This is a genomic window from Erythrobacter sp. CCH5-A1 (assembly GCF_001557115.1).
GTDB lineage: Bacteria > Pseudomonadota > Alphaproteobacteria > Sphingomonadales > Sphingomonadaceae > Erythrobacter.
Genome location: NZ_LSKQ01000074.1, coordinates 57197 through 105006 on the forward strand (window position 1 = coordinate 57197; position 47810 = coordinate 105006).

Genomic DNA, 47810 nt, shown 5'->3' on the forward strand with positions numbered 1-47810 from the left:
TGGCCGAATGGGTGGTGATCGGGGTCGCGCTCGGCTTCGAACTGTGGCGACACCGCAATCGTGGCCAGCCTGCCGCCGCCGCGCCGACGCCGCTTGCCGCGCCGCACCTCGCCGTGGTGATCCCTGCCTATAACGAGGAAGCCTCGGTCGGCGCGACGGTACGCGGCATCCGCGATGCCGCTCCGCCGGGACTCGCCGCGATCTTCGTTGCCGACAATGCTTCGAGCGATGCGACCGCCGCGGTGGCGGCCGCCGCGGGCGCGCACGTGGTGCCCGCGCCCGAGCGTGGCTATGGCGCAGCCTGCCTCGCCGCGCTCGCCGCGCTCGATCCGGGCGCCAATGTGGTGCTGTTCATGGACGCCGATCTTTCGGACGTCCCCGAGGATGCCGCCGCTCTGCTCGCCCCGATCATTGCGGAAGAGGCCGACTTGGTGATCGGTTCGCGCACCACCGGGGTGATCGAACCGGGCGCGATGACGCCGCCGCAGCGCCTCGGCAACTGGCTCGCGCCCACGCTGGTGCGGCTGATCTGGGGGGTACGCTACACTGATCTTGGCCCATTCCGCGCGATCCGCCGCGATGCACTCGATCGGCTCGCGATGGGCGACCGCGATTTCGGCTGGACAATCGAGATGCAGGTGCGTGCCGCAAAGCTCGGCCTGCGCATTGCCGAGCGCCCGGTGCGCTATCGCAAGCGGGTGGGGCAGTCGAAGATCTCGGGCACGGTGCGCGGTGTGATCGCTGCTGGCTGGAAGATCCTCTACGTCATTGCCCGCGAGGCCTTCGGCGATTTCGACCGCGCCAATGCGCGCCGCGCCGCTGCCCCTCCGCCGCGATCGCCCGCCATCCTTGCCGCCGCCACCTCCGGGAGCCGACCATGACCATACCCGCCGCCGCCCTTTCGCGCCGCCATCTGCTGGCGGCGGTCCCCGCCACCGCGCTCCTCGCCGCCTGCGGCGGGGGCGGGCTGGGGGAGGAAAGCTTCAAGGCCGACCCCGCCTCGGGCCAGGTGATCGACCACAGCGCATGGAACAGCCTGCTGGGCGAATATGTCTCTGAAGGCCCGCAAGGCGTGAACCTCGTCGCCTATGCCCGCCTCAAGGCCGAGGCGGCTGACCGCCTCGCCGCCTATATCGCCGCGATGGAGGCGGCCACGATCGAAGGCGTCGGGCCCGACGAACAATTCGCCTATTGGGTCAATCTCTACAACGCCGCGACAGTGGCGGTGATCATCGCCAACCTGCCGCTCAAGTCGATCCGCGATATCGGGGTGCTCGGCATGGGGCCGTGGCGCGACAAGGCGGTGACAGTCGCTGGACGCGACCTGACGCTCGACAATATCGAACACGATATCCTGCGCGCCACCTGGAAGGACGTGCGCATCCACTACGCGGTCAACTGCGCCTCCTTCGGCTGCCCCAACCTTGCGCGCGAGGCCTATACCGGGGCGAAGCTCGAGCCGATGCTGGAGGCGGCGGCGCGTGCCTATGTCAACCATCCGCGCGGGTTCGGTGGGGAGCCGGGTCGCGTGGTCGCATCATCGATCTACGACTGGTATCGTGCCGATTGGGGCTCGGTCGAAGCCGTCCTTGAGCACGCGCGCAAGTATGCCGAGGGGCCGAGCGCCAAGCTGCTCGAAGGCGCAGACACGATCGCTGCCTATGACTATGACTGGAGCCTCAACGCCGCCTGAGCCGGTTAACTGCCTCGTTGCGCTGCGGGCAGGGGCTTGCCAAGGGGGTGAGCATGTCGACCGGTCCCGAACTCGTGCTGTTTGCCCGCTATCCGGTTGCGGGTCAGTGCAAGACTCGGCTGATTCCGGCGCTCGGGCCCGAAGGCGCGGCGGCGGTCCACCGCCATCTCGCCGAGCGCACCGTGGGCGTGCTGCGACAGGCGGGCTGCCCGGTCACGATCGCCTATACCGGCGCGTCGGAAGCAGCGTTCCGCGACTGGCTCGGCCCCGATTTTGCCTATGCGCAGCAGGCCGAGGGCGATCTCACCGCCCGGCTGCTGCCCTTTGCCGCGCGGGCGCCGGTGGTGTTCTTCGGCGCCGACACGCCCGATCTTGCGCCGGCCCATGTCGCCGCCGCGGTGGAGGCGCTCGCCAACCACCGGGTCGCGATTGGCCCGGCCGAGGATGGCGGCTATTATCTAATCGCGATGCGCGACCCTTTGCCCGAACTGCTCACCGACATGCCGTGGAGCACCGCTGAAGTGCTGCCCGAAACCTTGCGGCGGCTTGAGGCCATGGCGATTGCCCCGGCGCTGCTCGCCACACTGGCCGATTGCGACCGGCCCGAGGATCTCGCCCGCTGGCCGGACCTTGCGGCTTGACCCGCGTCACCATCTTGATCCCGACCTACAATGAAGAGGCGGCGCTGCCTGCCACCATCGCCTCGCTGTCCGCGCTCGATCCGCCCGCCGACGAGCTGCTGCTGGTCGATGGCGGCAGCACCGATGCCACGCTCGCGCTGGCCCGCGCGGCGGGCCTGACCTCCCTCGTCGCGCCCCGCAAGGGACGGGGTGCGCAGATCAATCACGGCGTTGCGGCGGCGAAGGGTGAGGTTGTCTGCGTGCTCCACGCCGACAGCCTGCTGCCGCGCGATGCGGTGGCGGTGATCCGCGCCGCGATGGCCGATCCCAGCACCGCGCTTGCCAGTTTCATACCGCGCATTGCCGGGCCGGGCGGGACGCGCTGGGGATCGACCTTCCACAACTGGATCAAGACCTGGTACGCCCCGCTGATTTTCCGCCCGCTGCTGTTCGCACGCGGGGTGCGGCTGCTGTTCGGCGACCATGCGATGTTCTTCCGCCGGGCGGACTTCCTCAAGCTGGGCGGCTGCGACGAGCGGGTGGTGGTGCTCGAGGAGGCAGAGCTGTGCATCAAGTTCGCCCGGCTCGGACGGACACGGATGGTGCGTCGCTGGGCGTGGACCTCTGACCGTCGAATTGCCACCTGGGGCCGCTGGCGGGCGAACTGGATTTATCTCAAGGTTGGCGCAATGTGGGCGATGGGCGCGCGCGAGGAGCTGGCCGATCATTATCCTGACGTGCGCTGAACCGAATTCGTAGTACGGCCCGCGCGCAGAAACCCCGCCTGTGCACAAAAGGTGATCTGGCGCAAAAGGGCGGCATCGTCCCATTGCGGCGCGGCGATCCCGGCGAGGTCAGCCAGCGCGTTGGTGGCAAATTCCGGATGTCGCTGGAAATAGCCCCAATAGGGCCGCGCCAGGCGCTCGGCGACACTTGCGGCGCCTTGTTCATGCTGCTGCGGCGTGACGATGAGCGGGCTCCGCAATCCGGGGACTTGGCCGATCAAGCAGAGAAAGCGCGTGGCTGCAACGGCCTCGCGCGCGGCGAGGTGAACGATCTGGCCACCCTGCGCTCGCAGCTCGACCAGCGCGACGATCCCGTGCACCACGTGGTCGATCGGCACGAAGTTCAGCGTCGCCTCCGGCGATGCGGGAACGGCGGCAATCTTCCCCTCCGCGATGAACTTGAAGGCGCGGTAGCTCGTATCGAAGCTGCGGATGCGCCCGCTGGCCTGCTCGCCGACAATGATCGAGGGACGCGCGATCACCGCGGCAGGCCGCAACCGGTGCAGATCGGCCTCGCCCAGCGCCTTGGAGCGCTCGTAAAGATTGCCGAACGGCCCGGCGGGATCGCACGGAGCCTCGGGAATGGGGCCATCCCTCAAGCCGCAGACATAGGCGGTGCTGACATGAATGAAGCGCGCATCGGGGCAGAGCGCGGCGACATGGCGGATGCCGGCCACGTTGACCGCCTCCAGCGCCTCCCACTCCGCATCAAACCGGACCAGCGCGGCACAGTGGATGATCGCGGAGACGTGGCGCTCCAGCCACGCGCGCGCCGCGCTGTCCAGTCCGAGCCCCGGCTGGGCGATATCGCCGTGCAGCACGAGGAGGCCGCGTGGCGGCGATGCGGGATCGCATTCGGTTGCGGCCAGCGCCTTTCCGGCATTGTCGCGGATGGTTGCCTCGCGGTGCACCAGCCCGATCACCGGGTGGCCCGCCCCGGTCAGCGCCGCGACCAGCGCTCCGCCAAGCAATCCTGCCGCCCCGGTGACAAGAACCGCCACCGTCTTGCCGTCAGCAACAGGTCGCTGCTTGCGCGTCCTGCGTCACATCGAACGGCAGGCCGCCGCCGCAGCCCTCGAACACGCCGAAATGGCGGCTGAAATCGCCGATGAAGTCAAAATGCGTGGCAAAGCGCGTCTCGGCCAGCATCTTCCAGCTGTTGCCGCACACCTGGAACACCCGCCCGGCCTCGATCACGTGCCCCTTGTCGAGCGTGAAGACGCGCTCTTCCCCCAGCACTCCGCCGCGGTAGATCACCGCCTGACCGTAATCCTCGCATTCGGGCTCCAGCCCCTCGAGCTTGAACAGGCGGTAGGTGGCGGAGAAGAAGCGGATCCCGGCGAGTTTCTCGGCGATTTCGGGATCGCCGATGCCGAGTGGGCGGTCCTTCACCAACCGCGGATCGGCAAAGCCCGCCGCCTTGGCCTGCGCCAGAAAATCGCCCCAGTAGAGCGCGCCCGACAGGCATTCGCCGTGCAGCACCGGATCATCGAGCAGCGGCGCTGGCACACGGCGGTCGGCATAGACGTCGGAGAAATAGAGCTCCCCGCCCGGCTTCAGCAGCGCATGCGCGGCGGCGAACACGGCCTGCTTGTCGGCGACGAGGTTGATCACGCAGTTGGAGACGATCACGTCGAAGCTGCCCGGCTCCAGCCCGAGCTCGCCCAGCCGCTCGATATCGCCTTCGAGGAAGGTGACATTGCCCGCTGCATAGCCGAAGCGCTCGCGGTGCCATTCCTGGTGCGCGCGCGCCAGCTCGAGCTGTTGCGGCGTGGCATCGACGCCGACCACCGCACCATCGGGCCCGACCAGCTGCGCCAGCACATAGGCATCCTGTCCCGAGCCCGAGCCCAGATCGAGTATCCGCGCGCCCTCGATCGCCGCCGGGGCGACGAGGCCGCAGCCGTAATAGCGCGCCTTGACCTCGGGATGGACGTTGGCAAGCGCAGCCAGCACGTGGCGCGGGGGCATGTCGGCCATGGTGCAGGCGTCGGTCAAAAGATCGCCCGAGCCTTGCAGGACCTCGCCATAATAGTGCCGACTGTTATCGAGGTTCATGGCGTGGCCCCTGTTTGATTTTCCCTTGCGCCTTGCGCATTATTCGGAATGCAGCGCCATGCAGTTACAGCAAAACGCGATCATGCGTGTCTTATGTAATCTTTTGACGAGGTGAAACGTATTCCCGCCATGGCCACCGTCGTTTCTCCCTTCGCCCTGACAGCCCCCCGGCCGCTCGCGCCCGGCAAGTTCGAAAACCCCCGGCAGACGGCCAAGGGCGAGCCGCGGGCGCAGGTGGCGCTGACCGGGCTGGACACGCTGTGGTTCAACACCGGCACGCTGTGCAATCTGGCCTGCACCACCTGCTACATCGAAAGCTCGCCGCGCAACGATGCGCTGGTCTATCTGACGCTGGCCGAGGTCGAGACTTACCTCGACGAGATCGCCCGCGAAGGCCTGTCGACCCGCGAGATCGCCTTCACCGGGGGCGAGCCGTTCATGAACCCCGACATGCTGCCGATCCTGCAGCTGTGCCTCGCGCGCGGCTTCGCGGTGCTGGTGCTGTCCAACGCGATGCAGCCGATGCGTCGATTCGAAAGCCAGTTGCTGGCGCTCGAGGGGCGCGAGCGGCTGACGATCCGGGTCAGCCTCGATCACTACACCCGCGAGGTGCACGAGGCCGAACGCGGGGTGAGCTGGGACAAGGCGATGGCCGGGTTGGAATGGCTGGCCGCAAACAGCTTCCTGATCGCCGTGGCCGGCCGTCAACTGGAACACGAGAGCGAGACCGGGGCCCGCGCCGGCTATCGCGATTTGTTCGCGCGCCACGCCCTGCCGCTCGATGCCGATGATCCGGCGCAGCTTGTGCTGTTCCCGGCAATGGACCCCTATGCCGACATCGCCGAGATCAGCGAGGCGTGCTGGGGCATTCTCGGCAAGAACCCGTCGCAGATGATGTGCGCTTCCAGCCGCATGGTGGTGAAGCGCAAGCACGAGCCTGCCCCGCGGGTGGCCGCCTGCACGCTGCTGCCGTACGAGCCGGGCTTCGACCTCGGCGCGAGCCTGATCGAGGCGAGCGCGCCGGTTGCGCTTAACCACCCCCACTGCGCGCGCTTTTGCGTGCTGGGCGGCGCCTCCTGCTCTGGGTAGTCACCGCAATTCACGATAGCGTCGACAGAGAGCACTTGGACGCGAATGACGCAGGGAAAGCTCGGCTTGCGCGATCTGGCCTTATGCGCAGCGGCGCTTGCTCGCAGCAGGTTAGATCGAGTGTACCGGTAGTTTCCCACCCATCACCGGCTATGAGCGAGGCCAATGCCAGATGCCGAAAACGGAATGCCCACGTCTGGAAGAACCAGACGTTCAGCTTGGCGGATGTGATCGACTGGCTCTGGTCGCGAGGAGTGGAAGCTAAGCCGAGGATCGGACGGCAGCTTGCCGTGTCTCTCCCACTGAAACCTGCCATTCGGAAAGCAGTCCATTTGCGGAGCTCAAGACGATGAGGGGAACCGCTGATTGTGCGCGATTGAACGTTCGTCTTGCTTTTGCCGCATCGCCAAAATGTGGGGGTACGGAAGGGGGTATCATGAAATCCGCAGACTGTGTTTTTGTTCTAGCTCAGCTGCTTATGCGCTCTTTAAATGTTCCTCCTCCGCTACCATTAAAATAAATCACTGAAAATAAACGATAAAAATTCAGGGAGTTGGACTCGAACGGCTTCGAGTTTCCGCTTTAAGTTTCGTCGCTTACTCACTGAATTTGCAATTTTTCGAAGTGGTTGGGCCAACGGTTCCCGATCCGCAAAATCGATCCTTGAACGACTGTGTGGGGTATCTTGGCGGTATCGCTGAACGGCCAAACTGGCTTGCGATACCCCCTAATGCCGACAACCAGCGCTATCTGCCCAATCCACCTGTCTGGCCGAAACCGTAAGGTCGTCATGCGGCGACGATAGCGCTGGGGAAGCATCCAAATGCTGGTGGGCACTGAAGCATCTTCCATTCGCACAGTGCGTGGAAAACTCTTCGGTCGGAGCCCCGATGGCGATGAGGCGTCGAAGGTGAAGGTCGCTTTTGGGCAACGAAGGCAGGTGTCAGCTGACCTCGAAGCTCAACGTACCGTTCATGGCGTGACCATCGCCCGCAGCGGCTTGCCAACGCACTTCGTAAGTACCGGTGGGGAGGGGCTTCTTCAGTGTGAGGGTCATTGTCTTGCCATCGGCTGACCAGCTTGCGGTGAAGTTGCGGATCGGCATTTCGCCGTGGTTCGCCATGCCGGGCATGGCGGTCATGATGATGCTGGCGGCGGCCGTCGCCTGATCGACGGGCATGCTGAAGGTCAGCGAGATGACCTTTGGCGCCTTGATTTCGCTGCCTGCCGCCGGTGTGGAGTCTGTCAGCGCGACGTGAGCCAGTAGCGCTGAGGGGGTGAGCGCGGTCAGGGCGAGGGCGGCAAGGATTGCTCGGATACGCATGAGGAAGTCTCCTTCGTGTTGTCAGAACCAAAAACGGATGCCCGCGATAAGGCTGGTGGCGGAAGGGTCTTCACCGCGGGCGCGGGCGAATTCTGCGCCATTGCCGGTGCGCCATGCCTGCTCGATACCGATATAGGGGGCGAATTCGCGGCGGATTTCGTAGCGCAGCCGCACGCCGAGCTCGATCTGGTCGAGCCCGGCACCAACGCCCAGCAGCGGGATGTCCTGCGCCGACAGATTGGCTTCGATGCGGGGCTGGAGAATCAGGCGCTGGGTTATGCGCTGGTCGATCTCGGCCTCTATCCGGGCGGTGATGTCGCCGCGGTGCGAGACGAACAGCGCGGCGTCCACCTCGAACATGTAAGGCGCAAGGCCCTGCACGCCGATTACCGCGTGGGTGGTGTCCGGCCCACCGATGTCGTGGCGGACACCCGCTTGCACATCCCAGAACGGTGCGAAGGCCTTCGCATAGAGCGCCTGCACTTCGGCAACCTCGGGGCTGGAGCCGAATTCACCCTCGCCTTCGGATTTGAACCACAGCCGTGCCGTGGGGCCGCCGTAATAGCCCTGAATGTCCCACAGGTAGAGGTCCTTACCTTGGCGCACCTGGGCTTCCAAACGGTCGCCCTGAAACCAGAACACCGGGAAATCGCCGTGAGTTCGGCGCAGATCCTCGCGTGAGGCCTGCATGGCTTCGGCGCCCCAGATCGCGTCGGCAGCACGCGGCGGACCGCTGCCAGCGGCGGCAGGGGGCGGGGTTTCCATGACCGGGCCGGGGGCTGCGGGCTGGCCGGGTGCGGACATGTCATGCCCGGCGTGGGGGTCTGGAGGCGCTGCTGGCATATCGTGCCCGGCATGCGGATCGGGATCCGGCTTCGCCATGCCGTGACCAGCGTGCGGGTCTTGCTCTGGCGCGGGAATGTCATGCCCGGCGTGAGGGTCCTGCGCAGCCGGCGGCGATGCAGCGAGCAGCAGGGCAAGTGACAGGGCGGTATTCACTTCGCGTCACCTGGCCCCATGACCGTCACGGTCTGCATCATCCCGCCATGCATGTGGTACAGCAGATGGCAGTGGAACGCCCAGTCGCCGGGCTCATTGGCAGTCAGATCGAACTGTGCGCTGGCTCCCGGCTGGACAATCACGATATTCTTGCGCGGCTGGTGGGCGGCGTCTTCGCCGTTGACCAGCTCGAAGAACATTCCGTGCAGGTGGATCGGGTGCGCCATCATGGTGTTGTTGACGAGCTTCACCCGCACCCGCTCGTTCCAGGCAAAACGGATCGGTTTGTCGGAGACGGCGGAATACATCTCGCCGTCGAAGGACCACATGTAGCGTTCCATGTTGCCGGTGAGGTGCAGCTCCAGCAGGCGCGACGGCGAGCGGGTGTCGCGGTTGGGCTCCAGCGCGGAGAGCATTCGGTAGGTGAGCACGCGGTGCCCGACTTCGCGCAGGCCGAGGCCGGGATCGCCGAGCTTGTCGACCGGCGCCATCGCAACCATGTCGATCCCCGGCCCCACCTTCACGTCGGGCGGCAGCAGCAGCGTGTCGCGCATCTTCATGCCCTCCATGCTGTGCCCGCCACCGCTGTGATCGCCATGACCTCCGTCGCCGTGGTTCATCCCCATGTCGCCCATGTCGAGCAGCGGAGGCTTTCTCGGCGGGGGAATCGCGGCGCGGGCACCCGGGCGGCTGGCGAGGGTGGCGAGCGCCATGCCGGATCGATCCATGCTCTCGGCGATGATCGTGTAGGCCTCGGCTGTGGGCGCGATGATCACGTCATAGGTCTCGGCGGTGCCGATCTGGAACTCGTCGACCTCTACCGGCTTTACGTTCTGGCCGTCGGAGGCGATCACCGTCATCGGCAGGCCGGGGATGCGCAGGTTGAAGAAGGTCTGCGCCGCGCCGTTGATGATTCTGAGGCGCACCCGCTCGCCGGGAGTAAACAGATATTCCAGCCCCTCCTTCGGCCCCCGCCCGTTGGCGAGGTAGGTGTAGGTCGAGCCGGTCACGTCGGCGATGTCGGTCGCGGGCATGCGCATTTCGGCCCACATGCGGCGGTCTTGTGCGGACAGGGGATAATCATCGCTCCAGCTGGTCTGCTGGTAGTTGAAATAGCCTTCGCCCTTGCGCAGCCGGTCCATGATCGTGTGCGGGTGCAGCGGGGTGAACTCGCTCAGGAGCAGGATGAACTCGCGGTCGTATCGGACCGGTTCCTCGCCCGCCGGGTCGATCACCAGCGGGCCGTAATGACCCTGCTGCTCCTGAAGCCCGGAATGCGAATGGTACCAATAGGTGCCCGCCTGCCGGATCGGGAATTCGTAGGTGAAAGTCTGCCCCGGCCGGATGCCCGGGAAGCTGATCCCGGGCACCCCGTCCATGTGAAATGGCACCAGCAGCCCGTGCCAGTGGATCGAGGTGTCCTCGGCGAGGTGGTTGGTGACGTTGAGGCGGACGATCTGGCCTTCGCGCAGCCGGATCAGCGGCCCCGGCACCGAGCCGTTGACGGCGATGCCGTGCCCCTTGCGGCCCTGCACCATGCGCGGCCCGTGACCAACGGCAAGGTCGATTACCGGCCCTGACACTTCGTCGAAGCCGGCACGGATCGGCGCGCCGCCCTTCATCGGGTGCGTGGAGTGGCCCTGGGCCCAAGCGGGCAGGGCGGCCAAGGCAGATGCAGCGCCGGCTCCGGCAAGCAGGCCTCGGCGGGTGAGAACGGGAGAGGTCATGTCCCCTATACGCGCGGCGACCGTTATCCCCTCACGGCTTGTCCAAGTTTCTGCCGTGCACGGTAGAGACGTGTCTCGACGGCCTTGCCGCTGATGCCGAGCGCTGCTGCTGTCTCTTCCTGGCTGAGGCCTTCGATGGTGCGCAGGATCAACACATCTTTGAGGCTGGCCGGCAGCGCGGCAATTGCGCGGGCAGTGGCGGCCAATTCGGCGCGGTCGGCGGCGATTGTTTCGGTCGATGGCGTGTCTTCTGCAATCCAATCAGAAGCATTGTCGGGCATGGGCATCCTGAGAAAGCGGCGCACGGCGCGCCGCCGCGCATGGTCGCGGCACTTGTTCAGTGCAATCGCCGCGATCCATCCTCTGAACGGCCGCGTCGGATCGTAGCGATGGAGCGCGGCAAACCCAGCGACGAAGGCTTCCTGCGTGATGTCGAAAGCCTCTTCCTCATCGCCTGTCGCGCTGCGGGCAAGGCGATAGACCGCCTCGCGGTGCCTTTCGACCAGCTCGCGCGCCGCCTGTTGCCTTCCTGCCAGCGCCCCGCGCACCAGCGCCGCATCCGGATTGTCGCTGTTCACTTGCCGGTTTGCGCGAGGCTTTCACCGATCGCCGCGTCAAACCTGGCCTGCTGTTCGGGACGCAGGATCGCGCGCATCGCAAAAACGTGTTCGAGCGTCGCTTTCTGAAGCTCGCCCATCGCCATGTGAGTGGCATCGACCGCAGCCGAAACGCGCGGGCCGTATTGGTGTTCGGCGGCGATCGCCTCGGCCAGCCGGGTGTTGTCGGCCTTCAGCCGCGCTTCGAGCGCAGCGCGCTTTGCCGCGAAATCGCGCTCCAGCACAGCGAGCGCGCGCTCTTGCGCATCATCGAGTTGGAGCCCGTCATGCATCAGCGCATGCAGCTCTGCCCCGCTATGGTGCGGCGTGGGCTGGATCATGCGGCCCAACCAAACGCCCACCAGCGCCAGCGCAATCACCAAAGCGGCAAGAAAGGCGATGCGGCGGCCGGTCATTGCTGCCCCAGCGCGATCAAGGGGGTGAGCGAGAGCTCCGGGCCAAAGGCTGCCATCGGCGCTTCGGCCAATGCCGGAGCTTGCATGCCGCCCACCATTCCGATCCCCAACGCGGCCGCCATCGCCGCGGCCAGCGTGCCGCGCGCTTGTCGCGCCTCCACCCGGGCCCGAACTGCCAGCGCGGCTCCGTCGATCGCGGAAAGATCGGGCACGGGTGCGCCAGCAAGCCGCGAAAGATTGCTATCGAGATCCATTACACTTCTCCTGCCCATCTCATATACGCGGGCGCGCGGAAAACCCCTTATCGGCTTCCCTGAATTCATGTCCCCGCCGTTTCAGGGTTGAAAGCGGCGATGATCGGGCACGGCCCCGTTTCGCCCGCCGCGCAGGCTTCTGCCAGGCGGAGGAGCGCGCTCCGCATGGTCTGCAAGGTGGCGATCTTGGCGTCGAGCGCGTCGATGCGGCTCTGAGCCAATGTCTGAGCCGCGGACCGGTCTGCGCTGTCGAGCGCAAGCAGGGTCGCAATTTCGTCGAGCGTGAAGCCTGCGGTCTGAGCCGCTCGGATCGAGCGCAGACGGTCGAGATCGTCGTGGCTGTAGCGACGCGGCCCTTGCATGCGCGGCGGCTCGGTCAACAGGCCGCGCCTTTGATAATACCGGATCGTCTCAACATTCACGCCGCCCGCACGGGCCAGATCGCCAATCTTCATTTACCCACTTGATCCCGTACTATGGTACGGAACCTATATGCGTGGCATTGCTTCCGAATCAAAGGAATTTCACCAATGCCCAAAGTCTCTGCCACCGCCGAACTGCACCGCATGGTCATGCCCGGTCACGTCTGTCCCTATGGGCTCAAGGCCAAGTACCTTCTCGAATCCCGCGGCTACACCGTGCGCGACCGGCATCTGGCAACCCGCGCTGAAGTGGAGGCCTTCAAGGCCGAGCATGGTGTCGCCACCACCCCCCAGACCTTCATCGGCGGGCATCGGGTCGGGGGGCATGATGATCTGCGCCGCTTCCTCGGCCTCAAGGTTGCCGATCCCCATGCGACATCCTACCGCCCGGTCCTTGCCCTTTTCTCCATGACTGCGGTGATGGCGATGGCGACGGGCTTTGCGGTCGACGGCACCATGCTCAGCGTCCGGGTGGCCGAGTGGTTCATTGCCTTCAGCATGTGTGTGCTCGCGCTGCTCAAGCTTCAGAATGTCGACAAGTTTGCGACCATGTTCCTGAATTACGATCTGCTCGCGCAGCGCTGGGTGCCTTACGGGACGATCTATCCCTATGCCGAAGGCCTTGCGGGGGTGCTGATGGTAGCTGGTGCGCTCCATTGGCTGTCGATCCCGGTGGCGCTGTTCATCGGGACGATCGGCGCCGTATCGGTCTTCAAGGCGGTTTACATTGACCGGCGCGAGCTGAAGTGCGCCTGCGTTGGCGGTGACAGTAACGTGCCTCTCGGCTTCATCTCTTTGACCGAGAACGTGATGATGGTCGCGATGGCCATGTGGATGTTGGCGAGATTGGTCCTTTAGGCGCTTACTCACTGAAATTGCAATTTTTCGAAGCGGATGGGTCAACGGTTCCCGGTCTGCAAAATCGACGCTTGCACGAATGTGCGGAGGTATCTTGGGGGTATCGCTGAACGGCGAAACTGGCCCGCGATATCGCCTGAACTTGCAGGGGAGCGCCAGACCCGGCACTCCCCTTGCCATCGCATATGGCGCGAACAAATCCTGACGAGACGCCAATGCGGCGACAGGTGACAGCCACCGGCTCAGGCCAGTGGAGCAAGGCTGGACAAGATCGCGCGGACCAGATCCGCCTGCCCGCGCGTCCCCGTGCGCGCATAGATCCGCTTGGAGTAATTGCGCGCCGTTTCCGCAGTGAGGTGGAGGTCGCGGCCCGCTTCGACGATCATTTCGCCCCGGCTGAGCTTTTCGGCAAGCTCGGCCTCGCGCGGGGAGAGCTGGTAGAGCGCGCGCAGCACGGCAGCGCCCAGCCGCTCGTCTTCACGCATCGGCAAGCGCAGCGTGGCGATCGCGACAGGGCGGCTGCCCGGAAGATGTCGCGCGGTCAGTGGCGGGGCCGGACGCACCAGCAGCGGCGGCCGATCCGTGGGCGCAATGAGCACCGGATCGGGAGGCGCGCCGTCCGCGCTCGCAGCGAAAGCGGCGCATGCGCGTTCGAGCTTCTCTGCCGCGGTGGGGGGCAGCAACAGCTTGCGTGACGGCCGTGTGCCGGGCAGGGCGACGAATTCGAGGTTGCGCTCGGCGATCGGGTCGGCGCGCGTCACGCGGGCCGAGGCGTCCAGCGCCACCTGTCCGATGCCGAGGCGGGCCAGCGCCGCTTCGGCCATGCTGCGCGCCAGACGTTCCTGTGCCAACATCGCCGAAGCGCCAATTGCCGCGCGCAGGTAAGGCGCTGCCGATGACAGCAGCGCGGCTGCGCCCGCGGTGAAATCCTCACGCTCGCGCAGCAGCAGCACCCACGCTTCAGCCGCCTGTTCGCCGGCCACCCGCATCACTCGCGCGAAACCGATACCATCGGCGAAAAGCGCGGCACGCTGGCGCTCCCGGCGAGCGGGGTCATCGTGATCGAGCAGTTCCTCCAGCGCATAGACGCGGCCGGTCCGCAAGCCATCCAGCGGGCGCAGGCCGAGCCTTGCGAAAATGCCCGGATCAAGCGCAGGTTCGTGCGCCGCGCGCGGAGCAGCGCTCTGGATGGCCAGGGGCGGCTCGCCCTGCCGCGCCGCCAGCGGAGCGATCAGGATGACTCCGCGCCGGGCCTGCGTGCGCGCGATGAGGGGGCTCAGGAACGCGTCCCACTGCCACGGCTCACCGGTGGCCTCGACAAGCGGCAGAAAAAGATCGGCTTGCTGGGCTGGTAGAATAGCCATGCGCGCTTTGCTCCCATATGGGAGTATTGCCATAAGGCGCTGGCGGCGAATTGGCAAAGCCGCAATCAGACCACCCTTGGAGCCCACCATGTCGCACCCCGGCAATCCCGCAACGCTAACGCATCTCCAGCGTCTTGAAGCCGAAGCGATCCACATCATGCGCGAGGTTGTGGCGCAGGCGGAAAAGCCGGTGATGATGTATTCGGTCGGCAAGGACAGCGCGGTGATGCTGCACCTTGCGAAGAAGGCCTTCTACCCTTCGCCCCCGCCGTTCCCGCTGCTCCATGTCGACACGACCTGGAAGTTCCGCGACATGTACGCCCTGCGCGAAAAGGCCGCCCGTGATGCGGGGATGGAACTGCTCGTCTGGCAGAACCCCGAGGCGGCCGAGAAGGGCATCAACCCCTTCGATCATGGCCCGCTGCACACCGACATGTGGAAGACCGAGGGGCTGAAGCAGGCGCTCGACCACCACGGCTTCGATGCGGCCTTCGGCGGCGCACGGCGCGACGAGGAGAAGAGCCGCGCCAAGGAGCGCATCTTCAGCTTCCGGACCGCCAGCCACGGCTGGGACCCCAAGAACCAGCGACCCGAGCTCTGGAACCTCTACAACGCCCGCAAGAACAAGGGCGAGTCCATCCGCGTCTTCCCGATCAGCAACTGGACCGAGCTCGACATCTGGCAGTATATCCAGCTCAACCGGATCGAGATCGTGCCGCTCTATTTCTCCGCCGTTCGCCCGACCTTCGTGTGGGAAGGGCAGCTGTTCATGGCCGATGACATCCCCCGGCTCGAGCGCGTGCTGGGTTACCGTCCGGAGATCACCGACAAGTCGATCCGCTTCCGCACGCTCGGCTGCTTCCCGCTGACGGGCGCAGTCGAGAGCACGGCGACCAACCTGTCGGAGGTCATCCAGGAAACCCTGCTCACCACCACCAGCGAACGCCAGGGCCGCGTGATCGACAAGGATGCGGGCGGCGCGGGCATGGAGAAGAAGAAGCAGGAGGGCTATTTCTGATGGACCGCGTCTACCAAACCGATGCCCTCATCGCCGAGGACATCGACGCCTATCTCGACACCCACCAGAACAAGTCGATGCTGCGCTTCATCACTTGCGGCAGCGTGGATGACGGCAAGTCGACCCTGATCGGGCGGCTGCTCTACGACAGCAAGATGATCTTCGAGGATCAGCTCGCCGCGCTGGAGAGCGACAGCAAGAAGGTCGGCACGCAAGGGCAGGAGATCGATTTTGCGTTGCTGGTCGACGGCCTCGCCGCCGAGCGCGAGCAGGGGATCACGATCGACGTCGCCTACCGCTTCTTCAACACCGAAAAGCGCAAGTTCATCGTCGCCGATTGCCCGGGGCATGAACAATACACACGCAACATGGTGACCGGCGCTTCGACCGCCGACCTCGCGGTGATCCTCGTCGATGCGAGGAAGGGCGTGCTGGTCCAGACGCGGCGCCACTCCTACCTTTGCCACCTGATCGGCATCCGCAACGTGGTGCTGGCGGTGAACAAGATGGACCTCGTCGGCTATAGCCAGCAGGTGTTCGACGACATCGTTGCCGATTATGCCGCCTTCGCAAAGAGCATCGGGATCGAGAGCTTCACGGCCATGCCGATTTCGGGCTTCAAGGGCGACAACATCACCACGCTGTCCGCCAACACCCCGTGGTATGCCGGGCCGAGCCTGATCGAGCATCTCGAGAGCGTCGAGGTGCTGTCCTCGGTCGATGCGGAAAAGCCGTTCCGCCTGCCGGTGCAATGGGTCAACCGCCCCAATCTCGACTTCCGGGGGTTCTCGGGGCTGATCGCCAGCGGCGTGGTGCGCCCGGGCGACAGTGTCCGGGTGCTGCCCTCGGGCAAGACCAGCACGGTGACGCGGATCGTCACGCTCGACGGCGATCTCGACCAAGCGGTCGCAGGCCAATCGGTGACGCTGTGCTTTGCCGACGAGATCGATTGCTCGCGCGGCGACGTGATCGCGGCGGCCGACCAGCCCCCCGAAGCCGCCGACCAGTTTGAGGCGACGCTGGTGTGGCTCAACGATGTGTCGATGGTGGTCGGGCGGGCCTATTGGCTGAAGCTGGGCACGCAGACCGTCTCGGTGACCGTCCAGCAGCCGAAGTATGCCGTCAATGTCAACACGATGGAGCACATTGCTGCCAAGACGCTCGATCTCAACGCCATTGGCGTCGCCGAGATCATCACCGACAAGCCGATCGTGTTCGAGCCCTATGCCGACAACCGCACGCTGGGCGGGTTCATCCTGATCGACAAGCAGACCAACGCAACCGTTGCCGCCGGGATGCTCCACTTCAGCCTGCGCCGCGCGCAGAACGTCCACTGGCAGCCGACCGACATCACCCGCGCCGATCACGCGGCGATGAAGAACCAGACACCGCGGGTGCTGTGGTTCACCGGGCTTTCGGGCGCGGGCAAGTCGACCATCGCCAACGAGGTCGAAAAGCGGCTCGCGCTGATGAACCGCCACACCTTCCTGCTCGATGGCGACAATGTCCGCCACGGCCTCAACAAGGACCTCGGCTTCACCGAGGCCGACCGGATCGAGAACATCCGCCGCGTGGGCGAGGTGGCCAAGCTGATGGCGGATGCGGGTCTGATCGTGCTCACCGCCTTCATCAGTCCCTTCCGCGCCGAGCGCGAGATGGTGCGGGCGATGCTCCCGGAAGGCGAGTTCATCGAGATCTTCGTCGACACCCCGCTCGAGGTCGCCGAAGCGCGCGACGTCAAGGGCCTCTACAAGAAGGCGCGTTCGGGCACTCTCAAGAACTTCACCGGGATCGACAGCCCCTATGAAGAGCCCTTGGACCCCGAGATCCGCATCGACACCGGCGCGATGAGCGTCGAAGAGGCGGCGGAATATATCGTCCGCAAGCTGATGCCGCTGAAGTGAGGGAAGCCCCGATGGCCATGACCGACGCCGCGCTTGCCGCCCACCTCGCGCAAGTGGCGGGGCAGCTGCTGATCGCCGTTCGGACGAGCGGCGTCTTCGCCGATAAGGCATTGGGGAAGGCTGGGGATGCGACGGCCAACCAATTCCTTTGCCACGCCCTGCGCGCGCAGCGGCCCGAGGACGCGCTGCTGTCGGAGGAGGAGAAGGACAACCTCGAGCGGCTGGCCGCCTCGCGGGTGTGGATCGTCGATCCGGTCGACGGCACGCGGGAGTATGGCGAGGCGCGGGCCGACTGGGCGGTGCATGTCGCGCTGGCGGTGGATGGCGTGCCGATGCTCGGCGCGGTGGCGCTGCCGGATCAGGGCAGGGTGCTGCGCTCTGACCAGCCTGTCCCCGTGCCGCCTGCGCCCGAGGTGCTCAGGATGGTCGTCAGCCGCACGCGGCCTGCTCCCGAGGCCGAGGCCGTCGCCGCCATGATCGGCGCCGAGCTGGTGCCGATGGGCAGCGCCGGGGCCAAGGCGATGGCGGTGATCCTGGGCGAGGCCGACATCTACCTCCACACCGGCGGCCAGTACGAATGGGACAGCTGCGCCCCCGCCGCCGTTGCGCTCGCGCATGGCCTCCACGTCTCGCGCATCGACGGCACGCCGCTGGTCTACAATCAGGCCGATACCTACATGCCCGACCTGCTGATCTGCCGGAAGGAGCACGCCGACATGGTGCTCGCCCGGGTCGCCGAGGTCAGCGCCGCCAGCCGCTAGCGCGCCCGCAGCACGTGGAGCTGGTAGTAGCCGAGCGGCCCGCGCCTGCTCTCGAGCACCAGCCCCCGCGCAGCCGCCACCTCGGCGGCAAGGGCAGGCAGGTCCACCCGTGGCTCGACGTGGAACTTCGCGAGCCACGCCCTGAGGCCCCGCTGGAACGGCCCCGGCAGCCCGCCGAGATCGCCGAAGTCGACCACATGAAGCTCGCCTCCCGCCGCCAGCTGCCCCGCCGCATGCTTGAGCGCACCCTGCCAGTCGGGGATCATCGAGAGCGAATAGGACAGCACGATCCGCTCGAAAGCGGGCTCGCCCAGCAGGCTGGCGGGATCGAAGGCGCAGGCATCGCCTTCGCCCAGCCGTGCCTCCTCGCCCAGCGCCGCACGCGCGCTCTTGAGCATCTCGGAGGAGATATCGAGCCCGAACAATCGCACCCCCGGCCACGCGCGCGCCACCTTGGCAAGGTTGCGCCCGGTGCCGCAGGCGACTTCGAGCACCCGCATGCCGGGGCGCGCATCCAGCCCCGCGATCAGCGTATCGCGCCCGAACAGGTAGTACTTGCGGGTGAAGTCATAGATGTGGCGCTGCCCGCGATAGACCTCGTCCATCAGCGCGGCGTGGGTGGGGCTGGGCGCAGATGCCATCACGCCAGCTCGTAGACGTGGACGCCGCCATAGATCGACGAGCGATCACGGCGGGTGAGATCGGCGGACAGCTCCTCAAGGTAGCGCCACTTGCCAAGGATCGCATCGTCGAGGCGGCCCGGCAGCAGGCTCGGCTCGGCGGCGGTGCGGAACAGCACGCGGGCGCCGGGGCGGCTGGCACGGGTGATCTTGGTCCACAGGTCATCGAGCTGGGCGTTGTTCATCCAGTCCTGCGCGTCGAGCAGCACGAAGCGGTCCATGCTCGCTTCCTCGCGGGCCCCGATCCAGTCGACCATGTTGGCGCGGGTGACTTCGAGCCGATCGACCCGCTCCTGCATCGCGGTCCAGTTGGCGCGCTGGAGATAGGGCGGCAGCGGCGCGTTTTCCGACCGGCTGTAGCCGCGCCCGAAGGCCTGCCAGGCAAAGTAGTTGTCCTTGACCTCGAAGTCGCAGGCGAGCTTCTCGAGCCGGCGGCGCAGCACTTCGGCCATGCGTTCATCGCCCGCAAGATGCTCGAACTGCGCAGGCGGAATGCCGAGGCCGAACAGCGAGGCGGGCTGGTCGGTCAGCCAGCGGATGAACTTCTTCTCGAACACGGGCGCAAGCTCGCGCTCGAACACCTCGCGCTGTTCCTCGAGCGTCTGGGCTTCGAGCACCTTCGACAGGTCGATCTTGTAAAGCTTGGCAAAGACGTGGGCGAGGCCGATGAAATTGCCCAGCAATCCCTTGCGGTAGATGCCCTTGGTGAAATAGCTGATCCGCTTGCGCCCGCGGATGTCGCGCTTTTCCCAATAGGCGCGGCTTTCCGCGTCGAGATGGGGCGCAATCATGGTCTTGTAGACCTCCGCGTTCTCCTTGTGGTCGGCATGGGCGAAGAAGCGGTGGAAGCGTTCGTAGTTGGGCAGATGCTTGATCGCCGCGATCTTGAGCTTGCCGAGCGCCACGTGGGCGTGGTTCAGGTCGACCGCGGTCACGCTTTCGGGGTTGGCCGTCAGGTAGGACAGCGCATTGCAGCTGCCGCTGGCGATGCACATCACGCGGCTGTCGGGCCGGATGTCTAGCCCCTCCATGTCGACCACGGGGTCTTCCCAGATCTGGGCATAGACCAGCCCCTTGAAGGCGAGCGCAAACGCCTTGTCGAGCAGCTTGTCGCTGACTTTCGCATCCTTGCGGATCACCGCGTCTTCGATGATCCGCTTTGCCTGTGTAGCCATGAGGGGAGGGGGTCCTTGCCGTTACGTCAAGCTGTTGTCGTATTCGCCGCGCGTTTCGTCAATGTGACGGTTTCCACAGGCATGTTAGCCACCTGAGAGGGTGGCGGCGTAGGCGGCCGGGTCGGCATTGCCGCCGGTGAGCATGATGACGGTGTCCGCGTCGACCGGCACCTTGCCCGCCAGCGCCGCCGCGAGCGCCGCCGCGCCGCCGGGTTCGACCACGAGGCGCAGCTCTGCGAAGGCGAAGCGCTGGGCGGCGCGCACCTCGTCGTCGGTGACGGTGACGCCGGGCTCGGCGCGGCCCTTGAGGAGGCCGAGGTTCAGCGGCTTGGTGACGTTGGGCTGGAGCGCGTCGCAGATGGTCTTGGGCGCGTCCGGCGCGGCGTGGACCAGCTCGCCCTTGGCCATCGCCTGGCCGACCATGTCCCAGCCGACCGGCTCAACCGGATGGACCATTGCCGTCGGCGCACCGAGCGCCAACCCCGCGGTCAGCCCCCCGCCGCCGCAGCAGGCGACAATGCGCGAGGGCGCGCGGCCGAGCTGGGCGGCGATCTCGATTGCGGCGCTGCCCTGTCCCTCGATCACCCACGGATCGCCGAAGGCATGGACGAGGGTGCCCCCGCGCTCATCGATCAGCTTGGCGGCGACCGCATCGCGGTCTTCCCCCGGGCGCTGGTAGAGCACCACCTCGGCGCCGAGTGCCTTGGTGTTGGCGAGCTTCACCGCCGGCGCATCGTGCGGCATGACGATGGCGGCCCTGATCCCGAGCCGCCTCGCGCTCCACGCGACCCCTTGGGCGTGGTTCCCCGACGACACTGCCACCACGCCGCCTTCGCGTTCCTCGGGCGTCAGGTTCGACAGGCGCCACCACGCGCCCCTGATCTTGAACGAGCCGATCGGTTGCAGCGTCTCGGCCTTCACCCATGCGCGCACGCCGCCGATGGTGACGGGCAGGAGCGGGGTGGGGGGCAGGATGCCCGCGACCGACTCGGCCGCCGCGATCACGCCTGCGCTGGTGGGGGTTCGTTCAGTCACGGCAGCGCCAACCTGTCTGTTGGAGACACATGAGACACTGTCCAGAAGCGGAAAAAGGCTCCCCGCGCGCGGCTCCCGGGTTGCGATGGGCGGGTCGGGGAAGGGCGGCAAAAACTTGTCATGCCTTCCCTATGGCAAATCACGCGCCTGTAGGAAATGCGGATCATTTGTAGCGCAGAGTGCGTTGGGGTAGGGCCCGCGCAAGATTCGCATCGCTTCACGAAAGGTTCCTCCCATGTCGGCAGCACAATCCAAAACCGTCCTCGTCATCGGTGCCGGCGGCGTCAGCTCGGTCTGCGTCCACAAGATGGCGTTCAACCCCGAGATCTTCCCCGACATCCACCTCGCCAGCCGCACCAAATCGAAGTGCGATGCCATCGCGAAATCGGTGAAGGAGCGCTGCGGGCGCGACATCGCCACCTACGAGATCGACGCCGAGGAAGTCCCCGCGATGGTCCGCCTGATCCGCGAGACCGGCGCCGGCCTCGTGGTCAACCTGGCGCTCCCCTATCAGGACCTGCCGATCATGGACGCCTGCCTCGAGGCGGGGGTCGATTACCTCGATACCGCGAACTACGAGCCCAAGGACGAGGCCAAGTTCGAATACAAGTGGCAGTGGGCCTATCACGAGCGTTACAAGGATGCAGGGCTCATGGCGCTGCTGGGCAGCGGCTTCGATCCGGGCGTCACCTCGGTCTTCACCATGTGGCTCAAGAAGCACAAGCTGAAGACCATCCGCCAGCTCGACATCCTCGATTGCAACGGCGGCGACCACGGCCAGCACTTCGCCACCAACTTCAACCCCGAAATCAACATCCGCGAAGTGACCGCCCCCGCGCGCCACTGGGAGAACGGGGAATGGGTCGAGACCCCGGCTATGAGCACCAAGGTCGGCTTCGATTTCGAGGCGGTGGGCCCCAAGAACATGTACCTGATGTATCACGAGGAGCTGGAAAGCCTCGCCAAGTACGTCCCCGAGCTCGAGCGCGCGCGCTTCTGGATGACCTTCGGCGACCAGTACATCACCCACCTCACCGTGCTCCAGAACGTCGGCATGACCTCGATCGAGCCGGTGAAGTATCAGGGCCGCGAGATCATCCCGCTGCAATTCCTCGCCGCCGTCCTCCCCAAGCCCGAGACGCTGGGCGAGACTACCAAGGGCAATACAAACATCGGCGTGATCGCGACCGGTGAGGCGCTCGATGGCAGCGGCGAGAAGACGTTCTACATCAAGAACATCTGCTCGCACGAAGCGGCCTATGAGGAGACCGGCAACCAGGCGGTCAGCTACACCACCGGCGTCCCCGCGATGATCGGCGCGGCGATGATGGTGAAGGGTGAATGGCAGGGTGAGGGCGTGTTCAACATCGAACAGCTCGACCCCGATCCCTTCATGGCGATGCTCAACGAACACGGCCTGCCATGGACGGTCGAGGAGCTGCAAGGGCCGGTTTCCTTCTGATGCGGGCATGTGGGGCGTGTGTCGCGGCCTTTGCGATGGCTTTGGCGGGCTGCGACGCTCCGCTCCCACCCCGCGAGGAAGTGCCCGCGCTTGTCGTGGATGCCGGTTGGCCCGCCATCCCCGCTGGCGCGAAGTTCGGCGAGGTCAGCGGGGTCGATGTGGACGCTGCGGGCAATGTCTGGGTGCTCCACCGCGCCGGGCGCAAGTGGGCCGAGCCGTTCCCGAAGGAGCCCATCGCCGAACCCACCGTCTTCAAGTTCTCGCCCGAGGGCAAGCTGCTTGCCCAGTGGGGAGCGGGGCAATTCATCATGCCCCACGGCATTTCCATCGACCCCGCGGGCAAGGTCTGGATCACCGACGTCGCCCGCGAGCAGGTGCTTCGCTTCAGCCCCGAAGGTGCGCTTGAACTGACGCTTGGCGAGCAGGGCGTGACCAAGCAGGACGCCAGCCATTTCGGCCGCCCCGCCGATATCGCCTTCCTCCCCGGCCGCGTGCTCGTCGCCGATGGCTATGTGAACACCCGGGTCGCCGAGTTCGCGCCGGACGGAAAATTCATCCGCGACTGGGGCGACTTCGAGGTCGCCCACGCGATCGCGGTGGACGAGGCGCACATCTACGTCGCCGACCGCGAGCATGCGCGGATCGCGGTCCATGACCATGCGGGCAAGGAGGTTGCCACATGGCCCTCGCCTGCGGGCAATCACACCTATGGCCTCAAGCCGCTCGGCGGCGGGCGCCTGCTCGCGGTCGAGGGCCGCGACGGCGCCGACCGCAATGGCGCGGTTGTGCGGATCTATGCGGCGGGCGGCAAGGTCGAAGCCTCGTACGACATCGGCCTGCCCGGCGAGGGCGCGAGCCTCGGCCATGACCTTGCGATCGGGCCTGACGGACATATCTACGTCACCGACGTGAACGGCGGCCGCGTCGTGCGCTTTTCTCTTCCTTCCCTAACGGACAAATAGCCATGCAGACCAAGGCCGGTGATCCCGGGGCCTTTGCCCATTTCGATCTGTCGCGCGTCGACAGCCCCGCCTTCGTGGTCGATGCCGCGAAGCTGCGCGAGAATTGCCGCGTGCTGGCGGCGGTGCGCGATGCGGCGGCGGCCGATGGGGCGGACATCAAGGTGTTTGCCGCGCTGAAGGCCTTCAGCATGTGGTCGGCCGCGCCGATCATCGGCGAATATCTCGACGGGGTCTCGACCTCGGGCCTGTGGGAGGCGCGGCTCGCATCCGAGTTCTACGACGGCGAGATCGCCACCTACTCGGCCGCCTTCAAGCCCGAGGAGCTGGAGGAGATCTGCCGCCTCTCCGATCACGTGATCTTCAACTCGCCCTTCCAGCACCAGCGCGCGCGGCTGATCCTCGAACAAGCCGCGGCCAACGGCGCTCCCGTCAGCGTGGGCCTGCGCATCAACCCGCAGGTCCCCACCGGCGAAGTCGCCAAGTACGACCCCAGCGCCCCCGGCTCGCGGCTCGGCTTCCCGCTCGACCAGCTCACCGAGGAGCACATGGAAGGCGTCGAGGGCATCCACTTCCACAACCTGTGCGAACAGGATTTCGAGCCGCTGAAGGCGACTTGGGACCGCGTGTTCGACGTTATCGAGCCCTTCTTCGACCAGCTCAAATGGATCAACATGGGCGGCGGCCACCACATCACCCGCGCCGATTACCAGCGCGAGGAGCTGGTCGAGTTCCTCAAGGACGCCGCCGCCGACACTGGCTGCCAGATCATCCTTGAACCGGGCGAGGCGGTCGCGCTCGATGCCGGCATTCTGGTCGGTACGCTGCTCGACACGCATTTCAACGAGATGCCGGTGGGGATCACCGACATCTCGGCGACCTGCCACATGCCCGACGTGCTCGAAGCGCCCTATCGCCCGGCGATGCTCGGCGAGCTGACCGATCCCGACATGATCCCGATCCGCCTCGGCGGCCCCTCCTGCCTCGCGGGCGACGTGATCGGCGACTACCGCCTGCCGGTCGCCGCCGAACCGGGCGCGCGCTTCGCCTTTCTCGACCAGGCGCATTATTCGATGGTCAAGACCAACACCTTCAACGGGGTCGCCCTGCCGAGCATCTGGATGTGGGACAGCGAGACCGACGCGCTCGACTGCATCAAGCGCTTCGATTACGAGGATTTCCGTGACCGGCTGAGCTGAACGGCCGGGTGAGGGGGGCACACCTATGACAAGATTTCTGACCATCGCTGCCGCACTCGCCATCGCGGGGGCGGCAGCGCCCGTGGCGGCGCAGAGCTACGATGCCAAGCGCGTCGTCGTGTCTGTCAAGCAGGCTGATCTGGAGGCGATCGTCAAGTCGCTCGGGCACACGATCAAGGAAACCGGCAAGCCGAACGAGACCTATCTTGCCGCCGAGAGCGAGGACGGGATCATCTACTTCCTGTTCGGGACCGCCTGCGACGTGGAGGGCGTTCCGGGCTGCCAGGGGGTGATGATGCAGGCGCGCTACGACCTGCCCGCGGGCACCACCTACCAGACGCTCGCCAAGGCCAATGACGATCTGGCGGCGATCGGCACGACCGCCGATTTCACCGAGAAGTCGCTGATCCTCACGCGCTACCATGTGCTCGATCACGGGGTGACGATGGCCAATATCCGCGCGAATATCGACGTGCTGCTCGGCCTCGTCGGCGACGCCTATGCGGTCGCGGCGGGCGAGGAACCGGCTCGCTAAAGCTCTGCCCTAAAGCGCTTCGTTGCCTTGCGGGTTCTGCTCCAGCACCCGCCCGCGCTCGTTCTGGTTGATCGCGAGCGCGAGGCCCGCCAGCGCCCCGAACTGGCGCTGGGCACGCGCGGCGTTCTCTTGGTCCCTGGCAGCGTCCATCCCGCCGCTTTCGAACAGGTCGCCCGCCTCGATCGCGATGATCACCTCGCCGCGCATGAACAGCGCGCGCAGTTCGCGCGCCTCAAAGGCGCTTTCGAGCCGCAGAAGGTGTTCGACATAGCTGGGGTGCACCAGCACGCGCGCTTCGACCTGATCGTCGGAATAGAGCGCGAAGGTCTCGCCGAAGGCCGGGTGGACCTGATCGACGCGGTCGAGGCGGTGGCCCTCGAAGCTGACATGGTCGCTCGCCCCGCCGAGCCCCATCCACTTCCTGTGCTTGCCCGCGCGCTCGAGCAGGGTGGTGGAATGGAACTTGCGGCCGAAGCCCATGCGGATGATCGGGCCGCGGAACACCGTTACCCAGCGCCGGTTCTTGCCCGAACCGCGCTGCTCCTCGAGATGGCATTCGTAGAGGTCGAAATCATGCCCCTCGAGCTGGCCGAACCAGCGGTCCTCGAAATTCGACTTGTCATAGCCGGGCAGCAGGCCATAGGTGCGGGCGGCCTCGAATTCGGCGCCGGGCTCGACTTCGGCGGTATAGGCCAGGCCGTAGCTGGTGGCGATGGCGGAATTGATGCCGGTCTTGATCGCCTGCTTGGCCGCCGCGATCGGGCGGTATCCCCAGAAGCCCGCGCCCAGAACCGCGCCCGCCGACAGGAGCTTTGTCATGCCCCATTCGGCTGCCGGGGAGAACCATACGAAGGCCAGCACCGGGAGGAGGATCACCGCACTCCACACCCAGCGATTGGTCGCCTGCTTCCTCGCGCCTTCGCGCATCTCGTTCTGGCCGGCGAGCCAATCCGCCAGGCCGCCCTGCATCAGGGCGTTGATATCCGATCCCAAGCGTTCCGCCATTTTCTGTTGATAACACCTCTCCCTTAACGAATATGCGCTAAGCGGGCCGCCGATGACAAGCGTTGCTCTGTTGGGGGAGGGGATATGGTGTTCTGGATTGTTCTCGGGCTCGCGGTGATCGTGGTGCTGGTCCTGATCCTGATCGTCGTCTACAACCAGCTCGTCGCCCTCAGGCAAGGCGTGCGGCAGGGGGTGGCCGATATCGACGCGCAGCTGCGCCAGCGCCATGATCTGATCCCCAATCTGGTCGAGACCGTGAAGGGTTATGCCGCCCACGAATCGGAGACCTTCGAAGCGGTGATCGCGGCGCGCAATGCCGCCGCCAGCGGCGCGCCGTCGTCGGGCAGCGAGCAGCAATTGAAAGGCGCGCTCGGCAATCTGATCGCGCTGGGCGAAGCCTATCCCGACCTCAAGGCATCGGCCAATTTCCAGTCGCTCCAGGGCGAGCTCGCCGATGTCGAGGACAAGCTTGCCGCCGCCCGCCGCGCATTGAACGCCGCGGTCGCCCGTTTCAATGCCGCGCGCGAATCCTTCCCCGCGGTCCTATTTGCCGGGATGCTCGGTTTCGGCGAGGCCGACTTCCACCGGCTCGACGCGAGCGAGCAGGGGACGGTCGATCAGGTGCCGAAGATCGGCTTCTGATTCGCGTCCGGAACGGCGCAAAGCTCCCGGTTTTCGGTCACATTGCGGTCGCGTTCCGGCCACGAACGGCCTCGCGCGCCGATTGTGTCTTCAAAAAGTAACATTTCTCCGGGGCGGGGTGCATTTTTCATTTGCATTCCCCCCCCAAAGCCCTATCTGCGCGCTTCCGCTGCCCCAAGGGGACTTCCAAACCGCAAGGCAGCTTGTCGTTTTATGGTTCAACAGAGCCGTTTTGGGGGTCCCTTGAGTTGCACATCTATCCTGACGCACTGGCTGTAGTCCGCGACCTCCGTCCGGACGAACCTGTCATCCTCAACCGCCCGCACGCCGCGCGGCGCGCCGCCCGTTTCTTCGTTGAGAAGTTTCCGGGCAAGGTGCTCTACGCGGTCAAGGCCAACCCGGCGCCCGATCTGATCGAGGTGCTGTGGAGCGCCGGTGTCACCCACTATGACGTCGCCTCGATCACCGAGGTGCGGCTGGTGCGCGGCATTCTGCCCGACGCCGTGCTGTGCTTCATGCACCCGGTGAAGACCCCGGCGGCAATCCGCGAGGCCTATTTCGAGCACGGCGTGCGCACCTTCAGCCTCGACACCTACGAGGAGCTGGAGAAGATCGTCGCCGCCTGCACCGATCCCGCGACCGGCGAAGCGCCGCGCGACCTGCGTCTGTGCGTGCGGCTGCGCGTGTCGAGCGAGTATTCGGAGCTGTCGCTCGCTTCGAAGTTCGGTTGCGACCTGATCGAAGCGCCCCAGCTGCTCCAGCAGGCCCGCCAGCATTGCGACTGGCTGGGCGTGTGCTTCCACGTCGGCAGCCAGGCGATGACCCCGTTTGCCTTCGTGCAGGCGCTCGACCGCACCCGTGCGGCGATCGCCGAGGCGTCGGTCGTCATCGACATGATCGATGTCGGCGGGGGCTTCCCGAGTGCCTATCCGGGGCTCGAGCCGCCGCCGATGGAGGATTACTTCGCGATCATCGCCAAGCACTTCGAAAGCCTGCCGATCGCCTACAACGCCGAGCTGTGGTGCGAACCCGGCCGCGCGCTGTCGGCCGAGTATTCCTCGATGATCGTCCAGGTGAACAAGCGCCGCGACGAGGAGCTCTACATCAACGACGGTGCCTACGGCGCGCTCTACGATGCCGCCCACGTCGCGTGGCGCTTCCCGGTGCGCGCGCTCGAGGACGACCTCATCGAGGAGGACGAGGACTTCGCCTTCTACGGGCCGACCTGTGACGATGCCGACTACATGAAGGGGCCCTTCAAGCTCCCGGCCGACATCCAGGCGGGCGACTATATCGAGATCGGCATGCTCGGCGCTTACGGCGCGGCGATGAAGACCGGCTTCAACGGCTACGGCAACGCACAGGTCGTGACCGTGCAGGACGAGCCGATGATGAGCCTGTTCAACGGCACCCGCGTGCGCGAGGCGACCGACAACGTGGTGTCGCTGCGCTGACACCTTGTCATGGCCCCGCGCCGCCTGCAAACGGGCGGATGCGGGGCCATCACGCCCCTAGGGGGCGCTGATGTTCAGGAAGATTTTCGGAAAGCTGCTGGGGGACAAGACGTCCGAGCCCAAGAGCCGGATCGCCTATCTGCTTGGCCTCTATCACGACTTCGTCGAGGGCAAGGTCGATGCGTGGGGCGGGCTCGACAAGGCCGGGCTGATCGAGCGCCAGATCGCCGAGGGCGATCCCCGCATGGCGACGATGAACATTGCCGGGCATGTGCGCAATTATGTCGAACTGGCCAAGCTTTACTGGGGGCAGGGCGATGTCGAAGCGGCGCGCCTTTACCTCGGCAGGGCGGTCGATCAGCATGAACGCATGGTCGATTACTGCGCGTTGCGGGGGCCCGTGTGGCCGAATGAATATTCGGACGAATCGGATGTGCGCATCGCGGCCTATCTGCTCGGCCGGCCGCTCACCCGCGTGCCCCGCCACCCGCGCAAGGAGCCCGATCTCTTCCCCTCGTTCAAGGCCATCCTGCTCGATGCCATCGCCGGTGGCGCCCCGCTCGACATGGCGCGTTGGCAGGACTGGGAGGACAGCACGGTGCGCAACCGCTGGCCCAAGTTCCAGGTCGCCGAAGCGCAGTTCTACCGGCGCGCGCTGACGGGAGAGTTCGCGAGCGGGGCAGCCCTGCTCGCCGCGCACGCGGCCCTGTGGAAGTCCAAGGCGGGCAAGACCTTCGAACGCGGCTGGTTCGACGGGTACGACGACAATGACCTGATCATCGACACGCTGTTCGCTGCCGTGCTCAAGCGCATCGGGTGGGAGGGGCGCTATCGCCACTCCTTGCCGGACACGCTGCCCTACGATTCCGTGCCCGAGACGACGCGCGAGCCGGATAGCTTCATCGCGGTCGCCGCCGCGCCGCTGCCCGCGCCCTCGGCCGAGACCGGCATCATCGCCGATCCGCAGGCGGCGCGGCGCTATCTCGACCACGCCCTTGCGCAGCAGACCGATGACGAGGACGAGCCGTTCTCCGCCGCGCGGCCCGCCAAGCAGGCGGGCAAGGTCGCCGCGGCGATGAAGGAACTGGGCTGGGTGCGCGATCCCGCCGCGCTCGATCTGATGCGCGCCTACCGGATGGACCGCGTGCTGACCCGGCGCACGCACCTGTCGCTGTGCGATCCGGTCGCGAGCTTCGTCACGCTCAAGGGCTGGACGCAGGCGATGACGCAGGAATTCGGCCTGCATCCCGAATTCCTCGCCATCGCCCAAAGCGAGGAGCGGTCGGACTACAGCGACCCGCAAGGGCTCTGGTATGTCCTGTGGATCAAGGACCGCAAGGTCTACGCCGTCGACCGCGAGGACTGGCACGACCCCAAGCTTGCGACCCGCGATGCGCGGCCCGGGCTGACCATGTGGCCGAGCTACGCGAGTTTCGTCGCATGGTGGGTGTCGGGCGACTGAGCCAATGAAAAACGGCGCGGGAGTTGCCCCCGCGCCGCTCATTTTTCGCCTTTGGGCGTTCCGCTTAGAAGACCTCGAAGAGACCAGCCGCACCCATGCCGCCACCAACGCACATGGTGACGACTACATACTTGGCACCGCGGCGCTTGCCTTCGATCAGCGCGTGGCCGGTGCAGCGCGCGCCGGTCATGCCGTAGGGGTGGCCGATCGAGATCGAGCCGCCGGAGACGTTGAGGATGTCGTTGGGGATGCCGAGCTGGTCGCGGCAGTAGAGCACCTGCACCGCGAAGGCCTCGTTGAGTTCCCACAGGCCGATGTCTTCCATCTTGACGCCGGTCTGCTTCAGCAGCTTCGGGATCGCGAAGACCGGGCCGATGCCCATCTCGTCAGGCTCGGTGCCCGCGACCGCCATGCCGACATAGCGGCCGAGCGGCTGGAGCCCGCGCTGTTCGGCGAGCTTGGCTTCCATCAGCACCGCGGCCGAGGAGCCGTCCGACAGCTGCGAGGCGTTGCCCGCGGTGATGTTCATGCCCGGGCCCATCACCGGCTGGAGGCTCTGGAGGCCTTCGAGCGTGGTCTCAGGACGGTTGCCCTCGTCCTTGGAGAGGGTGATTTCCTTCTGCGAGACTTCCTTCGTTTCCTTGTCGACCACGTTCATGGTGACGGTGACGGGGACGATCTCGGCATCCAGGCGCCCCTCGGCCTGCGCGGCCGCGGTGCGCTGCTGCGATTGCAGGGCGTATTCGTCCTGGGCCTCGCGGCTGATGTTGTAGCGCTTGGCGACGGTTTCAGCCGTGCCGAGCATCGGCATGTAGACATCCTTGTGCATCGCGATCAGCGAGCGGTCGGGCGAGACGCGCATCTCGGGGGTCTGCACCAGCGAGATGGAGTCCTGCCCGCCGCCGACGACGATGTCCATGTTGTCGACGATGATCTGCTTGGCGGCGGTGGCGATCGCCATCAGGCCCGAGGAGCACTGGCGGTCGATGGTCTGGCCGCTCACGCCCACCGGGCAACCGGCGCGCAGCGCGACCTGGCGGGCGATGTTGCCGGCCTGGGTGCCTTGGGTGAGGACCGTGCCCCACACCACATCGTCGATCTGCCCGGCTTCGATCCCGGCGCGCTCGATCGCGGGAGCGAGGGAGAGGGCGCCGAGCGTCGGCCCGGGGGTGGCGTTGAAGGCGCCCTTGTAGGCGCGGCCGATGGGGGTGCGGGCGGTGGAAACGATGACGGCGTCACGTGCCATGATGGGGGTATCCTTGTCTGGGGGTGCGCCCCCGCGCAGGCGGGGGCCTCAGGCGATGTTGCATTGCCGATGGAGATCCCCGCCTGCGCGGGGACTCACAGCACGCAAATCACACGAAGTATTGCGTGATCCACTCGCAGATCAGTGCGGGCTTTTCCTCGCCTTCGATCTCGATGGTGATCTCGCAGGTCTGCTGCCACTGGCCGGGGCGCTTCTCGACCATTTCGATGAGCTTCCAGTGGCCGCGGATGCGCTTGCCGGCGCGGACCGGGGCGATGAAGCGGGTCTTGTTGCCGCCGTAGTTGACGCCCATCTTGACGCCATCGACCCGCGGCGCGCCGCCCTGGGCGCCGAGATAGGGGATCATCGACAAGGTCAGGAAGCCGTGGGCAATCGTGCCGCCGAAAGGCGTCATCTTCGCCATCTCTTCGTTGACGTGGATGAACTGGTGATCGCCGGTCGCCTCGGCGAACTGGTTGATCCGTTCCTGGCTCATCTCGGCCCAATCACTGGTGCCGATCACTTCGCCGACCTTGGCGGCCAAATCCTGCGCGTTCATCAGGGCTCCTCCTCTTGTGGGCGAGGCGCCCGATCCGGGGCTGCCTTCGCTTGCCTTGCGCCGCGCTACATGGCGCAAGCGCGCAGGCGACGCAACGCTGACAGCTATGCCGCTACGGCACCGTGCATCTGGCCGTCGACCGCAGCCTTGCGCGAGGCGCTGCGTTCGAGCGTCGCCCGCGCCGAATCGATGCGCAGACAATATGTGTGGAGCGCGGTCTGCAGGCCCACCAGCATCAGCATCACCGGCTGGTAAGCGATTCCCTGGAACAGCGCGCCGACCAGATAAATCACCGCGCCCATCTGCAGGGCCGCGGCCAGCGGCGCGATCCAGCGGGTCGTCTCCTCGTCAGCGGCCTTCTTCCAGCGGCGCTGGACGCGCTCCATCTGCCACAGCCCGGCAAGGTGCAGCAGCAGCCACATCCCGAGCCCCGGCCAGCCCTGTTCGCCCAGCATCTCGAACACCGAGGAGTGGTAGGCGCGCGCCTTGTCCTCGACCTCGGTGTATTCGATTGTGGTGGTGTTGCCGTCGGTCTTCTTGACCGGCATCGTGTAGGTGAACTTGTTCGAGCGGTAGGCATCGAACCCGCCGCCCAGCGGCTTGGTCTGGACGTATTGCAGCGTCCAGTTCCAAACCGCCACGCGGGTCGATGCGCTCTCGTCGCCGCCCGGTTCGGCGATGGTCGCCATGCGGTCGTAATAGGATTGCGGGAGGAAGGGGAGAGCCGCAAGGCCGAGCATGCCGGCCCCGGCGATGAACAGAAGGCGCCGGTTGGAATAGCGCAGCAGCAGCACCGCCAGCGCGGCGATGCAGAGCAGGCCCGTGCGTGCCTCGGTGCCGATGGGGACCAGCAGCGCGGCAAAGGTCAGCGCGGCGGCGAAGAGCGTCACCGTCCAATGGCGCGGGAACACCGTCCCGTGCTTCACCAGCCACCACAGCAAGGGGATCAGCCCGATCGCGACGGTCGCCAGCGTGGAGCTTTCGTAAATGCCGCTGTTGTCGTCGACGAAGAAATTGAGCTCGCCATAGCCGCCCCCGCCGGTCACCACCTTCAATCCCGTGGCGATCACGATCATCGCGACGCTCAGCACCAGCGACAGCGCCAGCCCCTCGATCCGCGCGCGGGTGGTGAGGGTGAGGGGGAGGAAGATCGCGAACAGCAGCGCCTTCCACACCCAGTCCCACTTGGTCAGCGCCTCCTCGGGGAAATCGGCATTGCCGGTGGTCCACCAGCAATAGAGCAAGAGGCACAGCATCAGCCCTTGGCGGAAGGTGAAGCGCGCGCCGTCCTTGCGGTCGATCGCCAGCCATCCGCCGAAGGCCGCGGCAAAGGCGATCAGCGACAGCGGCAGGCTGGTGATGATCGAATAGCCGATCCGCTGGGGCGAGAGGATGTCGATATAGATGTATAGTAGCACCCACAGGAACGGGCGCCTGAGGCCGAGCAGCATCACATAGGCGATGAAGACGAGAAAGAAGAGGTCCTTCACTGCGGCCCCTCGGCAGGTTCGTCCGCTTCGGCACCGGCCCCGCGCGAACGGCGCGCAGCGTTGCGGCCCGAAACGCTGGCCGCCTTGCGGTTGCTGGCGGTCTCGGCCTTGATGCTGGAGATCAGCGGGTCCTCGTCGAGCCCGGCGCGCATCACCAGCCGCAGCATCGCGAAAGCGAGCAGGCCATGGCCGAGGGCTAGGGCGAAGGTGTCGATCATCGGTCGGTCATGGTCCGCGCTGGCGTCATGGGTGAGCCTTACTCCCAGCCAGTTGACGCGGCGTTAAGCACGCCTGCGATAGAGGGACGGTCCATGACCCGCGTCCTCCATGTCCTCGATCATTCGCTGCCGCTCCACAGCGGCTACACCTTCCGCACCCGCGCCATCCTGAAGGCGCAGGAGGGGCACGGGATCGAAGTGCGCGGGATCACTGGACAGCGGCACAACCTCGAGGCGGCGGTTACAGCCCCGTGCGAGGAGGCTGACGGGCTGATCTTCCACCGCACCCCCGGCACGCCCGCCGGCCCGCCGCCGCTGCGCGAGCTCGGCGAGATCGAGGCGCTGGCTGCCGCGATCATCAAGCTCGCCGACGAATGGCGCCCCGACATCATCCACGCCCATTCGCCCGCCCTGTGCGGCGCGGCGGCCGAGCGCGCCGCGCGCGCCCTGGGCGTGCCCTTCGTCTACGAGATCCGCGCTTTCTGGGAGGATGCCGCGGTCGGCAACCTTTCGGGCACCGAGGGCAATCTCAAATACCGCCTGACCCGCGCGCTCGAAACCCGCGTGGCGCGCGCGGCGGATGCGTTGTTCACGATCTGCCACGGCCTCAAGGACGATCTGGCATCGCGGGGCATTCCCGAGGCGCGCATCAATGTCATGCCCAACGGCGTCGATCTGTCCCTGTTCGGCGATCCGCCCCCGCGCGACGAGGCGCTGGCGGCCGAACTCGGCATCGCGCGAGGGGCTCCGGTGATCGGCTATATCGGCAGCTTCTATGCCTATGAGGGCGTCGATGACCTCATCGCAGCGATGCCGCTGCTGCGCGGAGCGCATCCCGAGGCACGGCTGCTGCTGGTGGGCGCGGGGCCGATGGACGAGGCCTGGCGCGCCGCCGCGGCCGCGCTTCCCGATCCGCAAGCCGTGATCTTCACCGGCCGCGTGCCCCACACTGCGGTCGAGCGCTACTACTCGCTGGTCGACGTGCTCGCCTATCCGAGGAAGGCGCAGCGGCTCACCGATCTGGTCACACCGCTGAAGCCGCTGGAAGCGATGGCCCAGCGCCGGCTGGTCGCGGCGTCCAGCGTCGGCGGGCACCGCGAACTGATCGCGGACGGCGAGACCGGCACGCTGTTCGCCCCCGACGACCCGGCCGCCTGCGCCGCCGCGCTCGCCCGCCTGCTCGACAATCGCGGGGAGTGGGAGGCGATGAAGGCGCGCGCGGTCGATCATGTGCGCACCCGCCATGACTGGGCGCACAATGCGCGCCGTTATCTCTCCGTTTACCATCTCTTGCTAGCCCGTGGTGACAATGGCGGCGCGTCGCGTGCCGTCGCGCAAACGGGGTAAGTGTCGCATGGCATCGGGGCAGCAAGGCAAGCCGGGACGGCGGGAACGCAAGAAGAGCCGCCGCCCGGACAGGAAGCCGCTCGCGGCACACCGGGCTTTCGCACCGCTTCTGGGAGTGTGGGGCATGCTGCTCGGCGCAGGCGTGGTGCTGGTGTTGCCGGCCGCGCTCGTCGAACAGCTTCTGGACCGCACGCTGATGGGCACGTGGGGCAGCGCGGGGCATTCGGTGCTCGCCGCGGTTGCCGCAGGACTGCTGGGCATGCTGCTTTTCGCGATTGCCGCGCTGGGCCATATGGCCGCCCGACGGAGTTTGCCCGGGCCCTCGCTGGTCAAGATGGCCGCTCGGAGGGTGACGCCGATCGACCCCGTACGGGATCTGGGGTCGCTGCGGCTCGACGATCCGGTCGATACCATGCCCTTCTCGACGCCCGCGTGGCGCGATGCCGACCTCCACGATCCGTCGCCCGCAGCCGCGCCCGCGCCGCAGCAGCAGACCGAACCCGAACCGCGCGAGCTCGATCTTTCCCAGTTTGCCGAACTGCCGGGGCGCAATGCCGTGTGGGTCGAGGAGACCGTTGCCGCGCCCGAACTTGCCGCAGCGCCCGCGGCGGCGCCCGAGCCCGAGCCTGTGCCCGCCGATCCGCATCCCGAAAGCTCCGCACGCCCCTTGCGCACCACCGTCCCGCCGCCCGCGGCACCGGGGACCGCCGCGCTCGCCCGCTTGCGCGCGGTGCCGGTGAGCGAACTCAGCCTCGCCGAGATGGTCGAGCGTTTTGCCGGCGCGCTCCACGAGGTCCGCGAGATGTCGCCCGGCCGCAGCCTTGCTCCTGCCGATCTCGCCGCGCGCGAGGCCGCGCTTGCCGAGGCCTTGAAGGCTTTGGAAGCGCTGAGCGGCAAGGGCCGCCCCGCACCCCGCCTGCCGCGCCGCGAAGAGCAGTTGCGCGCCGCGCGCGACCGCTTCCAGCCGCACTTCGAGCGTGTCCGCGGGGCGGCCTGAGGCAAAACCGTTCCGCGCAAAAGCTGCAACCGAGCGGCCCGAAATATGCGCTTTGCGCAATCAACCTAAAGTCTGAATAGGTCTGCGAGAAATATTCCTTCGCGCGCAGCCCTTGCCAAACCCGCTTCCTGTCGGCATGAGGGCCGCGAAAACGGGCAATGGCCACCCCGCAGGGGGAAGGCGTGCTCGCTAGACCTGCCCGAGGCGTGTTCCTTTGCATGAGCGATCATGCGACAAGGTTCGCGCCTCTCGGCATCTGACAGAACGGACTTGATGCATGGGTTACCCTAATGCCCAGGGTCTCTATGACCCCGCCAACGAACATGACGCCTGCGGCGTCGGCATGGTTGCGCATATCAAGGGCGAGAAAAGCCATGCGATCATTGCTAGCGCGCTCGAGATTCTCGAGAAGCTCGACCATCGCGGCGCGGTCGGCGCGGACCCGCTTCTGGGCGACGGCGCGGGGATTCTGATTCAGATTCCCGATCCGCTGATTCGCCGATGGGCGACAGGCGAAGGACACGATCTCCCTGCGCCGGGCGAATATGCCGTCGGCATGTGCTTCCTCCCGCAGGACGCCGCCGCGCGCGACTTCGTCAAGGCGCGGATGGAAGCCTTCACCGCCAAGGAAGGCCAGCGCTTCATTGGCTGGCGGCAGGTTCCGACCACGCCCGCCGGCCTCGGCGCGGCGGTGATCGCCTCGATGCCGGTGATCGAGATGGCGGTGATCGGCCGCGGGGCGAACTGCGCCGATCAGGACGCGTTCGAAAGGAAGCTGCTGACAATCCGCAAGCAGGTGCAGAACCCGCTCGCCCAGCTCGCCGAAAAGCACGGCCTGCCCGGCGTGGTCGAAACCTACATCCCGTCCTTCTCGACCCGTACGGTCGTCTACAAGGGGCTGCTGCTGGCGACGCAGGTCGGCTCTTTCTATGACGACCTGCGCGACCCGGCCTGCGTCTCGGCGCTGGGCCTTGTCCACCAGCGTTTCAGCACCAACACCTTCCCCAGCTGGCGGCTCGCGCATCCGTTCCGCTTCATCGCCCACAACGGCGAGATCAACACGGTGCGCGGCAACGTCAACTGGATGAACGCCCGCCGCCGCACGATGGAAAGCGAGCTGTTGGGGCCCGATCTCGACAAGATGTGGCCGATCATCCCGCACGGGCAATCGGACACGGCCTGCCTCGACAACGCCCTGGAGCTGCTGATCGCGGGCGGATACAGCCTCGCCCATGCGATGATGATCCTCATCCCCGAGGCCTGGGCCGGCAACCCGCTGATGACGCCCGAGCGGCGCGCCTTCTACGAATATCACGCCGCGCTGATGGAGCCGTGGGATGGCCCGGCCTCGGTGTGTTTCACCGACGGCCGCCAGATCGGCGCGACGCTCGACCGCAACGGGCTGCGTCCGGCGCGCTTCTGCGTGACGAAGGACGACATCGTTTGCCTCGCCTCGGAAAGCGGCGTGCTGCCCTTCGCGGAAGGCGATATCGTCAGGAAGTGGCGCTTGCAGCCCGGCAAGATGCTGCTGATCGATCTGGAGCAAGGCCGCATCATCGAGGATGACGAGCTCAAGGCCGATCTCGCGCAGGCCGAGCCCTACGCCGAGTGGCTGCATCAGGCGCAGTACAAGCTCGAGGACATCACCGACGTAGTGCCCGAACTCGCGGCGATCCCGGCGGAAGAGGGCACGCTGCTCCAGCGCCAGCAGGCCTTCGGCTACACGCAGGAGGACATCACCCGCTTTCTCGAGCCGATGGCGGTGGAGGCCGACGACCCGATCGGATCGATGGGCACCGACACGCCGATCGCCGTGCTGTCGGACCGTGCGCGGCTGCTCTACGACTATTTCAAGCAGAACTTCGCGCAGGTGACGAACCCGCCGATCGACCCGATCCGCGAGGAACTGGTGATGAGCCTCACCAGCATGATCGGCCCGCGCCCGAACCTGCTCGGCCGCGATGCGGGGACGCACAAGCGTTTGGAAGTGGATCAGCCGATCCTCACCAACGAGGATCTGGCCAAGATCCGCTCGGTCGAGGAGGCCTTGGACGGGGCCTTCCGCTGCGCCACGATCGACATCACATGGGATGCCAAGAGCGGGGCCGAAGGCCTTGAAATGGCGCTGAAGGAAATGTGCTGGGCGGCGACCGAAGCGGTGCTGCAGGATCACAACATCCTCGTCCTCAGCGACCGCGGCGCGAGCGAAACCCGCGTGCCGATGCCCGCGCTGCTGGCGACGGCGGCGGTGCACCACCACCTCGTGCGGCAGGGCTTGCGCATGAATGCCGGCCTCGTGGTCGAGACCGGCGAGGCGCGCGAGGTGCACCACTTCTGCGTGCTCGCGGGCTACGGCGCGGAGGCGATCAATCCCTATCTCGCCTTCGAGACGCTCGAGGCTCTGCGCGCCAAGCGGCACCCTGACCTCGCCGCCACCAAGGTGCAGCAAAACTTCATCAAGGCGATCGGCAAGGGCATCCGCAAGGTCATGTCCAAGATGGGCATCTCGACCTATCAGTCCTATTGCGGCGCGCAGATTTTCGATGCGGTGGGGCTGTCGTCGGCCTTCGTCGAGAAGTATTTCACCGGCACCGCCACCACCATCGAAGGCATCGGCCTTGCCGAAGTCGCCGAGGAAGCGCTGCGCCGCCACGGGCAGGCCTATGGCGACAACCCGCTCTATGACGGGATGCTCGACGTCGGCGGCATCTACCAGTACCGCCTGCGCGGCGAGGAGCACGCCTGGACCCCGCAAAACGTCGCCCAGCTACAGCACGCGGTGCGCGGCAATGACCCGAAGAACTACGAGGAATTTGCCAAGTCGATCAACGAGCAGTCCGAGCGGCTGCTGACGATCCGCGGGCTGCTCGAGTTCAGGAAGGCCGACAAGCCGATCCCGCTCGACGAGGTGGAACCCGCCTCCGAGATCGTGAAGCGTTTCAGCACCGGCGCGATGAGCCTCGGCTCGATCAGCCACGAGGCGCATTCGACCATGGCGATCGCGATGAACCGCATCGGCGGGCGCTCGAACACGGGTGAGGGCGGGGAGGAGCCGTTCCGCTTCAAGCCGCTCGCCAACGGGGATTCGATGAGGAGCCGCATCAAGCAGGTCGCCTCGGGCCGCTTCGGCGTCACCACCGAATATCTCGTCAACTCGGACGACATCCAGATCAAGATGGCGCAGGGCGCAAAGCCCGGCGAGGGCGGGCAGCTGCCCGGGCACAAGGTCGACAAGCGCATCGGCGCGGTGCGGCACTCGACGCCGGGTGTGGGCCTGATCAGCCCGCCGCCGCACCACGACATCTACTCGATCGAGGATCTCGCGCAGCTGATCCACGACTTGAAGAACGTGAACCCGGTCGCGCGCATTTCGGTCAAGCTGGTGTCCGAAGTCGGCGTCGGCACGGTCGCCGCGGGCGTCTCGAAGGCGCGCGCGGACCATGTGACGATTGCGGGCTACGACGGGGGCACGGGCGCTTCGCCGCTGACCTCGCTGACCCACGCGGGTTCGCCCTGGGAGATCGGCCTGGCCGAGACCCAGCAGACCCTGCTGCTTAACGATCTGCGCGCGCGGATCGCAGTGCAGGTCGATGGCGGCCTGCGCACCGGGCGCGATGTCGCCATTGGCGCGCTGCTCGGCGCGGACGAGTTCGGCTTTGCCACCGCCCCGCTGATCGCGGCCGGCTGCATCATGATGCGGAAGTGCCACCTCAACACCTGCCCCGTCGGCGTTGCCACGCAGGACCCGGTGCTGCGCGCGCGCTTCACCGGGCAGCCGGAGCACGTGGTCAACTACATGTTCTTCGTCGCCGAGGAACTGCGCCAGATCATGGCCGAGATGGGCTTCCGCACTGTGGCCGAGATGGTCGGCCGCGTCGACCGGCTCGACACCCGCCGGATGGAGCGCCACTGGAAGGCGCGCGGGATTGATCTTGGCCGCATCCTCCACCAGGTGCCGCTCAAGGACGGGGCTTCGCTCCGCCAGATCGGCGAGCAGGACCACGGCCTCGACGGCGCGCTCGACAACCGGCTGATCGCCGATTGCCGCACTGCGATCGACACCAAGCAGCCGGTGCAGCTTGAATATGACGTGCGCAACGTCAACCGCACGGTCGGGGCTATGCTCTCGGGCGAGGTTGCCAAGGCGCACGGGCACGAGGGCCTGCCGACCGACACGATCCGCATCAACCTCACGGGCGTTGCGGGCCAGAGCTTCGGCGCGTGGCTCGCCCACGGGGTGACGCTCGATCTGGTCGGCGATGCCAACGACTATGTCGGCAAGGGGCTCTCGGGCGGGCGCATCATCGTGCGCCAGCCGGCCGAGGCCCCGCGCGCGTCCAACGAGAACATCATCGTCGGCAACACCGTGCTCTACGGCGCGATTGCGGGCGAGGCGTACTTCAACGGCGTCGCGGGCGAACGTTTCGCGGTGAGAAACTCGGGCGCCATCGCGGTGGTCGAGGGCACCGGGGACCACGGCTGCGAATACATGACCGGCGGCGTGGTGGTGGTGCTGGGCCGGACCGGGCGCAACTTCGCGGCGGGCATGAGCGGCGGGGTCGCCTATGTCTATGACCCCGAGGGCGCCTTCGAAAAGCTCGTCAACCACGCGCAGGTCGATCTGCTGCCGATTTCGGCCACGCCGGATGCGGAGGAAGGCACGGGCCGCCCCGCGCAGCGTCCGCGCTCGGTCCACGATTTCGGCATGGGCGACATGCTGCGTCACGATGCCGAGCGGCTGCGCATCCTCGTCGAGCGCCACCAGCTCCACACCGGCTCCAAGCTGGCGGGCGCGCTGCTGGCCGATTGGGACGCGGCGCTGGGCAAGTTCGTCAAGGTGATGCCGCGCGATTATGCGGCGGCGCTCAGGAAGCTCGAAGCCGAGCGGCAGGAAGCCGAAAGCGTCGCAGCGGAGTGATTTGAAATTGTCTCGTCATTGCGAGCCGAAGGCGAAGCAATCCATGGACTGAGGCCGTGAGTTGAGAGCAACGGTTCATGGATTGCCGCGTCGCCTGCGGCTCCTCGCAATGACGAAGTGAAACGAAGGTAACGATAAGTGGGCAAGGAAACCGGATTTCTCGAGCTGGACCGCCGTGAGCGGGATTATCTCGATCCCAAGGAGCGCCTGAAGAATTATCGCGAATTCGTCATCCAGCCGGATGATGCGACGCTGACGGGGCAGGCCTCGCGCTGCATGAATTGCGGCATTCCCTACTGTCATAACGGCTGTCCGGTGAACAACATGATCCCGGACTGGAACCACCTCGTCTACGAGGCGGACTGGAAGCGCGCGCTCGCCAACCTCCATTCCACCAACAACTTCCCCGAATTCACCGGCCGCATCTGCCCCGCGCCCTGCGAGGCCGCCTGCACGCTCAACATCATCGACCAGCCGGTGACGATCAAGTCGATCGAATGCGCGATCGTCGATCGCGGGTGGAAGGAAGGCTGGATCACGCCGCAGGTGCCGGAAAAGAAGACCGGCAAGTCGGTCGCCATCGTCGGCTCGGGCCCCGCGGGCCTCGCCTGCGCCCAGCAGCTGGCGCGCGCCGGGCACAGCGTGACGGTGTTCGAGAAGAACGACCGCGTCGGCGGGCTGCTGCGCTACGGCATCCCCGACTTCAAGATGGAGAAGCACCTCATCAACCGCCGCTGCGTGCAGATGGAGGCGGAAGGGGTGACGTTCAAAACCTCGAAGGAGGTGGGCGTCGACATCTCGTTCAAGAGCCTTCAGGAAAACTTCGACGCGCTGGTGCTGGCGGGCGGCGCGGAAGATGCGCGCCAGCTGGCGATCCCGGGTGCGGAAATGCCGGGGGTGCGGCTCGCGATGGAGTTCCTGACCCAGCAGAACAAGCGCGTCGCCGGCGATGACGAGCTGCGCGCCGCCCCGCGCGGCAGCCTCACCGCCACCGGAAAGCACGTCGTCGTGCTCGGCGGCGGCGACACGGGAAGCGACTGCGTGGGCACCTCGAACCGGCAGGGCGCCAAGAGCGTCACCCAGCTCGAGATCATGCCCAAGCCGCCGGAAAAGGAAGACAAGGCGCTGACCTGGCCCGACTGGCCGATGAAGCTGCGCACCTCCTCCAGCCACCAGGAAGGCGTCGAGCGCGACTGGGCGGTGCTCGCCAAGCGCGTGATCGGCGACGGCGAGAAGGTCACCGGGCTCGAATGCGTGCGGGTCGAATGGAAGGACCGCCAGATGCAGGAAATCGCGGGCAGCGAGTTCACCCTCCCCGCCGACCTGATCCTGCTCGCGATGGGCTTCGTCGGCCCGCGCAAGGCGGGGCTGCTCGAACAGGCGGGCGTCACGCTCGACGCGCGCGGCAATGTTGCGGCGGATACCAACAGCTATGCCACCAGCGAGCCCAATGTCTTTGCCTGCGGCGACATGCGTCGCGGGCAGAGCCTCGTGGTCTGGGCGATCCGCGAAGGCCGTCAGGCCGCGCGCGCGGTCGACGAGGCGCTGATGGGGGTTTCCGAACTCCCGCGCTGAAGCGCGCGCCTGACGCGCTGCGTAGGGCGTGCGCGAAGTTGTTCCATATTTGGACCGTTGTGATCGACCACTTCCCGGCCCGATTTCCGATGGCAAAGGCCTTGGTTTCACGCGGCTTTCCTAGCCTATCCGGCGCATGATGGATAGCTCAACTGACAGCCCAAAATTGACTAATTGCATAGAATTTGTAGCACATAGCCAGCATCGCACCTCAGACTCGAATGGCTACGCGTTGAAGGCAAACTTTCCGATCCGAGCAGCCGCATCGCCACTGATGCCGCCTTCGTATTGCCAGTCATCCGAGTCTTGGCGATGCGGGTTGATGGTGAAACTGGGGAGGCAAATAACGCCTGAGTTCCGGTGAAAATGACCCTCTAGAAACGGCTCCTAAAGGGCCGTTCAGTTCGAAGCGCTTCTAGTGCCTGATGGTGCGCAGAATTGATGTCGTCCTGTTTCAGCGCGCGGGTTCGATCAACGAACCGCCGGATCACGAATGGAATGATCCGCTGGGCGTTCACGGCATCGATCCGATCGCGATCAAATCGGGTAAAGAACACCCTTTCGAAGAAGCCGCTTACGAGTGCCTTGCGCACCATCCCGTCCATGTCGCTGCGGATCTGTGGCCAGCGCCTCTGTTGAAGTGGAAGCAGAGAAAAGCTCGCCTCGGCAAAGGCAACCCAAGCTTTCGCATTCGATCCGCTCGTCGCTGCTAGTTGCCGTGCGGCGCGCGACAGCATTGATGTTTGCATCGCGTTCTTTGCTCGCGTCCTTGCGGCGACCTCGTCCCGTTTCGCGTTATCGACCAACGCCTTGGTCAGGATATCAACATTCTGTGCGGGGATCGTCAGCGCACCGAGGACCAGCGGCAACGCTCGGATCGGTATAACGAACCTAGCATTGTAGAAGTGACGCTTAGTTTCCTCGAGTAGTTCCGTTTGGCCTTCAGTCTTAGTGATCGCGATCCCTAGCGGGATGGCCATATCGTCGCACAAGGCGGCGATCTCCATGTGGGCATCATCGATACGGCCTTGCGGTTCCTGGATGCACATGAGCACGAAGTCGATCTGCTCTCGGTGTCGGCGGTGAAACCGCAAATGGAGCAAATCACTGAGGAGCAAAAGGTAAGTCTGGCTAGCTTCTAGAACCTCCATTCCGCGAGAGTCGTAAAAGGAAAACGGTGCTCCGGGCCTCTCGATCTTCGTCGTGTTTTGCGTAACCGGCGCCCCGATTCCGGCCTTTGCGGCTGCTTCGCCGAGAAGGGTATTAATGAGTGTGCTCTTTCCCACGCCTGTGGCACCGCAAACAAGGATTCTGGGTACCTGAGGTCCGCGCGGTTGCAGGAATAACACAATCAGCAATACGAGAAGTAATACCCCTCCTAGGGTAAGAAAGATCTCAATCAAATCGGGAGACATCAGGCGCGATACCTGTCAGCGTGCCGATCCAGCAAGTCACGCATGCGGTCGGCCAACGCCTCAGGGTCGGGTAGTGGCTCATCGCGCTGGACGCTGCCTTTGATCGCATCAAGGTAGACGTGCCCGAACATTTTTGTGATCGCGCCTCCGACAGGCCCCCCGATGGCCGCCGCACCTACCCAACCGGCCCCGGGGAACAGGCGCAACACTTCACCAAGCGCCAGGGTGAACGCGGTCTGACCGCCCATCTTGGCCAACGCGATCCCGAACAGCCCTGCTACGACATCGCGTCCGCCAAGATCCGATGAGCTAACCCCGAGCGCCGCGTTGATCTGTGCGATGAGGCCCGCCTGAATCGTCACCAAAGCTGCCGAGTGGCCACCAGAAACCGGGATGAGCGCGCTCGATGCCGCCAATGCTACCGCTGCATCGATTGCGCGGATTGCGGCCCGCTCTTTCAGATCAAAGCACGCCTTTTGGGCTGCAGTGAAAGCGGATCGTTGAGCTTCGGGGAGCAGTTCTAACGTCCTACGAACCAGCGCGTCGACTCCATACGGGGATATCTTGTGGCCAGCAATGTCGCGCTCTAGAGCAAGAACAGGGATCACGCCGTTGTTGGGCACTGCCAGGTCCCGGACCCTAGCGAGCATCTCCTGCTCGCCGAGAGCTTGGGTCACGACCACAAGAGCAGGCACGCCGCGGTCGCGAAGCATGTCGAGAAAGGAAACTTGGACCGGCTCGATCCGGTGGGACTGTTCGAGGATACAGGTCCACGCAATGTGCAGCTGATCATTGGGGTCTGTAGACTGGCGCAAGGCGTCGATCTTGTTGCGGACCGCGTCAACTGTCTCGTCCGCGCCCTTGATTTCGAACCCGCGGGTATCGAAGATCCGGAGCGGGCAGTCGGCGACAGTGTAGTCTTGGATATGCTGGGTCACCGCCGCACCGATCCCGGTCTTGGCAAGCTTGCTGCCAAACACCGCATTGATCAGCGTACTTTTCCCGACCCCGGCATTTCCGGATATCAGAACATTGACCTTGCCCATCCTGACCAAGTTGGCCGCGCGTTCGTTCTCGAAGGCTGCGCGAGCTTCAGCCGCAATTTTTGAGAGTTCCGAAGGATTCATGATCAGTTCCCCTTGAAGAAGTATAATCTGTTGAGCTTTGGCAGGCGAGGCCCTTCACGCTGTTGGTGCGCATCGGGGGCGGGATCGTGGCGATCGTGGACTGCGAGCCCGGCGAGGTGAGATCGTGTGAAACCGACCTGCGCTGTTGGACCCAAGATTGCGACCACATTGCCGCCAGACAACGTGCTGTCCTCGACCGATGCCTTCGCTCGATCCGATGCAACCAGGGCAACGCGGTCGGCCGAGTTGTGCAGCGCGCAGCGCTGAAGGATGGTGGTTGAGTCCCCGCCCAGCGCTAAGCCGCCGCCAACATCGCAGTCGACCGCATGGAAGACCGCAGCACCGGCCACTGTGAGTCTGCCTTCGACGTTAAGGCCCTCAAGCCGCAGGCGAGCGCGGTCTCCGAGATTGACATCGCCGATCAACCGAGTCTGCGAAGTGCCGATGATTACCACACGTCGATTGATCATCATGACGCCGATCGGCAGGGGGCCGGGCGGTAGGTGAATCCTCGTCACACCCTCGCGCGCTAAGGCATCGAGCAGTAGATGCGCTCCGGTTCGGCCTATCTGGCTGAGGTGAAATTGCATGTTGTTTCTTCCTCCTGAGGCCCATCATCACATCCATTGGCCGCCATTGGCGCCCATGAACCGACTGCTCCAATTGAGCCCTGCCGGGGAAAGTGCATATCTGAAATCGCCGTTCAGGTAGCCGGCCAGCTCGCTTGCTTCTGCGGCAGGCGCGATCGCGTCGATCCTCCAGCCACCCGTTTGAGTGCGGGGCCAGAGCAGAAGATCGCGATGACTGAACATCCGGGTCCAGCTCGGTTCCATGACGATGGCCTCGGCGAGGTCGTCGTGCCGGATAGTGACCTTGCCAATCTTGTTGAACAGCCCGCCGGAAATCTCCACGCGGTTAGCGAAACCTTGGCGGGTATCCGCAATCACCGTTAGCGCGCACCTCATCTCGGGAATGCAGGCGTGCCATGCGAACCAGCCAATCAGCATCGTCGCCGGAAATTCGACAAGACCTGCGAGCAAAGGGTGGATCGCCTCCGCTGTCCATCCGCCCAGCACGAGCAGTCCGATCCCGAGGAACAAAGCGGGCAATTGGCGCCTGAAACCCGATCGGCGGTGAAAAACCACGATCTGGCCTGCCCCGGGCTGCGGTGATGCTGAGCGGCCGAAGATGAGCAGCAGCGCGCCGATAGCGAACATCGCCGACAGGTGGCCCCGCTCTGCAAACGCCAGGAGTTCTGCGCCCGGCATCTGCTGATCGAGCAGGTAATCTGTCAATCGACCGAGCCCGAAGCGAAAGACCCCGCGCTCGCTTGCGGAGAACGCGGCGAGGGCGTCGATCCCGGCTGCTATCGCAATTGCAAGTCCCGCAAAACCGAGACCGAGGCGGCGTGAAAGCGCCATCTCACGCTGGATGGGAAACAGCGGCGCGCGCTGTTCAAGGATGTTGGATGCCATCGTATTCATTGCTTCGTCCCTTGAGATAAGGTTCGCTCGTGCGGCCGGAGGAAAAGGCCCTCCGGGGCTGGTCACCAAACAGATCAGAAATCTCCGCCGCCGGTGTCGCCACCGCCGCTGTCTCCGCCGCCGCTGTCTCCGCCGCCGTTGTTATCGAACGCACCGAGGTTTTCAGGCAGGTCGCACATGTCTGCGAAGCCGCTGCTTACTTGATGATCGATCGCCTCGCTGACGACGGCCGCAAAGGCAGGGTTGGCCGAGACGCTGAGGGCGCCCGCACCATAGATGTCGCCCATGATGTCGCCGGCGACATTACTGTACGACGCGCATTGCGCGACAGCTCCGTCATACCAATCGGGTTTTTCTACCATTTCGTTTTGCTCCGTACTGACATGCACATTTTGCCAGAAAGCAGTGCTATTTCGAGTGCCGCCAACTTACGCCGACTTACGTGGAGCGCAGGAACGCGGCTGTGCCGCTGTGAAATCCAATGAAAGGTTCACAGGTCTTAATCCGTGTCACTCACGTGCCGACCGCACGTTCTAGGGCGGCCGGAGGACCGATATGCAACGAATTGACAGCAACCACGCCCGTCGCCGGATCAAGCAGCGCGGCGTTCGTGAACCCGTACTCGCCGCCCTACTCGAATGCGCTGATCGAGAGATCGACGTTGGTGGGGGCTGCGTGGCAGTGAGCTTATCGCGAGAGGCCCGGCAATCTTTGCCCTCCGGCATTGCAGAACGGACCCGCCATCTCGTTGCGGTTATCCATGGTAGCAGGCTGGTCACAGTGCTCCACGCAAGCGGGCAGCGCGGCGCCCGGTACGGGAGGCAGCCGCGATGAGAGAAGCGGTGGTGGCAAACCGACGCGCGAGGTTGCGGGAACTCCCCGACGACGGATTGCTGATCGGTCGTAGCGCTCAGGCAGATCGTGCACGGAAAGTTGGTTTTGCAGCCGATGTTAATGAACCTGCTGCTGCCGCCCCCCCGGACCCATTCGCCGATCTGGTCATTGATCGCGGCGAAGGTCACATCATGGCCATCGCACCCACCGGCGCGGGCAAGGGTGTCAACGTCATTATGCCCGCCCTGCTCTCTTGGAAGGGACCGTCGGTGACAATCGACGTCAAGGGAGAGGCCGCAAGGGCCGTGGCTCCGCATCTTGTGGCTTGCGGGCACGATGTGCAGGTCATTGATCTTGGGGGGGAGATGGCACCAATTCTCGTCGATGGTAAGCCGCTGGCTCCTGGGGCGTTCAACGTGATGGAGACGCTGGATCCGGACAGCCCAACCTTTGCAGCCGATTGCCACGCGCTGGCGGTTGCGATCCCCGGTGGGCTTAGTACCCTTACTGACCGTTTCTGGGATAATCTTGCTCTTGCGCTGCTAATCGGCGTGATCGGCTATTTGTGCACCTTCGAGCCGCCAGAGAAGCGCAACTTCTTCACATTGCGGGCTTTTTTAAGTGATCCGGATCTGGATTATACCATAGCGGTGAAACTCGATACTGTGCTTGCCGGCAGAGATTGCTTCATCACCCAGGAATTCAAAAACTACCTCGGACACGAACGCGAGAAAGTGCGCACCAGTGTTCGGTCCACGGCAATCCAACATCTTACGATGTTCGCGGGAGACCATCTTGCTGAGGTCACGAGCCGAACAACCTTCGATTTGTCTGCGGTCACTGAAGGGCGGCCGCTCTCGATCTTCTTCGTCATCCCGCCCCATCGCCTGGAATCGAGCGCGACACTGCTGCGCCTTTACGTGTCGACCTTGCTCGGACTGATTACCCGCCGACGCGTAGCCCCCCCGCTACCGACATTGTTCGTTCTCGACGAACTTGCGCAGCTGGGCCCTTTTCCGATGCTTCGCCCACTGGTGACCTTGATGCGCATTAGCGTCCGCGCTCGTGGTGTAATTTCGGGTGTAGATTGAGGTGATCGCATGG

At 65.6% G+C, this 47810-nt stretch carries 44 protein-coding genes (1 of these 44 cut by a window edge); 21 read left to right on the forward strand and 23 right to left on the reverse strand.

Annotated features, from left to right (window positions below; translation table 11 throughout):
• The 4 genes in view from AX708_RS19690 to AX708_RS03540 are tightly spaced (at most 53 nt apart) and all read left to right on the forward strand, a layout consistent with a single transcriptional unit that may run on beyond the window.
• Window positions 1-881, forward strand: the final stretch of a protein-coding gene (locus tag AX708_RS19690) for a glycosyltransferase family 2 protein (RefSeq protein WP_197426340.1). It extends 1243 nt beyond the left edge of the window; 881 of the gene's 2124 nt are visible here — the last part of the coding sequence; the start codon falls outside the window, past its left edge; the stop codon is at window positions 879-881.
• Window positions 878-1693 (forward strand): DUF547 domain-containing protein, encoded by an 816-nt coding sequence (locus AX708_RS03530; RefSeq protein WP_066531709.1) that lies wholly within the window; start codon window positions 878-880, stop codon window positions 1691-1693. Before AX708_RS19690 ends, AX708_RS03530 begins: the two co-directional genes overlap by 4 nt.
• 53 nt (window positions 1694-1746) lie before the next feature.
• Complete coding sequence (locus AX708_RS03535; RefSeq protein WP_066531708.1) at window positions 1747-2334, forward strand: TIGR04282 family arsenosugar biosynthesis glycosyltransferase; 588 nt, start codon at window positions 1747-1749, stop codon at window positions 2332-2334.
• Window positions 2331-3059, forward strand: coding sequence for a glycosyltransferase (locus AX708_RS03540; protein WP_066531707.1), 729 nt, complete (start codon window positions 2331-2333; stop codon window positions 3057-3059). The genes AX708_RS03535 and AX708_RS03540 overlap by 4 nt, the downstream gene beginning before the upstream one ends.
• Here AX708_RS03540 and AX708_RS03545 read toward each other — a convergent pair.
• Together AX708_RS03545 and AX708_RS03550 are read right to left on the reverse strand one after the other, a co-directional pair.
• Window positions 3041-4099, reverse strand: a complete 1059-nt coding sequence (locus AX708_RS03545) for an SDR family oxidoreductase (protein WP_082745668.1) — start codon at window positions 4097-4099, stop codon at window positions 3041-3043. The two genes, AX708_RS03540 and AX708_RS03545, sit on opposite strands and share 19 nt — an antisense overlap.
• A gap of 10 nt (window positions 4100-4109) precedes the next feature.
• Window positions 4110-5156, reverse strand: coding sequence for a methyltransferase domain-containing protein (locus AX708_RS03550; RefSeq protein ID WP_066531704.1), 1047 nt, complete (start codon window positions 5154-5156; stop codon window positions 4110-4112).
• Window positions 5157-5285: 129 nt separating this feature from the next.
• On the opposite strand from AX708_RS03550, the gene AX708_RS03555 reads away from it, so the two are divergent.
• Window positions 5286-6245, forward strand: a complete 960-nt coding sequence (locus AX708_RS03555) for a radical SAM protein (protein ID WP_066531701.1) — start codon at window positions 5286-5288, stop codon at window positions 6243-6245.
• Window positions 6246-7188: 943 nt separating this feature from the next.
• Here the strand turns inward: AX708_RS03555 and AX708_RS03560 are convergent.
• The 7 genes from AX708_RS03560 to AX708_RS03590 form a co-directional block, all read right to left on the reverse strand.
• On the reverse strand, window positions 7189-7569 hold the full coding sequence (locus AX708_RS03560; protein ID WP_066531699.1) for a copper resistance protein CopC: 381 nt from the start codon (window positions 7567-7569) through the stop codon (window positions 7189-7191).
• 21 nt (window positions 7570-7590) lie between these two features.
• Window positions 7591-8568: a copper resistance protein B gene (locus tag AX708_RS03565; RefSeq protein WP_082745667.1), complete on the reverse strand. Its 978-nt coding sequence runs from the start codon at window positions 8566-8568 to the stop codon at window positions 7591-7593.
• The gene (locus AX708_RS03570) at window positions 8565-10295 is read right to left on the reverse strand and encodes a copper resistance system multicopper oxidase (protein WP_082745666.1); all 1731 of its coding nucleotides are present in this window, start codon (window positions 10293-10295) and stop codon (window positions 8565-8567) included. The genes AX708_RS03565 and AX708_RS03570 overlap by 4 nt, the downstream gene beginning before the upstream one ends.
• Window positions 10296-10318: 23 nt before the next feature.
• Window positions 10319-10843 (reverse strand): RNA polymerase sigma factor, encoded by a 525-nt coding sequence (locus AX708_RS03575; RefSeq protein WP_233999602.1) that lies wholly within the window; start codon window positions 10841-10843, stop codon window positions 10319-10321.
• A gap of 26 nt (window positions 10844-10869) precedes the next feature.
• Window positions 10870-11307, reverse strand: a complete 438-nt coding sequence (locus tag AX708_RS03580) for a periplasmic heavy metal sensor (protein ID WP_066531690.1) — start codon at window positions 11305-11307, stop codon at window positions 10870-10872.
• Window positions 11304-11561 (reverse strand): hypothetical protein, encoded by a 258-nt coding sequence (locus AX708_RS03585; protein ID WP_066531688.1) that lies wholly within the window; start codon window positions 11559-11561, stop codon window positions 11304-11306. Before AX708_RS03585 ends, AX708_RS03580 begins: the two co-directional genes overlap by 4 nt.
• Window positions 11562-11626: 65 nt before the next feature.
• Window positions 11627-12016 (reverse strand): MerR family transcriptional regulator, encoded by a 390-nt coding sequence (locus AX708_RS03590; RefSeq protein ID WP_066531687.1) that lies wholly within the window; start codon window positions 12014-12016, stop codon window positions 11627-11629.
• A 75-nt stretch (window positions 12017-12091) separates the two neighbouring features.
• Here AX708_RS03590 and AX708_RS03595 point away from each other — a divergent pair, with 75 nt between their 5' ends.
• On the forward strand, window positions 12092-12841 hold the full coding sequence (locus AX708_RS03595; protein ID WP_066531685.1) for a MauE/DoxX family redox-associated membrane protein: 750 nt from the start codon (window positions 12092-12094) through the stop codon (window positions 12839-12841).
• 242 nt (window positions 12842-13083) lie between these two features.
• Here AX708_RS03595 and AX708_RS03600 read toward each other — a convergent pair whose 3' ends face one another.
• Entirely contained in the window at window positions 13084-14205 is a 1122-nt protein-coding gene (locus AX708_RS03600; RefSeq protein ID WP_066531683.1) for a hypothetical protein, read from the reverse strand.
• Window positions 14206-14293: 88 nt separating this feature from the next.
• Here AX708_RS03600 and cysD point away from each other — a divergent pair, with 88 nt between their 5' ends.
• From cysD to AX708_RS03615, 3 genes are read left to right on the forward strand one after another with little or no spacing between them, the layout of a single operon-like run.
• Window positions 14294-15223, forward strand: coding sequence for a sulfate adenylyltransferase subunit CysD (cysD, locus tag AX708_RS03605; RefSeq protein WP_066531682.1), 930 nt, complete (start codon window positions 14294-14296; stop codon window positions 15221-15223).
• On the forward strand, window positions 15223-17127 hold the full coding sequence (gene cysN, locus AX708_RS03610; RefSeq protein ID WP_066531681.1) for a sulfate adenylyltransferase subunit CysN: 1905 nt from the start codon (window positions 15223-15225) through the stop codon (window positions 17125-17127). Before cysD ends, cysN begins: the two co-directional genes overlap by 1 nt.
• Before the next feature lie 11 nt (window positions 17128-17138).
• The gene (locus AX708_RS03615; RefSeq protein ID WP_066531680.1) at window positions 17139-17888 is read left to right on the forward strand and encodes a 3'(2'),5'-bisphosphate nucleotidase CysQ; all 750 of its coding nucleotides are present in this window, start codon (window positions 17139-17141) and stop codon (window positions 17886-17888) included.
• On the opposite strand, the gene AX708_RS03620 is transcribed toward AX708_RS03615, so the two are convergent.
• The 3 genes from AX708_RS03620 to AX708_RS03630 all read right to left on the reverse strand — a co-directional run bounded on the left by AX708_RS03620 (window position 17885) and on the right by AX708_RS03630 (window position 20778).
• On the reverse strand, window positions 17885-18529 hold the full coding sequence (locus AX708_RS03620; protein WP_066531678.1) for a class I SAM-dependent methyltransferase: 645 nt from the start codon (window positions 18527-18529) through the stop codon (window positions 17885-17887). The genes AX708_RS03615 and AX708_RS03620 overlap by 4 nt on opposite strands.
• Window positions 18529-19743: a DUF3419 family protein gene (locus AX708_RS03625; protein ID WP_066531676.1), complete on the reverse strand. Its 1215-nt coding sequence runs from the start codon at window positions 19741-19743 to the stop codon at window positions 18529-18531. Before AX708_RS03625 ends, AX708_RS03620 begins: the two co-directional genes overlap by 1 nt.
• An 84-nt stretch (window positions 19744-19827) precedes the next feature.
• Window positions 19828-20778 carry a threonine/serine dehydratase gene (locus tag AX708_RS03630; protein ID WP_066531671.1) on the reverse strand — a complete coding sequence of 317 codons (951 nt, stop codon included), beginning with the start codon at window positions 20776-20778 and terminating at the stop codon, window positions 19828-19830.
• A 235-nt stretch (window positions 20779-21013) separates the two neighbouring features.
• On the opposite strand from AX708_RS03630, the gene AX708_RS03635 reads away from it, so the two are divergent.
• The 4 genes from AX708_RS03635 (at window position 21014) to AX708_RS03650 (ending at window position 24933) form a co-directional block, all read left to right on the forward strand.
• Entirely contained in the window at window positions 21014-22240 is a 1227-nt protein-coding gene (locus AX708_RS03635; protein WP_066531669.1) for a saccharopine dehydrogenase family protein, read from the forward strand.
• A gap of 80 nt (window positions 22241-22320) precedes the next feature.
• On the forward strand, window positions 22321-23202 hold the full coding sequence (locus AX708_RS03640; protein ID WP_233999603.1) for a peptidyl-alpha-hydroxyglycine alpha-amidating lyase family protein: 882 nt from the start codon (window positions 22321-22323) through the stop codon (window positions 23200-23202).
• Between the two features lie 2 nt (window positions 23203-23204).
• Window positions 23205-24398 carry a carboxynorspermidine decarboxylase gene (locus AX708_RS03645; RefSeq protein ID WP_066531666.1) on the forward strand — a complete coding sequence of 398 codons (1194 nt, stop codon included), beginning with the start codon at window positions 23205-23207 and terminating at the stop codon, window positions 24396-24398.
• Between the two features lie 25 nt (window positions 24399-24423).
• The gene (locus AX708_RS03650) at window positions 24424-24933 is read left to right on the forward strand and encodes a hypothetical protein (RefSeq protein ID WP_066531665.1); all 510 of its coding nucleotides are present in this window, start codon (window positions 24424-24426) and stop codon (window positions 24931-24933) included.
• Between the two features lie 9 nt (window positions 24934-24942).
• Here the strand turns inward: AX708_RS03650 and AX708_RS03655 are convergent, their stop codons facing one another.
• Window positions 24943-25938 (reverse strand): DUF3137 domain-containing protein, encoded by a 996-nt coding sequence (locus tag AX708_RS03655; protein ID WP_066531664.1) that lies wholly within the window; start codon window positions 25936-25938, stop codon window positions 24943-24945.
• 84 nt (window positions 25939-26022) lie between these two features.
• On the opposite strand from AX708_RS03655, the gene AX708_RS03660 reads away from it, so the two are divergent.
• From AX708_RS03660 to AX708_RS03670, 3 genes are all read left to right on the forward strand, one after another.
• Window positions 26023-26580, forward strand: a complete 558-nt coding sequence (locus AX708_RS03660; protein ID WP_066531662.1) for a LemA family protein — start codon at window positions 26023-26025, stop codon at window positions 26578-26580.
• A 248-nt stretch (window positions 26581-26828) separates the two neighbouring features.
• Complete coding sequence (locus AX708_RS03665) at window positions 26829-28034, forward strand: type III PLP-dependent enzyme (RefSeq protein ID WP_066531660.1); 1206 nt, start codon at window positions 26829-26831, stop codon at window positions 28032-28034.
• 70 nt (window positions 28035-28104) lie between these two features.
• Entirely contained in the window at window positions 28105-29496 is a 1392-nt protein-coding gene (locus AX708_RS03670; RefSeq protein WP_066531658.1) for a hypothetical protein, read from the forward strand.
• Between the two features lie 64 nt (window positions 29497-29560).
• Here the strand turns inward: AX708_RS03670 and AX708_RS03675 are convergent, their stop codons facing one another.
• The 4 genes from AX708_RS03675 to AX708_RS03690 all read right to left on the reverse strand — a co-directional run bounded on the left by AX708_RS03675 (window position 29561) and on the right by AX708_RS03690 (window position 33009).
• Complete coding sequence (locus tag AX708_RS03675; protein WP_066531657.1) at window positions 29561-30742, reverse strand: acetyl-CoA C-acyltransferase; 1182 nt, start codon at window positions 30740-30742, stop codon at window positions 29561-29563.
• Window positions 30743-30851: 109 nt separating this feature from the next.
• Window positions 30852-31301: a MaoC family dehydratase gene (locus tag AX708_RS03680; protein WP_066531656.1), complete on the reverse strand. Its 450-nt coding sequence runs from the start codon at window positions 31299-31301 to the stop codon at window positions 30852-30854.
• Window positions 31302-31405: 104 nt separating this feature from the next.
• Complete coding sequence (locus tag AX708_RS03685) at window positions 31406-32791, reverse strand: putative O-glycosylation ligase, exosortase A system-associated (protein WP_066531655.1); 1386 nt, start codon at window positions 32789-32791, stop codon at window positions 31406-31408.
• On the reverse strand, window positions 32788-33009 hold the full coding sequence (locus AX708_RS03690; RefSeq protein WP_066531653.1) for a hypothetical protein: 222 nt from the start codon (window positions 33007-33009) through the stop codon (window positions 32788-32790). The genes AX708_RS03685 and AX708_RS03690 overlap by 4 nt, the downstream gene beginning before the upstream one ends.
• A 93-nt stretch (window positions 33010-33102) precedes the next feature.
• Between AX708_RS03690 and AX708_RS03695 the strand changes: the two genes are divergently transcribed.
• The 4 genes from AX708_RS03695 to AX708_RS03710 all read left to right on the forward strand — a co-directional run bounded on the left by AX708_RS03695 (window position 33103) and on the right by AX708_RS03710 (window position 41846).
• Window positions 33103-34356: a TIGR04063 family PEP-CTERM/XrtA system glycosyltransferase gene (locus tag AX708_RS03695; protein ID WP_066531651.1), complete on the forward strand. Its 1254-nt coding sequence runs from the start codon at window positions 33103-33105 to the stop codon at window positions 34354-34356.
• Window positions 34357-34480: 124 nt separating this feature from the next.
• The gene (locus AX708_RS03700; protein ID WP_066531642.1) at window positions 34481-35353 is read left to right on the forward strand and encodes a hypothetical protein; all 873 of its coding nucleotides are present in this window, start codon (window positions 34481-34483) and stop codon (window positions 35351-35353) included.
• Window positions 35354-35630: 277 nt separating this feature from the next.
• Complete coding sequence (gene gltB / locus AX708_RS03705; RefSeq protein WP_066531640.1) at window positions 35631-40271, forward strand: glutamate synthase large subunit; 4641 nt, start codon at window positions 35631-35633, stop codon at window positions 40269-40271.
• A gap of 138 nt (window positions 40272-40409) precedes the next feature.
• Window positions 40410-41846 carry a glutamate synthase subunit beta gene (locus AX708_RS03710; RefSeq protein ID WP_066531638.1) on the forward strand — a complete coding sequence of 479 codons (1437 nt, stop codon included), beginning with the start codon at window positions 40410-40412 and terminating at the stop codon, window positions 41844-41846.
• Between the two features lie 374 nt (window positions 41847-42220).
• Here the strand turns inward: AX708_RS03710 and AX708_RS03715 are convergent, their stop codons facing one another.
• The 5 genes from AX708_RS03715 to AX708_RS03735 form a co-directional block, all read right to left on the reverse strand.
• Window positions 42221-43261 carry a GTPase domain-containing protein gene (locus AX708_RS03715; protein WP_066531636.1) on the reverse strand — a complete coding sequence of 347 codons (1041 nt, stop codon included), beginning with the start codon at window positions 43259-43261 and terminating at the stop codon, window positions 42221-42223.
• Entirely contained in the window at window positions 43261-44388 is a 1128-nt protein-coding gene (locus AX708_RS03720) for a GTPase (RefSeq protein ID WP_066531634.1), read from the reverse strand. The genes AX708_RS03715 and AX708_RS03720 overlap by 1 nt, the downstream gene beginning before the upstream one ends.
• 2 nt (window positions 44389-44390) lie before the next feature.
• A complete protein-coding gene (locus AX708_RS03725) occupies window positions 44391-44978 on the reverse strand; it encodes a hypothetical protein (RefSeq protein ID WP_066531631.1) in 588 nt (195 codons plus the stop codon).
• A gap of 27 nt (window positions 44979-45005) precedes the next feature.
• Window positions 45006-45872 (reverse strand): hypothetical protein, encoded by an 867-nt coding sequence (locus AX708_RS03730; protein WP_066531630.1) that lies wholly within the window; start codon window positions 45870-45872, stop codon window positions 45006-45008.
• Between the two features lie 74 nt (window positions 45873-45946).
• A complete protein-coding gene (locus AX708_RS03735) occupies window positions 45947-46234 on the reverse strand; it encodes a hypothetical protein (protein ID WP_156443474.1) in 288 nt (95 codons plus the stop codon).
• 468 nt (window positions 46235-46702) lie between these two features.
• Here AX708_RS03735 and AX708_RS03740 point away from each other — a divergent pair, with 468 nt between their 5' ends.
• On the forward strand, window positions 46703-47797 hold the full coding sequence (locus AX708_RS03740; RefSeq protein ID WP_082747202.1) for a type IV secretory system conjugative DNA transfer family protein: 1095 nt from the start codon (window positions 46703-46705) through the stop codon (window positions 47795-47797).
• Window positions 47798-47810: the final 13 nt, after the last annotated feature.

Excerpts from the sequence above, each read along its gene's own strand:
- AX708_RS03550 (WP_066531704.1), bottom strand. The coding sequence starts at position 5,156 with ATGAACCTCGATAACAGTCGGCACTATTATGGCGAGGTCCTGCAAGGC.
- AX708_RS03670 (WP_066531658.1), top strand. The coding sequence starts at position 28,105 with ATGTTCAGGAAGATTTTCGGAAAGCTGCTGGGGGACAAGACGTCCGAG.
- AX708_RS03585 (WP_066531688.1), bottom strand. The coding sequence starts at position 11,561 with ATGGATCTCGATAGCAATCTTTCGCGGCTTGCTGGCGCACCCGTGCCC.
- AX708_RS03655 (WP_066531664.1), bottom strand. The coding sequence starts at position 25,938 with ATGGCGGAACGCTTGGGATCGGATATCAACGCCCTGATGCAGGGCGGC.
- AX708_RS03560 (WP_066531699.1), bottom strand. The coding sequence starts at position 7,569 with ATGCGTATCCGAGCAATCCTTGCCGCCCTCGCCCTGACCGCGCTCACC.
- AX708_RS03645 (WP_066531666.1), top strand. The coding sequence starts at position 23,205 with ATGCAGACCAAGGCCGGTGATCCCGGGGCCTTTGCCCATTTCGATCTG.
- AX708_RS03600 (WP_066531683.1), bottom strand. The coding sequence starts at position 14,205 with ATGGCTATTCTACCAGCCCAGCAAGCCGATCTTTTTCTGCCGCTTGTC.
- AX708_RS03615 (WP_066531680.1), top strand. The coding sequence starts at position 17,139 with ATGGCCATGACCGACGCCGCGCTTGCCGCCCACCTCGCGCAAGTGGCG.
- AX708_RS03735 (WP_156443474.1), bottom strand. The coding sequence starts at position 46,234 with ATGGTAGAAAAACCCGATTGGTATGACGGAGCTGTCGCGCAATGCGCG.
- AX708_RS03680 (WP_066531656.1), bottom strand. The coding sequence starts at position 31,301 with ATGAACGCGCAGGATTTGGCCGCCAAGGTCGGCGAAGTGATCGGCACC.
- AX708_RS03690 (WP_066531653.1), bottom strand. The coding sequence starts at position 33,009 with ATGATCGACACCTTCGCCCTAGCCCTCGGCCATGGCCTGCTCGCTTTC.
- AX708_RS03635 (WP_066531669.1), top strand. The coding sequence starts at position 21,014 with ATGTCGGCAGCACAATCCAAAACCGTCCTCGTCATCGGTGCCGGCGGC.
- AX708_RS03715 (WP_066531636.1), bottom strand. The coding sequence starts at position 43,261 with ATGTCTCCCGATTTGATTGAGATCTTTCTTACCCTAGGAGGGGTATTA.
- AX708_RS03650 (WP_066531665.1), top strand. The coding sequence starts at position 24,424 with ATGACAAGATTTCTGACCATCGCTGCCGCACTCGCCATCGCGGGGGCG.
- AX708_RS03675 (WP_066531657.1), bottom strand. The coding sequence starts at position 30,742 with ATGGCACGTGACGCCGTCATCGTTTCCACCGCCCGCACCCCCATCGGC.
- AX708_RS03695 (WP_066531651.1), top strand. The coding sequence starts at position 33,103 with ATGACCCGCGTCCTCCATGTCCTCGATCATTCGCTGCCGCTCCACAGC.
- AX708_RS03595 (WP_066531685.1), top strand. The coding sequence starts at position 12,092 with ATGCCCAAAGTCTCTGCCACCGCCGAACTGCACCGCATGGTCATGCCC.
- AX708_RS03555 (WP_066531701.1), top strand. The coding sequence starts at position 5,286 with ATGGCCACCGTCGTTTCTCCCTTCGCCCTGACAGCCCCCCGGCCGCTC.
- AX708_RS03660 (WP_066531662.1), top strand. The coding sequence starts at position 26,023 with ATGGTGTTCTGGATTGTTCTCGGGCTCGCGGTGATCGTGGTGCTGGTC.
- AX708_RS03620 (WP_066531678.1), bottom strand. The coding sequence starts at position 18,529 with ATGGCATCTGCGCCCAGCCCCACCCACGCCGCGCTGATGGACGAGGTC.
- AX708_RS03580 (WP_066531690.1), bottom strand. The coding sequence starts at position 11,307 with ATGACCGGCCGCCGCATCGCCTTTCTTGCCGCTTTGGTGATTGCGCTG.
- AX708_RS03700 (WP_066531642.1), top strand. The coding sequence starts at position 34,481 with ATGCTGCTCGGCGCAGGCGTGGTGCTGGTGTTGCCGGCCGCGCTCGTC.
- AX708_RS03590 (WP_066531687.1), bottom strand. The coding sequence starts at position 12,016 with ATGAAGATTGGCGATCTGGCCCGTGCGGGCGGCGTGAATGTTGAGACG.
- AX708_RS03530 (WP_066531709.1), top strand. The coding sequence starts at position 878 with ATGACCATACCCGCCGCCGCCCTTTCGCGCCGCCATCTGCTGGCGGCG.
- AX708_RS03570 (WP_082745666.1), bottom strand. The coding sequence starts at position 10,295 with ATGACCTCTCCCGTTCTCACCCGCCGAGGCCTGCTTGCCGGAGCCGGC.
- AX708_RS03730 (WP_066531630.1), bottom strand. The coding sequence starts at position 45,872 with ATGAATACGATGGCATCCAACATCCTTGAACAGCGCGCGCCGCTGTTT.
- AX708_RS03535 (WP_066531708.1), top strand. The coding sequence starts at position 1,747 with ATGTCGACCGGTCCCGAACTCGTGCTGTTTGCCCGCTATCCGGTTGCG.
- AX708_RS03725 (WP_066531631.1), bottom strand. The coding sequence starts at position 44,978 with ATGCAATTTCACCTCAGCCAGATAGGCCGAACCGGAGCGCATCTACTG.
- cysN (WP_066531681.1), top strand. The coding sequence starts at position 15,223 with ATGGACCGCGTCTACCAAACCGATGCCCTCATCGCCGAGGACATCGAC.
- AX708_RS03720 (WP_066531634.1), bottom strand. The coding sequence starts at position 44,388 with ATGAATCCTTCGGAACTCTCAAAAATTGCGGCTGAAGCTCGCGCAGCC.
- AX708_RS03740 (WP_082747202.1), top strand. The coding sequence starts at position 46,703 with ATGAGAGAAGCGGTGGTGGCAAACCGACGCGCGAGGTTGCGGGAACTC.
- cysD (WP_066531682.1), top strand. The coding sequence starts at position 14,294 with ATGTCGCACCCCGGCAATCCCGCAACGCTAACGCATCTCCAGCGTCTT.
- AX708_RS03625 (WP_066531676.1), bottom strand. The coding sequence starts at position 19,743 with ATGGCTACACAGGCAAAGCGGATCATCGAAGACGCGGTGATCCGCAAG.
- gltB (WP_066531640.1), top strand. The coding sequence starts at position 35,631 with ATGGGTTACCCTAATGCCCAGGGTCTCTATGACCCCGCCAACGAACAT.